Source organism: Runella sp. R0.1_18, assembly GCF_057652155.1.
Genome location: NZ_JBYFCK010000001.1, coordinates 137,854 through 195,524, shown reverse-complemented (window position 1 = coordinate 195,524; position 57,671 = coordinate 137,854). Strand labels below are relative to the sequence as shown.

The following is a 57,671-nucleotide window of genomic DNA, read 5'->3' as shown; positions in this document are numbered from 1 at the left end:
GAAAGAATACCGCGACATTCTTAAACAAGCCCCCCGCGAAAATATCTCTCGCCAAGATATTTTGAAGAAAGACAATTAATTACGCTTTTAAGGGCTCGTCATAATCGACGAGCTGGGTTTCTTGGCCATCAAAAACGGCATAAGAATTATACACAATCCAATCTCCCAAAATGAGGGTTCGACTGTACTGATTGATGGGCAAGTCGAGCTTGATGTGTCGGTGGCCAAAAACGTAAAAATCGTGATGGTTTAGTTTTTCTTGTTCCTTCGCATACAACACAAGCCACTCTTTGTCTTCACCCCAATACGACGGTTGTCCTTCTTTTTGGTGTTTGCGCCAGCTATGCAACGCCCACGATTGCCCCAGCCAGAGTGCAAGATTGGGATGTAAAAGGTTGCCAAAAGCCCAACTCGCTAATTTACTTTCAAAAACAATGCGCAGTAATTTGTAAAAATGGTCGCCTGGGCCAAGCCCGTCGCCGTGCGCAACGTGAAACGATCGGATGGGCGCATTAGGTGTGGTTTCGACCAGTAAATCAAGCGGGCGGCGGTAGGTTTTGATGTTTAATTCTTTTTCAAAATAATCGGTCATCCACATATCGTGATTGCCAGGGAATGCGATAATTTGGATGCCTGCATCCGTCAGTTCCCCGAGTTTTCCCAACAACCGAACGAAACCACGCGGAACGACGCGCTTGTGTTCGTACCAGAAATCAAACAAATCGCCAACCAAGCAGATTAGTTGTGCATCGTGACGGATACTTTCTAGCCACCGCACAATGCGCTTTTCGCGAACGAGGCTATCGGCATGAGTGGGGGCACCAAGGTGAAAATCAGAGGCAAAATAGATTTTCTTTGCGGGTGAAAGGGTGACTTTTAGAGATTGAAAAGACATGTGACTTTGAAACATTCGGGCAAAAATACGGAGATTACTTTACAAGATTTTTTCTAATTTTACGACTTACCCAAGCAAATTTTCATGGAAACACCCATCCCCACTAAATCAGAAGTATTTGAGGCCGTCGCTGCACAGTTGGCCGAGCAAGGTTTTAGCATTGTTAAGCAAGATCAAACCCGCCCATGGGGAGGTTTTTTTGTGATTAACGAAGACCAAACGCCTCAGTTTGCCGCGACCTATTTCCCGACAGTTGAGCTGTCAAGCATTCAAATTACGCAAAAACTAAGCCCTAAAATACTACTTGTTGCGCCAGAGAAACGCTTGTCGTGGCAATACCACCACCGCCGTGCGGAGATTTGGCGCGTTGTGTCAGGAACAGTAGGGGTTGTAAAAAGCGATACCGACGAAGAAACCGAGGTGCAGTCGTACCAGCCAGGTGATTTGATTACCTTGCGTCAAGGAGAGCGTCACCGTTTGGTAGGGTTATCAGGATGGGGAGTTTTGGCCGAAATTTGGCAACATACCGACCCAGAACACCCATCAGACGAAGATGACATCGTACGTGTACAAGATGATTTTGGAAGATAATGGAAAACCTTAAATACCCCATTGGCCGCTTTGCGTTTGGAAAAACCTATTCGGCGGCCGAAACGCAAGCGCATATTCAGGAAATCAGCGCGTTGCCTTCTAAGTTATTTAATGTGGTGAATGTACTTAATGAGGTACAACTAGAAACACCTTACCGCCCCGAAGGCTGGACAGTGCGCCAAACAGTCCACCACGTTGTTGATAGTCACATGAATGCTTACATTCGCTTTAAGTTGGCTTTGACAGAAGAGAATCCAGCTATTAAGCCTTACGAAGAAGCACTTTGGGCTGAGTTAGCCGATGGCAAAGGTGCCCCCGTAGAGTGGTCGTTGCAGTTGCTAAAATACGTACATTTGCGTTGGGTAATGTTGCTTAATTCCTTGAGTGACGCAGACTGGGAACGCACTTATTTCCACCCAGAAACAAAGCGGGTATTTCCTCTTCGGGAAGTAGCAGCGCTGTACGCTTGGCACAGCGAGCACCATTATGAGCATATCAATCAGCTTTGTATCAAAGAAGGCTGGAAATAAGATAAGCGCCTAGCAAATCTTTTCAGCCATTTTTACGTTTATGAGGGTGTAAGCAAATTAACATCCAATTAATAGTACCGAAATGCCTTCCGCATCCACTTCTGACAATATCTTAGTTCGGGTATTGAAGTCTGTATTTTTTAAAAGCGCCACTGGTAAAGCAGGGCGTTATGCCCGCAATGCGGGTAGCCTTGTTGAACTTTTAGGGAAAGTATTAAACAAAACCAACACCCTAAAAGGCGCGACCTACGATTCCCTTAGGGAAAAAGTAATGTTATTGGTACGTTTGCTCAAAGCCTATGTTAAAGGAGAATACAAAACAGTACCTTGGAAAACACTGACCCGCATTATTGCGGTTTTGCTGTATTTTTTGTCACCAATTGATGTCATTCCTGATATACTACCGATTGTAGGATTAACCGATGACATTGCCTTGGTTGTTTGGTTGTTTAATGCCATTGGCGACGACCTTGATGCTTTTCGTGAGTGGGAGTCAAAACGAAATACTATCACGATTGGCTGATAATCTGCGAAATAGTTGTTAATTTTGCCAAAAGATTCCTTAAAATAGGGTTAAAAATCGAAAATCAACGGTAAATAAACAGTCCTATTTCGTTTTATTACTGTAATCAATACATTGCTTGAATGTACAGCGATGTATAAAAGCAACAATTTAGAGAAATCACTAACCGCATTTTCAAAATGAATACGCTTTCAATTTTTTTAATCATGGGCTTGGGTGGACAGGAACTCATCTTTATCGCCCTTATCGTGTTGTTACTTTTCGGCGCAAAGAAAATTCCTGAGTTGATGAAAGGGTTAGGAAAAGGCATTCGTGAATTCAAAGAAGCTTCTAAGGAAGTGAAAGAAAACATCGAAAAAGGACTTGACGAAAGTCGCTAAGGTCTGCCCGCCAATTTTCGGGGAAATTTTGCCGAAAAACGGCTTTTTAATGACGATTTAGCCAAAAATCAGCAGTAGCCTTCGGACTACTGCCGATTTTTATTTTGTACCAATCCCAATTTAATGCCAATTTCGTTGGCGGTAATCTATTGATTGTGAGCTATCATTATACTTCTCTTAGTGAAATTCAAACCGACCTCCGTTCGGGAACTGTATCGTGCCGTGAGCTAGTGGCGTATTATTTGAAAAACATAGAGGAAAAAAATCCAGTCTTGAATGCGTTTGTGGCGGTGTATGACCAAGAAGCAACGCAAAGAGCAGAAGAAATTGACCAAAAAATTGCGGCAGGAACAGCAGGACGCCTAGCGGGAATGGTACTCGGAATTAAGGATGTCCTTTGCTATCAAAATCACGGATTACAAGCAGGAAGTGCCATTTTAAATGGTTTTGTGTCGCAGTTTACTGCTACCGCCGTGCAGCGGGTATTGGCCGAAGATGCCATCATCATTGGTCGCCAAAACTGCGATGAATTTGCGATGGGCTCTTCCAACGAAAGCTGTGCGTTTGGGGTTGTCCGCAATGCTGCGGATACTTCCCGCGTTCCTGGAGGTTCGTCGGGAGGCTCGGCAGTGGCAGTCCAAGCAGATATGTGCTTGGCGTCATTGGGCTCAGATACGGGTGGTTCGGTGCGTCAGCCTGCGGCTTTTTGTGGGCTTGTTGGCCTAAAACCTACCTATGGACGTGTGTCGCGTTGGGGGCTGATTGCCTACGGCTCGTCGTTTGATTGCATAGGGCCAATCACCAAAAGTGTAGATGATGCCGCTCTTTTGCTAGAAATTATGGCAGGTGCCGATGATTTTGATAGTACGGTATCGCAATTGCCCGTACCTTCTTTTACGAAAGCAGTAGCCGAAACGACGGTTCAAAAACAAAAAGTGGCTTATTTGCGGGAAGGCGTAGAAAGTGAGGCGCTACAACCCGAAATTCGACAAGCTATGCAAGCCAAACTTGACTGGTTACGCGAGCAAGGCCATGAAGTAGAGCCTATAGACTTTGAGTTACTTTCTTATATTCTGCCAACTTATTATATCCTTACTACGGCCGAGGCGAGTTCAAATTTGTCTCGTTTTGACGGAGTAAGATACGGCCATCGTACGGCAACTCCCGTGGATTTGATGGAACTTTACAAAAAATCGCGCAGTGAAGGTTTTGGAAAAGAAGTAAAAAAACGCATCATGCTTGGTACGTTTGTGCTCAGTGCGAGTTATTATGATGCGTATTATACCAAAGCTCAAAAAGTGCGCCGTTTGGTAAAAAATCAGACCGATGAGCTTTTTAAGAAATATGACTTTTTGATAATGCCAACTACGCCAACAACGGCCTTCCCGATTGGAGATAAAACCGAAGATCCGTTACAGATGTATTTGGCCGATATATTTACGGTACAAGCAAACGTGATTGGGTATCCTGCCATTTCGATTCCTGTCGGAACCGACGAACAGGGGCTCCCCATGGGACTTCAAGTGCTAGGAAAACCATTCGGAGAAGCTGATTTGCTGGCTTTCTCAAAATATATAGTAGCCAAAGAACCAGCAAATTCTTTGGCCTAATACTCAACATAAGCGATAAAATAGCCATTGAAAAACGAACAAAAAAGATGTAAAACCTAACGAGAAAACAACGGAACGATGATGGAATTGAAGCGAATTGTGGGCATGGGATTGGTAGCGGGGATGTGTTGGCTTGGAACAAGCGAGGGTGCCCGTGCACAAGAAGTAGAGACTGACACCAACGTAGTGGAAGAACAAATTCAAGTAGAAGCAATGGCCGATTCAACGGTGTCGGAAGCCCTTGTACGCGAACGTCTTGCCAAGTTGGAAAACATCATACCGCTCCGTTATCACAAGGTAACGCATCAATTTGTGGAGTATTTTATCTACCGCAAGCCGAGCTTTGTGAAGCGAATGCTAGAGCAAATGCACTTGTACTTTCCGTTGTACGAGCAGATGCTTGAAAAACACGGAATGCCGCGCGAGTTGAAGTTTTTGTCATTGATTGAGTCGGGGCTAAACCCGCGCATTATTTCGTACGCAGGCGCAGGTGGGTTGTGGCAATTTATGCCTGCAACGGGCCGTGAGTATGGAATGAAGCAAAATGACTACATCGATGAGCGTTTTGACCCCGTAAAATCAACCGAAGCCGCTTGTGTGTATTTGAAACGGCTTCACCGTGCTTTTGGCGACTGGGAAATGGCTTTGGCCGCTTATAACGTTGGGCCAGGTAACGTAAAAAGGGCGATGCGCCGCTCAGGCTCAAGTACTTTCTGGGGAATCTATAATTTCTTGCCCAAACAAACACGTCATTATGTGCCTCAATTTGTGGCCATGACGTACTTGATGCATTACCACGCCGATCACGGTATTTTTGCGGAAACCCCCGATTATCCCATGCTTTTTGACACGATTCAAGTGTCGGGATATGTCAACTTACATACGTTTGCCAAACTAAGTAATATTTCGTTGGATGAGTTTTATAAACTTAATCCACAAGTTATTAACACCGAACTCCCCGCGACGACCAAAGAATACGTTCTCCGTGTTCCGAGCCATAATTTTGACTTTTTTCAAGAAAATCGCTTAGCAATTTGGGATTCAGCGACGAAATCACCATTCCAAAGCCCTATGCTATTGGCTGCCAATGGGGAGGAAACTACCGATAGTGCTGGTGCCATCAAAAAAGTAGGTGGATTGGTTGCGGCAGGCGATGAAAATGAAGACCCAGAAACCATCATTACGCGCCAGACGCGGAAAATGTACCACACGGTGCGCCGAGGAGAGACACTCGGAAAAATAGCAAGCCGCTATGGCGTAGATACCTACGATTTGAAACGCTGGAACCATTTGCGGAGCAATAGCATCATGCGTGGTAAACGGTTGGTTGTATTCAAAGAAACTACTAAAAATGTCAATGCGCCACTGCAAGGGCAGTTGGCGGCAGATACAAAAACGAAAATCAAGATTCGTTATCACCGTGTTCAGCCAGGCGATACGCTTTCGACCATTGCCGAACGTTATGGTATTAATATCAGTCGCTTGAAAAAAATCAACCGCTTAAAAGGCAACACTGTTCGTAAAGGACAGAAACTCATTGTAGGGTAACAGCATCATACATGGCACTTTTTTATTTTAAAGCTTTCCACATTGTGGGGGCGGTCGCTTGGTTTGCGGGCTTGTTTTACTTGGTTCGCATGTTTGTGTATCACGTAGAAGCCGAACAAAAGCCTACTCCTGAGCTTCGAGAAGCGTTTAAAGCGCAGTTTAACCTCATGGAATGGCGAGCATACAAAATCATTTGTAACCCCGCGATGATGTTGACCTGGACGTGTGGCCTCACTATGACCTTGCTCAACCCAGGCTATTGGCAAATGGGTTGGTTCCACGTTAAGTTGACCATTTTGATTTTACTGACGGTTTATCACCTTTGGTGCAAACGTATCATTTTGCAGTTGGAACAAGGCAAAAATCCGTTTGATTCCTTCCAATTTAGGCTTCTTAATGAGCTTCCTACGCTCTTTTTGGTAAGTATTGCGTTGTTGGCGGTTTTGCGCGACACGCTCAATTTCCTGTACGCTTTTGGCGGCGTTCTGGCCTTTGGCGTACTGCTGTTTATGTTTGCCAAAGCGTACAAAAAACGTAGGGAAAAAAACTAGCACCTACTTTGTTACTTCATAGTTATCGTGTAAAGGGTTACTCACAACCCGCCTAAGCGAAGTATTGCCTAAAAAATCCCTAGTTAAATCAATTTGTATGCTGAACATACATTAATTGTTCACCGTAGCTATCATTTTTATCAATGTCATACGCAAGGTAATTCCTATCTGTTCTGAACAAGCGCGGTATTCCTAGTACCTGTCATTTTATTACGTTAAAAGGATATTTCAATACAAAAACTGAACAAAATATGATTTTGTAAGCATCGAACTGACTTTTTTTGCGTATCTATACGAAAAGATTAACAAAAACAGACTAAAAGAAAGATGATTATACGTTGGGGAATAATCGGGCCAGGGCGAATTGCTCATAAATTTGCTCAAGATTTAAAGCATGTCGAAGGAGCGGTTCTGACGGCAGTTGCATCGCGCGACAAAGGACGGGCGGAAACATTTGCCAATGAATATGGGGCTAAATATGCCTATGGTAGCTACGACGAAATCGTGTCTTGCCCTGAGCTAGATGTGGTTTATATTGCGTCGCCGCACGTATTTCACTTCGAACATACGCTACTTTGTCTAAGCGCAAATATTCCTGTACTGTGCGAAAAGCCGTTTGCGATGAATAAGTTGCAGGTGGAGACGATGGTGGACTCGTCACGCGTTAGAAATACTTTCTTGATGGAAGCCTTTTGGACGCGCTTTTTGCCATGGACGCATAAGATGCTCGAAATCATTGAGTCAGGGGCAATTGGAAAAGTGATGGGCTTAAAAGCAGATTTTGGTTTTCGGGCAAACCAAGATTTGACGCAACGTGCCTACAACAAAGACCTTGGCGGAGGAGCTCTGCTTGACATCGGTATTTATCCCGTGTTTTTGGCATATTTGGTTTTTGGGATGCCTTACGAGATTGCGTCGCATTGTACGTTTGCCGAAACAAAAGTAGATGAGTCCACTGGGATGACATTGACCTATCGCGATGGTAGTTTTGCTTTTTTAAGCTGCACTTTTAGGGCCGAAACAACTTCTGACGCGGTTATTTATGGTGAAAAAGGCATGATTTTGATTGAACCTCGTTGGCACGAAAGCAAGGCGTTTACGGTTAAATACCAAGATGGAACGACCGAACGCTTTACTTTTGATCGTCCGACTTGGGGCTACCAATACGAAATAGAAGAAGTTAATATTTGTTTGAGGGAAGGAAGAAAAGAAAGCGATTGGTGGACATTGAGGGATAGCCTGAACCTAATCCAAATTTTGGACGCTGTTCGGAATACCATGGAGTTGGTTTATGAAGACCACGATGATGTACCCACAAGGCCGTTTAAGGGTTAATTTGTGAGCGGAAAGGCAGTGTCAAGACGGTATGACTGGATAGCTAGGGGTATTTTTGTTCCTATCGCCGCTTTCGTAGCCTCTCATGTGGTGTTTACTAAAAGCTTTCCATGGCAAGAAGGCTATTCTTTTCCGTGGCCTTATTTTCTGACGGTTGCTACGGTGATGCTTTCGTGCTGGGAAATAAATTTGCGTTTGTTTTGGTGGTTAGACGCATCGCATCCATTCTATATCAACCCGTTAAAGCGAATTGTTCGCCAATTAGTTTTTAATGGAAGTGCGACGTTGTTGACCTTTTTACTTGTTTTTCCACTGGCACAGCGGGTGTATGTGGGGCATTGGCCTGTATTTACGCTGCTGTTTACGGGAGCAATCGTTTGTTTTACCATTGCAATTGTTGTGAATGGGGCTTATATCGCTATTTATTTACTCCAAACGATTTATTGGCAAAAAACAAATTCTCCCCCCGAAAAATTGCCTGAGGCATCGCAAAAATCGTTGATTCGAGTAGCGATGCTTCACGGGCAATTGATGCTACAACCCGCAGAAATAGCCTATTTTTATTCTTCGGGAGGGGTGATTTTATTAGTTAAAGCAGATGGTAGCAAACACACAACAAGTTATGCCTCTTTAGTAATGTTGTCTGAGCAGTTGGGGGTTTATACGTGTTTTTTTGTCATTAGTCGCCAATTTATCGTTTGTGTCAATGCTATAAAAGCGGTAAAGGAGGAAGCCAATCGAAAGCTAATAGTTTCCTTAGTACCAGCATTGCGACAAGCAGATGCCGTAGAAGAGGTGGTCGTGAGCCGCTACCGAAGTAGTGAATTTAAGAAATGGCTGGAAAAAGCTATTTCCGCCTGACCATTCATCCCCAAAATTGCTACCATTCGTTTTTTTAAGGATAAATCTGCTCTACACTTCCCCAAAAACAACGGTTACTTTGGGTGGGTAATAACGCCCAAACTTTCACCGTTGAATAATGCAGCCTAATCTTCATTTTCTCCCTATTCCCATTTCTGATGGACTTTCTTGGGCCTTTGGGGGCGTAGTTATCTGTTTTGGGTGGTTTCTTTGGCACTTGTTGCGTACCGTTTCACCGCGTATTGCCTCCTACTTTTTAGTGTTTGGCTTGGCGTGGTTAGGTATGCTTTGGGGACTTGCTCAAACATCCTTTTTTGCTCAGTTGGATGCCAAACCTCCGCGCTTTTTGGTGGTTGTAGTCCCGCCAATGGCATTTGTTGCCTCTCTGTTTTTAACCCGCCAAGGGCGACATTTTCTTGACCAACTTCCGCTGAAACCGTTGATTGGGCTGCATACCGTTCGAGTGGCGGTAGAGGTATTGCTTTGGTATTTGTTTTTGGAACATCACATCCCACAAATGATGACGTTTGAAGGTTACAATTGGGATATTTTGGCGGGGGCTACTGCACCACTACTCGTATGGTGCCTTCAGCGTAGCACATTGCCTCGGTGGGTTTTGTTGGGATGGAACCTGTTGGCATTGGGCTTGCTAGTAAACATTGTAGGCATGGCGATTCTTTCGGCTCCGTTGCCATTTCAGCAGCTAAATTTTGCTCAACCCAATGTGGGGGTATTCAAATCAACGTTCATTTGGTTACCAGGATTTGTGGTTCCTGTGGTACTTTGGGCGCATTTGGCGACTATTCGGCGCGTTTATGCCACAGGCAATTGAAACCAAAAGCGGCTGCCTAAACCAATTTCACTTTCGACCCCGATGGTTCCTTTTTGGGCTTCGATAAACTCTTTAGAAATAGCTAACCCGAGTCCCGTACCCGCTTTGCTTTGGCCGTTGGTAGGTACTTGAAAGTAGCGTTCAAAGACCCGTTGTTGGTATTTGGGGTCGATGCCTTTGCCCAAGTCTTTGACTGAGAATTCAAGGTAATTGGCTTTTGAGTTGGGTTTAACTTCTACTTCAATGATTGATTTTTCGGGGCTGTGACGGATGGCGTTGGAAAGAAAGTTTAACAATACCCAAGTGGTTTTGTCCGAATCAGCTTGAACCAAAGGCAGAGTCGATGGTATCTGTACTTGAATGTCGATGTGTTTTTGGGAGGCAAAAAACTGAAGGGCCTCCACGGCGGGAGTCACGATTTCGGTGGGTGTGACATTTCTAAAATTGAGTTGGAGGTTGCCCGTCTCGACTTGTGATAAGTCGAGCAGTTCCCCTGTAATTTTGAGCAACCGTTGGCTATCTTCCCGAATCTGAGTAACAAGCAGTTTTTGTTCGTCATTAAGGTCGCCAATGCGGTCGTTTTCGAGCAATTTTAGGCTCATTTTTATGCTAGCAATGGGCGTTTTAAGTTCGTGCGAAATGGTGGCAATAAAATTGGTTTTGGCCTGGTCGAGGTCATGAAACGGCGTAATGTTTTTAAGAACAATGACTTGCCCTAAGCGTTTTTCGTCGTTGGTGACTTCAAATGTTTCTTTGGAAAAATAGCTTTCTCGTTCGTTGGCAAAGATTTTGAGTGGCTTGGCCGTTGGCTCGTCGTTGAGGAGGCTGCGAAGTAAGTCGTTTTTTAGGGCAATATCGGGGGCGTACCTGCCCACAATCTGAACGGCATCAAGCCCGAGCATGGTGGAGGCGATGGAGTTAATAAACAATAAGTGATTGTGTTCATCAAGCCCAATAATCGCATCGTTCATTTGGTTGATGATGGTTTCGGTACGGCGTTTCTCAAACAATACCCTCGCCAAACTACTGTGCTCATATTCGTCAAGTTTTTGCGCCATTTGGTTAAAAGCTTTAGCCATTTCACCTAGTTCGTCGCTACGCTCAACGCCCAATCTCGGCTCGTAGTTTTTGCGGGTGATTTCGCGCAGCCCTTCGGTCAGTTGCTGAATAGGGTCGGCGATGTATTTGGGGAAATTGACGATAAACGAAAACGCAACCAAAGCGCAGAAGGTGGCAATGAAAACGAGGTACGAATAAATCTCATCGGCTGTTTTTTTGACCTGTTCATTTTTACGAAAAATGGATTGCATATTGAGCTGAACGATGGTATTGAGTTGCTTGTTAATCAGTTCAATACGGCTTCGGTCGCCTGTTTTTTGAAACGCATTAAAATGACTGCGCACTTGCTGAGTGCTTTCTCCTTCACCCAATTCGGTAATGTTACGTTCTTGGAGCGCCAGCGTTTGGTCAAACAACTTAAAGTCTTCTGATTTCCAACTGTTTTCGTCGATGATACCGCGCATGGTACGGGCATATTCCAGCGAAATGTAATTGTCTTTCAATATACCTTGGGCTTCTTGAGAAAGTTTTTGCAAATACCAAGCTCCAAGACCGCCAAGAAGCAGAATCACAGTGAACAAAAAGCCGAGGGCAAGGCGCAGTTTAATTTTGAGTTTCATGAGTGAAAACGAGCCGCTAATTAGCTAATAACAATTAAGTCAATGTCTGTATCGGAAACTTTTCGTAATAGTTTAAAAAACAGTGAATTACCAGTTAGGTTTTTCCAAAAATTGCCGTGCGGTTTGCCGATGCAAACGGTGGTAATGTTGTACTTTTGAGCCGTATCAAAAATGGTTTGTGCCACTTCATTGCTCTTCACTCTGATTACTTCCGCGCCCAGTTCGGTGGCCAATTTAAAATTATTGATCAAATGACGCTGAGTGGCCAATCCGATTTTATCGGTATCTTCTCCCGAAGTTTGAACATAGAGTACATACCATTTTCCTTGATAGTAACTAGCCAAACGGGCGGTTTTTCGTAGGATTTTTTTTGCGATTTCGTGGTTAGAGCTGATGCAGGCAACAAATCGTTCTGCTCTGAAAGTTGTATTTCGCGGTACTTCCAGTTCTACTTTTCGCTCAACCTGCGACGCCACTTCTTTCAGTGCCAATTCGCGAAGCTGCAAGATTTTGTCCGACTTAAAAAAATTGTTAAGCGCCGTTTCAATCTTAGTACGGTCATAGATTTTTCCTTCTTTCAGGCGGGCAATCAGCTCATCGGCGGTAAGGTCAATATTAACCACTTCATCGGCTTGCTGCAATAAGCTATCGGGCACTGTTTCTTTGACTTCGATGCCCGTAATTCGAAAAACGTCCTCGTTGAGGCTTTCGAGGTGCTGAATATTGACGGCCGAAATTACGTTGATTCCCGCATCTAAAATGTCAATCACATCCTGCCAGCGTTTCTCATTTTTAGAACCTTGAATGTTGCTGTGCGCTAGCTCGTCCACAACCACCACTTCTGGGTGAAGGTTCAAAATGGCCTGCAAATCCATTTCTTCCAGTTCTTTTCCCCGATAAAAAACCGTACGGTGCGGAATAAGCGGCAAGCCTTCTATTAACGCGTGAGTATCAGCGCGGCGGTGGGTTTCGACAAAACCAATCTTTATATCTACCCCATTGCGAAGCAGGGTATGTGCTTCCTGCAACATTCGGTACGTTTTACCCACGCCCGCACTCATACCAATATAAACTTTAAACTTTCCCCGCTTTGACTTCTTAATCAAATCGAGGAAATATTGGGCATCTTGTTGGTCAATAGAAGGCATAAGCTTAAAAACTAATGGCTAATGAGGTCGTTAAGACAAAATTGGTATCCACCGCTTTTCCCTTTTTTTCAAAAACGGCATCTTTGCTATTCAGACTTCGGGCCTCAATTCGCCATACGGCGTTGGAAATGGGCGCGTAATCAAGATTGAAGGAGTAGCCCGTGGTTTGAAAACCATTCGGCGTCGTGGTGGCAATGACCAATCCTTTTTTGTCGGTATAGTTTTCAACTCGCCCAGCAACTCCCACTTTAGAACTGAATTGATATCTTACAATAGCCGCCCAACTCGTCCAGGAATCATAGTTGGAAGAATTCGGTTGCCGTTGGTCCATGCCATAATCAAAATCCGCAATTAATCCCAGTTTTTCCGTTAATTGAAACGTGCCGTAGAGGTTATGAAAAAAACGAGTACGGTTGGAATTGTCGGGCCGACTGCCCAGATAAGAACTTGAATTCAGCGTCACATTACTGGTCGGTTTAAACGTGATTTGGGTGCCTAAAGCCAACCGCGTATTGCCGTCGGCACGTCTGATTTGTTGCCAACCGTTGAGCACCAAACCCGATAAAAACCATTTCCCATTGTCGGAGGTGTAACCGATTTTGGCTCCTGTTTCGTAGTAAGGCGTATTGTCGGCCATCAGACTGCGGGTCAGCGTCCAGCAATCTTTTGAAATAGCGCTCTCAAAACCGATGTGCGAGGCAAAAACGCCCGCATCCAGCCATACATTCTTCGTTTTAGAAAGTTTAACGCCAACATTGGCCTCAAATACATTTCGCAACGTAGCAGGTTCAGCGGCCAGATTGGCATTGGCATACGTGCCAGCCATGAGCGCTAAATTGCCCCGAACGCGCTCCCCCGCATACGAAGCTTTAATAAAACCCAAATTGACATTGAATTCGTTATGACGATTGTGACTATAGACAAACGACGGACGGTCATTGGTGACGGGCTGATTGAAATCATAGCTGTAATAGGCTTCTACATAGCCGCTTACGGTAATTTTTGCGGTGGAATCGGCGATTTGAGCAAATAAGGGAGTCGAAAGCACGCAGGCAAGTGCGACAGTTACAAACTTTTTCATGGTAATTTCTGATTTGTGGAATAATAACGGTTGTAATTTAGGTGTTTTACGTTTTAAGTGACTGTCGGTTCAAAACCGACGGCCACGTACATGTTGCCTAAATTACTTCATTTGGTCTAACGCAATATTAAGCGCTAAAATATTGACTTTGGAAGGCCCGAACAAGCCTAAAAAAGGCCCTTCGGTATGGGTTTTAACCAACTCTTTGACTTTATCTTCGGGTAAGTTTCTGACCTTCGCAATTCGGGCTACCTGAACTTCAGCACCTTGTGGCGATAAATGAGGATCCAAACCGCTACCCGAAGCGGTGACGAGTTCAGAAGGAATGGCAGATTTTGGGACGGTTGGGTTGTGTACCAAAAACGTATCAATCCGAGCCTGCACCTGCGCCAAATAATCAGGGTTGGAAGGGCCTTTATTAGAACCGCCCGAACCAGCCGCGTTGTATTCTACCGCCGAGGGGCGCGACCAAAAGTAATTGTCAGCCGTAAATTTCTGGCCAACTTTGGCAAAACCTACAACTTTTCCATTGACAGCGATGGTTTCGCCGCGACCCTTTTCGGGGGCAAATTGAGCAATTCCCCAGACAATCAGGGGATAGACGACCACTAACAATACAAGCGTAGCGAGGGTCATCAGTATAGCTGGAACAATGTGTGCTTTCATTTTTTGTGTAACTTTGAGAAAATAAAATTTGCTATGGAAACAATCATTAAAGTGCGTCCTTCAGAACTAAATGCGAGTTTTTTGGAGAAATTGCAACAGTTTTTAAAGGGAAATGATAATTACGAAATTACCATTCAAGTGGCCGAAAAACCCTCAGCCCCATTTTTACGCTCCGAAACTCAGGGGCAATACAAAGCACGGCTGGATAAAGCGATTGATAACATTGAAAAAGGGGAAAACGTAGTTTCGTTTTCTTTTGATGAGTTCGTCAAAAACTCTAAATTGCTTTAGTTCATGCGCAATGTTTATTTTGAGGCGGATGCTTACAAAGACTATGTTGAGTGGTCGTACGAAAACCGAGAAATATTTAATAAAATTAATGACCTGATTATTGATATAACCCGTGACCCATTTAAAGGTATCGGTAAACCTGAACCATTGAAAGGAAACTGGTCGGGTTATTAGAGCAGACGAATCAATAGCGAACATCGTTTGATTTATAAAGTTGATAATGAGAAAGTGTCTGTCGTAAGTTGTCATGGTCATTACTGATTTTTTAAAACAGGCTCCCCACTACCAAATCAACGAGTTTGATACCGATAAAAGGCACAATCAGACCTCCTAAGCCATAAATCAGCAAATTGCGGCGCAACAGGGCACTTGCCCCAATGGGCTTGTAAGCCACCCCTTTCAGCGCCAACGGAATCAACAGCGGAATGATAATTGCGTTGAAAATCACCGCTGATAAAATCGCACTCTCTGGACTGGCCAAGTGCATGATATTGAGCGACCGTAATGCCGGGATAGAAGTCATAAACAATGCTGGAACAATCGCAAAATACTTAGCGACGTCGTTGGCAATAGAAAAGGTAGTGAGTGTACCGCGTGTCATCAACAACTGCTTTCCAATTTCCACAATTTCAATGAGTTTGGTCGGGTCGTTGTCCAAATCCACCATGTTGCCTGCTTCTTTGGCGGCCTGTGTACCGCTGTTCATCGCGACACCTACATCGGCTTGGGCCAAGGCGGGCGCATCGTTGGTGCCGTCACCCATCATGGCGACGAGTTTACCGCTTGCCTGCTCGGCTTTGATGTAGTTCATTTTGTCTTCGGGTTTGGCCTCGGCAATAAAATCATCTACGCCCGCTACATTGGCAATGTATTTGGCCGTGAGCGGATTGTCACCCGTCACCATCACGGTTTTTACGCCCATTTTACGCAGACGTTCAAAACGCTCCTGAATGCCAGGTTTGATAACGTCCTGTAATTCAATGACGCCCAATACTTTATCGTTTTCAGATACCACCAAGGGCGTACCGCCATTTGTGGAAATGACCCGAACTTGCTCAGCGGTGTCTTTCGGAAATTCATTTCCTGCTCTTTCGACCATGTTCCGAATTGAATCCTGAGCTCCTTTCCGAATTCGGACGTTGTTTGGCAAATTAACACCTGATGAACGTGTTTCGGCCGTGAACTTTATCATTTCTGCACGTTCAGGCATGACAGGAAGTTTTTGGCCTTTTTGTTGTCCCAACTCAAGGATTGATTTTCCTTCGGGCGTATCATCGGCCAAAGATGAAAACAGTGCCGAAGTAATAAATCTATCTTGGCTGATGCCAGCCGTAGGCCAAAAATTCGTGGCTTTACGGTTACCGATGGTGATGGTTCCCGTTTTATCCAAAAGCAGGGTGTCAATATCTCCCGCCGTTTCAACGGCTTTTCCTGATTTGGTAATCACGTTAGCCCGTAAGGCTCTGTCCATGCCCGCAATCCCGATGGCAGAAAGCAAACCGCCAATGGTCGTCGGAATCAAACAGACAAAAAGCGAGATAAAAGCCGAAATGGCAATGGGCGTATTGGCATAATCAGCAAAGGGCTTGAGCGTGACGCAGACGATAACGAAGATGAGGGTAAAGCCTGCCAGTAAGATTGTTAAGGCGATTTCGTTGGGTGTTTTCTGACGCGAAGCACCTTCCACCAAGGCAATCATTTTATCCAGAAAACTCTCCCCCGGTTGGGTCGTCACTTTAACTTTGATGTGGTCGGAAAGCACTTTAGTTCCTCCCGTAACCGACGATTTATCCCCGCCCGCTTCGCGAATCACGGGCGCAGATTCTCCCGTGATGGCTGATTCGTCAATGGTCGCTAAACCTTCGATGATTTCGCCATCGGTTGGAATAATATCTCCCGCGTCGCAGACAAACACATCGCCTTTTACCAATTGAGACGAAGGAATGGTTTGAAGCTCATTCACTTTTAGGGTGCCGAGCGTTCGGATGACTTTGGCGGGTGTTTCTTCGCGGGTTTTACGCAGGCTGTCGGCTTGGGCTTTGCCCCGTGCTTCGGCTAAAGCTTCGGCAAAATTGGCAAAAAGTAAAGTTAGAAACAGCACCGTAAAAATCACGATGTTGTAGGCCAAACTCCCTTGGGTAGTGTCACCGCCAAAAGCAATTTGGAGGCACACAAAAAACATCACTACGGTTCCGATTTCGACCGTAAACATAACGGGGTTACGGTACATCACGGCAGGATTTAATTTGACAAACGACTCTATCAGAGCGGTTTTGGCCATATCTCCCTGAAAGAGAGAAGAGGATTGAGAACGTTTCATATTTTTTGTAATTTTGAAAAAAAAACTGTTAAGCTATGTCTATTCAACAAACCGAAGCATTGGCTGCCGCAATTCATGAATTAGGGTATGATTCAGTAGATGCATTTGCTTTGGAAAAAGCCAAAGAGGCCCTACGCATCGAAATGGGTATTTATCAGCAGGAAGTAACTGAATTTGAAAACAAGTATGAGATGAATTTTCAGTCATTTCTGGAAAAATTTGATTCAATTATTAAGTTTGGTTTATTTGAGAAAGAAGATGATGAAATGGAATGGAGAGCTTGTTTAAAAGCAATTGAATTGGTAGAAAGCAAACTGAAAACGTTGGAAGACTAATGCCCTTACCTGATTTAGCAGCTTTTGATGCGATTATCACAAAATCCATTTTAATCAAAGAACTTATCACTCCACGCATTCATATTTTAAGATATAAGGTTGAATTGGTTGCCGGCAGCATTTTGTATGTCAAAGAGGTAACTGTTTTTGAAGAAAATAAAATAGACTACGCTTATCAGTGGCAAAGGCCTGATGCCTCATTGATTCTCCGCTGGGATAATGCGCATGATTACCCTCATCTTTCAACTTCTCCTTTTCATAAACACGTCGACTCCGAAACCAACATATTACCCTCCGAGCCAATGACCATTGAAAAAGTGTTGGCTTACATTTCTTCCCAACTCAGCGAAGGGTAAAAAATTCGGCAAAAGGTCCCAAGGCCAACGCGGGAAAAAACGACAGCGCAGCGATGATGAAAATCACGGCAAATACCATAAATCCAAACGTAGCAGTGTCGGTTTGAAGCGTTCCAGCTGACTCAGGGATGTGCTTCTTGTTTGCCAAAATACCCGCAATGGCAATGGGGCCGATAATAGGCAGATAACGGCTCAGAATCAGTACAATACCGCAAGTGATGTTCCAAAAAGGAGTGTTGTCACCTAAGCCTTCAAAACCCGAGCCGTTGTTGGCCGAAGAGGAAGTATATTCATACAGCATTTCCGAAAAGCCATGAAAACTTGGATTATTGAGCCAGCCTACACTTGGGTCTTTGGTAAACACATAGCTGGCAATAGACGTAAAAGTCAAAATCAGAAAAGTGTGAAGCAGAGCGACAAGCGTAGCAATTTTCATCTCTTTGGCTTCGATCTTTTTGCCCAAAAATTCGGGGGTTCTTCCCACCATCAACCCTGAAATGAATACGGCAATAATGATAAAAATGTAGAAGTTCAGAAAACCAACACCTACCCCTCCGTAAAGTGCATTGATCATCATATCAAGCATTTGCATGGCGCCCGAAAGCGGCGTCATACTGTCGTGCATGGCATTGACCGAGCCATTAGAAGTGGTCGTGGTCGTGATACCCCAGAAGGCCGACGCCGCTGAGCCGAACCGTATTTCCTTTCCTTCCATACTGCCGAGGGTTTGGCTGACGCCCATTTTATCAAGGGCGGGATTTCCCTGCATTTCGAAATACACAGAGACACTCAAGAGTAATAAAAAGCCAATGGTCATGACCCCAAAAATCATCCAAGCGAGTTTTTTGCGATTCAGATAAAAGCCCAAGGCAAACACAAAAGCAATTGGAATCAGGATGATAAGGAGGTTTTCGACGATGTTGGTCAGGTAGTTAGGGTTTTCAAGCGGGTGTGCTGAATTAACTCCGTAATACCCTCCTCCATTAGTACCAGCTTGTTTGATGGCAATCATTGCCGCCGCTGGCCCGCGAGATACCTGTACTGAATCCCCCTGAACCGTAACGATATCGGCTTTGCCTTCCCAGTTCATGGGTGTGCCGTTGAAGACCAAAATAATGGCCGATACCAACGAAACGGGTAATAAAATACGGGTACATGATTTGAGAAAATAATTGTAAAAATTGCCTAACTGATTGCTTTGGCGCTCTTTCATGGCCTTAAACACAATCGCGGCGGCAGCCATACCCGTTCCTGCGGTCACAAACTGCATAAACATCAAGCCAGCCAATTGAGAAAAATAAGTGACGCCCGTTTCGCCCGAGTAGTGCTGTAAATTACAGTTCACCAAAAATGAAATAGCGGTATTAAATGCTAAATCAGGACTCATGGATGGATTCCCGTCAGGGTTGAGAGGCAACCATCCCTGATTCATTAGAATGAACATCATCCAGAAAAACCATAAAAAATTAATGGTCAAAAGAGCTGCTAAGTTTTCCTGCCACGTCATTTCCTTTTTGGGATTGATGCGGCATACTTTATAGACAAAGTTTTCGAGTGGCGACATAAAGTCCAGCCACGTAGGTTGTCCGAGATAGACCTTGGCGATGTAGCGTCCCAAAGGAAGTGCTAACAAAACCGTAAGGACAAACATTAAACCGATACCGAGAATTTCTTGTAACATGATAGTGGTATTAAAATTTTTCGGGCTTGAGTAAGACGTACACTAAGTAGCAAAACACAGCCAATGAAAGGATGAACAAAACAGCGAACATAGTTTTAGATTTTTTCAAAAAAACGGATGGAACCATAAAAGAGGGCAAAGCACCCAATGCCCGTGAGCAGAAGATAAATGAGCATAAGCATCGTCAATATGTTTTAAGTAATACACTCATAGAGATACCAAAGCTGTGCCAGTACGAAACGTTTTGGCTAAGCTATTTACTGTTAATGACTTATGATTTTTGAGTTTTGAAGAACAATAAAAAACCCTTCCGTTTTGGAAGGGTCGTTTTTCATTTTGGAAAGGATAAAGGGCTACAATCCGTATTCTTCAATTTTTCTATAAAGGGTGGTAAGGCCAATGCCAAGTAAACGGGCCGTTTCGGTTTTGTTGCCTTGTGTATGATGGAGAATCCGTTGGATGTGTTGTTTTTCTATTTCGGCCAACGATACGAGTTCTTGCGTAGAGGATAGGGTGCCCAATTGCATTTCAAAAGGAAGCTCCTGCGGGGTCAATTCGGTATGATTACTCAAAATGACAGCCCGTTCGATGACATTCTTCAATTCACGGATGTTGCCTTTCCACGAATGTTGGGCCAATTTTTGAAGAAATTGAGAGGAAATTGAAGGAACCGAACGGTTCATTTTTTTTGCATACAACTGCACAAAATGAGCCACCAAAAGCGGAATATCGCTCGGACGCTCGCGAAGAGCGGGTAGCGTAATTTCGAATACTGATAACCGAAAGTACAAATCGAGGCGGAAATGCTGCTGCTCGGCTTCTTGGCGTAAATTACGATTGGTAGCGGCAACGAAACGTACATTGACGTGCGTGGGTTTCGTATCGCCGACTTTATAAAACGAGTTAGTTTCGAGTAGGCGTAAAAGTTTGGCTTGTAAGTCGAGGCTCATTTCGCCGATTTCATCCAGAAAAAGCGTCCCTCCGTGGGCTTCTTCTAGCAGTCCTTTTTTGTCTTTGAGAGCACCCGTAAAGGCGCCAGCACGGTGACCAAAAAGCTCACTTTCTAAGATTTCGCGACTAAATGCGCTGCAATTGAGCGCCACAAAAGGTTTGTCTCGCCGAGGGCTTTCGTGGTGAATGGCTTGGGCAAATACTTCTTTGCCCGTTCCTGTTTCTCCCAAAAGCAGAACCGTTGTATCGGTTTGAGCTACTTTTTGAGCGAGTAAAATGGCTTGTTGTAGTACCGCCGACGTCCCGACAATGCGCTCAAAACCTACTTTTTGGCGAACCTTCTCTTCAAGGCGTTTTACCTTTTGCTGAAGTTCGGCTTTTTCGACGGCACGGGCCACTAAGGGGACGATACGGTCATTGTCATCGCCTTTGGTAAGGTAGTCAAACGCCCCATTCTTGACGGCTTGTACCCCGTCCGCAATCGTTCCGTAGGCCGTTAGAAGAATAAACTCTACCAGTGGAAACGCTGCTTTTAATTGTTTGGTGAGCTCTACGCCGTGGGCATCAGGAAGTTTGACGTCGCATACAACTACTTGAATGTCTTGTTTTTCAAGTAGTTGTATGGCTGATTTGGCATCGCCCGCCTCGCTTACGTGGTATCCTTCCAACTCCAAAATGCGCTTGAGTAAGCCACGGAGTTTAATTTCGTCGTCGATAAGGAGAAGGTTGGGCATGGGGAAGACATGTTAAAAGTTAACCGTTATCTGTTAATCGTTTGAATTCCAGATAACAATTAACGGATAACAACTTTTAACGATTTATTTTACATCATATTCCGCCAACGTTTCGCGCAAGAACTTCAAGAAAGGAGCCGAAAACTCCTTACGTTTGAGCGCAAATTTGACGGTGGTTTTTAAGAAATCAAGTTTATTGCCAATATCGTGGCGTTCGCCTTCGATGCGGTGCGCGTAGATATTTTCCCGACGGAGTAAGATTTGGAAGGAGTCAGTCAACTGAATTTCCCCCCCTTTTCCTTTACCTGTTTGCTCAATCGCCGTAAAAATTTCGGGCGAAAGAATATAACGCCCCGCAATCGCAAGGTTAGACGGTGCAGACTCAATCGAAGGCTTTTCGATGAGGCTATCGAGTTTCATAATGGTTTCGCTCAAAGCTTCGCCACCCACAATGCCATAACGGTTTACTTTCTCACGCGGAACCGTTTCGACGGCGATTACTGTGCTTTGGTATTGCTCGTAAGTGTCGATGAGTTGTTGCGTAACAGGAATCACCGAATCCATGATGGTATCCCCCAGAAGCACGGCAAAAGGCTCGTTCCCAACGTGTTGTTTGGCGTAATAGATGGCATCACCCAGTCCATTGGTTTCCCTTTGGCGAACGTAGTGGATATTGGCCATGTCCGAAAGGCGGCGCATTTCGTTCCAGAGCAATTCGTCTTGTTTTTCTTCGAGTTTTGCTTCCAATTCCACATTACGGTCGAAATGGTCTTCGATGGCGCGTTTTCCACGGCCAGTAATAATAAGAATATCCTCAATTCCCGAATCCACCGCTTCTTGTACTACGTATTGAATCGTAGGGGTATCGATGATAGGAAGCATTTCCTTGGGTTGAGACTTAGTTGCAGGTAAAAATCGAGTACCTAAACCTGCGGCGGGTATAACGGCTTTACGAATCATTGTGGGGATTAAAAAATAGAACGTATGATTTTGCTTCTGACAAAATCACAATATTCGGGTTTCAAAAAAGTGTTTTGTTTCTTTAAAACGCTATCCATGTTGAACATCCCAACAATATGGGTAGCGAAATAACCTTGGCGAGAAGATGCCTTTGTAAGCATTTCAGCCTTGATTTCAATCGTATATTTTGGAAAAAAAATTCTTGGTTGTCATTAATACTGCGTAGAAGAATTCTTCATCTTGAAAAAGCTCCTCATTGGATATAACCAAGGCTGGGTGAGGTAAAAAGCGACCATCAGGCATTTGGAAATTAACCTCAATAACTTCCCATTGGGAAACCTTACCCTTCATAGTTTCGGAGTGATTTAGCGAGTATTCGATTGCCGTTTATAACTGCCGATTTGCGGTAATCATTGGCAGTGTATTCGCGTTCAAGTTCCCTCTTGAGTAGGGCGACGACAATTTCTAAAATAGTCTCATCTTCGACACTGTCGATTAGTTCATGTGCTTTTTGTCGGGTCTTAGTTTCAACCATTGTTTTTTCAGTTTTTAACAAAATTACTAAAAACAACTACTTAAGTATTTGTGCAAAAATAGACTTTCCAAGTTTTAGGCTTATACTGTTGATAATCAGAAGAGTTATAAACTTGGAAAGTCTCGTCTAAAATTACTAAAAACAACTACTTATTTCCCATACAACGCTTTTGCGGCAGGTTCGTATTTGTCGCCTGAAATCCAGTACGGTTTTTCTGATTTGTTGCCAATGAGACGAGCTGTATAGGCAAACGATTGGCAGAATTTGAGCAAATAATCAAAATCGACCGAGTCCGGGTTGTCGGCGGCTTGGTGGTAATACTTGGCAATTTCGCCGTCGAAGCTCTTAAAACCAGGGGCAAAATCAGGAGCAGGAATACCTTTAGCCGCTAAACTAACATTGTCTGAGCGGTCAAATAACCCTTGCTCGGGCGACGGGTCTCCAAAAACACCTAATCCAAATGCTTTGCAACCCGCTTCGATTTCGGCTTTGCAGTTGGTGCGGTTAAGCCCAATGACGGATACAAGCGTTTTGTCGGCGTAGCCCGCACCGTCGCTGTTGAGGTTAAAAACGCATTGGTTGAGCGGCACGAGCGGATGCTCTGCGTAATATTTACTTCCCAACAAACCCACTTCTTCGCCCGTGTAGGCAATCAACAAAATCGAACGTTTGGTAGGCTTGAGCGATAGAGTTTTGGCCGCTGTAAGCATAGCCACCGTTCCGAAGGCATTGTCGCGCGCACCGTTGAAAATACTATCAGCAGCGGTATAAGTATTCCCTCCTTTTTTGCCCATTCCGACGTGGTCGAAGTGCGCGGTTACCACCACATATTCGTTTTTAAGGACAGGGTCAGTACCTTCAATCACCCCTACTACATTGTGCGATTTGACGGAGGTTTGCTCGCGGCCAGTGGTTTTGAAGGTAGCTTGGGTAGCACCACTTTTAAACAAATCGGCATATTTTTTCTGTTGTCCATTGACCCACACGTGCGCCACAGCGTCACCTAAGCCGTTGTCAAGGCTTGTTTTTTCTCCTCCAAAATAGCGAGAAGCAAACGACCAAGGGATTTGTGCCGTAAACAACTCTATCAACAATGCAGCTCCTTTTTGCGTCGCTAATTTTCGTTTTTCGTTGGATGCTGTAAATAGTTCTTGGGGTGTTTTGGAGTCGGGCGTTCCAATCTGAGCCACCACAATTTTGCCTTTTACATCGGTTTTATAGTCGTCGGCTAGGCCATAGCCTACAAAAACAATGTCGGCGGTGAGGTTGGCAGGGGCACTGCCCAAAATCACAAATTCTTTGTTGACCCGTAAGGTGTCGTTGTTGGCAATGAGTACGCCCTCTTTCGCTGATTTCTGAATGGCAAAAGGAACCGACTGTAAATAATCAGTTTGGCCAGGAGCGGGTTTGATGCCCAAAACGCGAAATTGCTCGGCGATGTAGCGCGATGCTACCAAATTGCCCTGTTCGCCCGTGCGGCGGCCTTGTAGTTCGTCCGAAGCTAAAAAGCGCATGTGCATTTCAACTTCCGCCCGAGGATATTGGGTTTCGGGTAACTTTTTGGGTGCTTGTGCTACCGCGAATTGCGACGCCAAGGCAAACAAAATGGCAGTGCTTTTACTACTAAAACGCATAGAAATGTATGTTGATGATTGGTTTATTTACGCACATTCCAAAATCTTTGGCCCGTCTTGGTTGATTTGAGAAACGTAGCTTTTGGTAGTGATACCGACACTTCCGAACGCTTCACTCATGGCTTTGGCAACACGGTCGGCGGTTTCGCGGCCACGGCTCAAAGCAAACATCGAAGGCCCCGCCCCCGAAATGCTGCAACCCAGCGCTCCGTTGTCGAGGGCGGCTTGTTTTACGTGGTCAAACTCAGGAATGAGAATCGAGCGTACGGGTTCGATAATCACATCCACCATAGAGCGACTCACCAAATCGTAATCTTCTTGCATCAAGCCCGCAATTAGCCCCGCCACGTTGCCCATTTGAGAAATGGTATTTTTGAGCGAAACCTCGTTGCGTAAAATGTAACGGGCGTCTTTGGTATTGACTTCCACGTCGGGGTGAACGAGGGTGCAGTAGAGTTCGTTGGGGACTTTTACCTTAAATACATCGAGAGGGTTATAACTGCGGATGACGACAAAGCCGCCTAACAGCGAAGGCCCAACGTTGTCGGCGTGGGCAGCTCCGCAGGCAATTCGCTCACCTTCCATTGCAAACGGTAGTAACTCTTGGCGGGAAAGTGGACTTCCCAATAGTTCATTGATGGCAAATACCCCAACGACCGAACTCGCTGAACTTGAGCCCATTCCGCTTCCTAATGGCATGTTTTTGTGTAAAACTACTTCTACGCCTTGGTTAGACCCAATGTGTTGTAAAAACTTGAGCATGACCACCGTCACGGCGTTACGTTCGGGATTGCGGGGAAGACGGCCGTTGTCGCCGATAATATCTTTGATAACCACCCCAGGTTCGTCGCGTTTGCGAAGTTCGACGATGTCGCCAGGTTGGTCGAGGGCAAATCCAAAAATATCAAACCCGCAGGCTACGTTGGCAACAGTAGCTGGGGCAAATGCTTTAATGTAATCCATGTGTCAATCAGATGATAAGGCGGAGTGATAATTTGACAAAAGTACATAAAAACCTAAAAAAACAGCACGACTTCAAAAGCCGTGCCGTGAGATGCAGAATGAAGGCGAAGATTAAAAGGCGAAGCCAAGTCGAAGGTCAAGATTGAGCGTGCTGAAATATGGATGACGAGAACGATTTTCAATGAATGACTTTGAAATCCCTACATCAAAAAAGCCGTTGGTAAAAACATTTTGCTGATAGCCTAGGGCCAGAGAACTACATACAAATCGTGGACGGAAACGGTAATAGCTTATTTCTTGACTATTCTTGTATTTACCATAGTTACCTTCGATAATGTTGCTAAACCCAGCATAGACACCCGACAAATTATTACCCGCTTTTCCACGTTGCACTTGGCGCTTCATCAAAAAATACCATCTCGGCTGAATAATGAGTAAGCTGTTGATGGACAGGCCAGAGTAATCATAGATATATTGGGGTGTAGAAGCCATACTGTTATAAATCCGTACATCTTGCTTGGCAATATTAGTTACTGAAAAGTTGAGAGCAGAGTTGAGCGAAAAGGAGGAGTTTGTAATTTTTGTCTCATATCCGATTGAACTAGAAAACGACTGCGAAGATGGACTGAGTCGAATACGGGGCCACTCGATTTTCCATTGGTTTTTGGTGGCTTCATAGCAACGAAATACGTCGCACATCGGGGCTTTGGTTCTTTCTTTAAAATCAGCTAAGGCGAAGCCCAGTTTTAAATTAGTATTCAAAGACCATTGGCCTTTGGAGGTATAGTCAGTGCTGCTTTTAGTGTTGTCAGGATTGAAATTGGCGTTATTCCCGTCCAGAAAGGTGGTGGTTTGGTGTATTTGTTGATGGAAATCGTAGTTGAGTGAGGTGGTGAAATCAATGAGTCCGTGCCTAAAAAAGCGACGTTGTACGCCGTATTGGAGGCTGATTTGAGAGTCGTAGTAGCGAGAAAAATAGTCAGTATAGCCTGGTTGACTGCTCCATTTTGTAAAGCCATTGATTTCAAAGGCTTCGTTGTGCCATGCTTTTTCGTAGTGTAAAGCGATATAGTTTCCAGAAAAATTATTGCTACTTTTTCCTTCTTTGATGCGGCGTGCCATATCGTAGTACCACCGAAGTTGAGTAGAGCCCACCCATGTATTTTGGATAGGGCTACGGTCAGGAAAAAAAATCGAATAATTAAGTTGGTTGCCCCCAAAAGGAGCTTCTTTATTGTGGGCTAAGTTTATTCCAATCGAAAAGGAAGGGGTGATTTTGTATTCAGCTCCAATTCGCCAGTCCAAGAATATTTTAAAAATTTGATTAAATAGAAAGTAATTAGAAATGAACAGGTTAGAGGTGTTGGTGTACCCTTTCAGCATCCACTTGGTCGGTTCCTTCGTCATAAACACATAGTCGTAGCGGTCAATAAAGCGCTGCTTTTCGAGCGTACCCGCTTCCTGCGTGTGGGTAATGCGGATGGAATCAGCGCTCCCTTGGGCGAATGCGGAAGAGATTCCTCCTAAGGTCGGAATGACAAAAAGGAGTGTCGAGTGCAGAAGGCAGAGGGTCGAATAGAGGACAGTTAGTGTTTTTTTCATGGCTTGTGGGTGGTTAGAGGGCGAAGCCGAGTTTGAAGTCAAAAACGGGTCTTTTATTATAAAACGCTGTTAGACTTTTCGCGGATTCGTGAAAAGGTTTTGATAAGCTAATATCAATAAAGCCACGATTGAATATTTTTTGTTGAAAGCCCACTAATATCCCCGTATAGCAGTATCTAAATGGGAGTTGGAGTGATTTGGATTTAGAATAAGTTCCAGCAGTAAGTATGTTTAAGCCAGCATAAGGGCCTGATAAATTATTCCCAACTTTTCCTGCTTTGTTGAGTGTACGCATTAGAAAGTACCATCGTGGTTGGAGATTGATGAAGTTGACAATGCTATAAGTGAAAGGTAGCGTAGGAGTTGTTTCGAAAAAACTATCTTGCCTACGGTGGTTTAGCGAATAGTTCCAGTATGTATTGAGCGAAAAAGAAGAGCGCAATATTTTTTGTTCGAACCCGATACTCCCATTAATGGTTTGAGATACAGGACTTAAACGTAATTGTGGCCAGCTAAATTTCCATAAAGACTGCTCGTTGACCAAACATTGAAAAGCTTCACAGTAAGGGGTTTGTACGCCTTTGACAATATCAGCAAATGCAATGCCGACTTTAAAATTGGTGGAGATAGACCAATTATGGTCGGGTTTGTAGAAGATTTCTTCTTTGATAGTACTCCACTGAATCGGAAATTTGATAGGAGTATTGTTGTCTAGAGAGCTTAATTTGCGGTGTACAATCTGATCGGTGCTTCTATTGAGAGAAATGGAAAAGTCGGCAAGTCCAAATTGAAAAAAACGACGTTGTATCCCGTAGGATAAACTAAACTGATGAGAATAATATTGGGCATAATAATCAGTATCGTTGTTTCTTGTTACAAAGCTTCTAAAATTTTCCTCATTCCATGCCTTTTCAAATTTAAGTGAGAAATAATTGCCAGAAAAATTATTCACACTTTTACCTTGTCGAATGCGCAATGCCATGTCATAGTACCATTTTAAATCGACTGACGTAACCCAACGAGCCACAGGTGGGTTATGGCCGAATACATAGATGTATGCCTTAGATGGGTTTTTATCATAAAAAGAAGCTTTTCGAAACGGAGAAAATTGGTTTCGAGCAATGTCTAAACCGACTGAAAAAGAAGGGGTTACTTTGTGTTCTACCCCTACACGCAAGTCGGTATTATTTCTAAAATAGTCTTTGTCAATGGATTTTGGCACTTCAAATGCACTTAAATTTGTAAATATTTTTCCCATCCACTTGGTCGGCTTCTTCGTCATAAACACATAGTCATAACGGTCAATAAACCGCTGTTTTTCCCGCGTACCCGCTTCCTGCGTGTGGGTGATACGGACGGAATCAGCACTCCCTTGGGCGAATGCGGAAGAGATTCCTCCTACGGTCGGAATGACAAAGAGGAGTGTCGAGTGCAGAAGGCAGAGGGTCGAATAGAGAGCGGTTAGTGCTTTTTTCATGGCTTGGGGTGGTTAGAGGGCGAAGCCGAGTTTGAAACTGCTGTAAGGTTCAAAAATTGGCTGATTCTTAGTTGTAGAGCGTTCCTTGTAGAGCAATCCGAGCTGAAAATCAAAAAAGCCTTTCTCAAATATCCTTCTTTGCATTCCCCAGGTCGCGTAGGCCGCTCTGGTGTTACTCCAATGTGTTTCTCGTTTCAATTGAAAAACAGGATTATAGTCCATGTCGCTAAAAGATAACAGTTGACTGCCCATAATAGCAAAGTAGTTGCCCGAAAGGTTATTGGCCGATTTCCCTTCACGTATTCGCTTCTTTAAGTTGTAATAGTACCTAGGCTGTACTAAAAAGGCACTGCCAGCCACCAAAAATTGTGAGCCAAATGATTGGAGTGCTTTTCGGCTCAAGTATGAAAAAGACAGATTTAACTCCGTATTGATTGACCAAGCAGATTTGGCAATTTTTCTTTCATACGAAATGGGGAGCGAGAAGTTAAATTGGCGATTGGTAAGGGTGAAAGGTGAGGCGATATTGATTTTAAAAAGTTGATTTTCTTCTTTAAAGCACTTCCAAACGTTGCAATCGCTGGCATTAAGAGCGGCTGTTTTTGGGGCAGATGTAAACCCTAAACCAAATTTTACATCCGAAAATAAAAACCATTCATCTTTGGGGGCGGGAATATTGATACTGGATTGATTAGGTAGGGTCAAATCGTAGGTAGTGCGCCCGATATTGATAGAGAAGTCGGCAAACCCTCGCTCGAAAAATCTTTTTTGAGTACCTAATTTTAAAACAAAAATTTGAGAATTCTTATACCACTCATTGGATTGGTTTCCGATAAATGGTACTTGTAGTAACGTGCTTACAAACTTAATAGAAGGGATTTTAAACGCTTGTCCGTATTTAAAACCTATATACGAACCTGTTAGATTGTTGGCTTGTAAACCTTTCTGTAAGCGTTTTTTCATATCATAAAACCAGCGGATTTCGGCGCTGGCAAAATGAGATGACCATTGAAAGTCATTAATGTAGCCCCCGCTTAAACCTACATCAATGGAGAAGGAGGAGCCAATTTTATGTTCATAGCCAAAAGCATAGGATAACGAACTAGGTAGGCTCCCTGAGATTTCATTGCTTGGCCCTCGTAATTGCAAACGAGGAACAGGACTGGCTGATAAATAGCCTTTCAGCATCCACTTGGTCGTCTCCTTCGTCATAAACACATAGTCATAACGGTCAATAAAGCGCTGTTTCTCCAGCGTACCTGTTTCCTCGGAGTGGGAAATACGGACGGAGTCGGTACTACCTTGGGCGAATGCGGAAGAGATTCCTCCTAAGGTCGGAATGACAAAGAGGAGTGTCGAGTGCAGAAGGCAGAGTGTCGAATAGAGGAGGGTGAATGCTTTTTTCATGGTGCTGAGAGGTTAAAAAGTAAAACCAATTTTGAAACTAGGACGAAAACCATGAAGACCTTCAGAAGTGCTGTTTTTATCAAATCGATAAATTGTTTTTCCGACCGTGAGTCCAAGGTCGAGGTAATTGTTTTTAAAAACTTTCATTTGGAATCCAATAGTGGGGCCAACTTCTATGCCGTGGTATCTGGTGAGTTTAACTCTTTCCTTTCCATGTGTATAGTTTATTCTTTCATATACGTGCATGAGAGATGCACCGACATAAAATCCTGAAAGTGACGATTTAGGCTGTAGAGTTCGTTTGAGTTTACTTAAATAAAATCGAGCTTGAAGGTAAGTAGTTGAAAGAAAACGCATATCATTTACTTTTCCTGATAAACTAGCAGAGTCTCTTGGAACAGCATTCCAAGTCCATCTTTGCCAAAGCAAGTTGTTTTGAAAATTGATAGAAAAAGGTGAGGTTCCAATCTGCCTTTCAAAAGCCAAAGATGTTAAGAGCGTTTGGTTTCGTGTTCCAATTGACAAATTAGGCCAAGCTATTTTCCATAGACTTTGGGAGGTTTCATAACATTTGAGGACATCGCAGGGAGGAGGAAGTGTTTTTGTTTTGAAGTCACCAAAGGCAAGTGATGTATTCCAAAATGTTTGAATAAATACCTCTGATTGAGCCAAGTTTGTAGCACCTATTCGATTAGCGTTTTTTATTCCAGCTCCAACGCCAAAATCCACTAACCCATGATTAAAAAATCGACGTTGCATTCCCCAACGAAGTTCGGTGGCACTTGTCATTCCAACGACGGGAATATATTCTCCAAAGCCTGTGCCAGTAAATCCCCCCGTACTTCCTTGAGAAAAAGCTTTTGTGTAGGTCAAAGCAAAATAATTACCTGTAAAATTATTAGCGTTTTTGCCTTCAATTATGCGTTTTCGCATATCGTAATAATAACGTACTTCGCCAAAAATACCAGCGTCAGTACCCAAGCCTGACGATATTGATCTAAAGTAAGCTCCTGCTCCTAAGGATACGGAAGGGGATAGTTTATATTCGTAACTTCCAACTAAACCGCCATGGGTTTGGCTTGAAGTTCCTGCCAGCTTCAGCATCCACTTGGTCGGCTCCTTCGTCATAAACACATAGTCATAGCGGTCAATAAACCGCTGCTTTTCCAGCGTACCCGCTTCCTGCGTGTGGGTGATACGGACGGAGTCAGCGCTCCCTTGGGCGAAGGCGGAAAAGATTCCTCCTAAGGTCGGAATGACAACGAGGAGTGTCGAATAGAGGAGGGTGAATGCTTTTTTCATGGCTTTGATTTATTGTTTGGCAACGGTGCCGTTGCGGAGTTCGGTGTTTTTGGTTTCTACGTCGAGTTTTACTTGTGCTTTATCCGTTTGAATATCAAGGCTTCCGTATTGTGCACGTACGCGACACTCGCCTTTGATTTGTTGCAAAACGAGGTCGGTTCGTTCGGAGAAAATGCTCAATAACCCATTGAAATTCTCCGTTCGTAAGGTACCAAACTGCGTTCTGGCTGTCAATGTTCCACGTAAGTCATTGAGTTCGATGGTGCAAAATTCCGTTTGCAACTGAATGGTTTGAGTTTGTAGCCCTTTGATAGAAATCTTCCCAAAACTGTTTTGTATTTCTACGGCGCAATTGGCAGGTACAAACAACGTAAAACGTGCTTTGAGGTTGGATTGGGGCTTACTTCCGTTTTTGGCCAGTACCACAAAATTATGCAGACTCACCGTTTTCCCTTTTTGGTCGGCGGTATAATGTAGGGCTTCCAAATCTTTCTCAGCTGTGCTGCGGGTGGGGTGTTTTGCGGTAAGTTCGATGGTCGCTTTTATCTCATTTTTATTCCAAGTCATTATCTCTACGTCGCTCCGCTCTCCCCATACCTGTACCTTTGCGTATTGTGGCACTTCAAAGGTTTTTTCTATTGTTTTGGTAATCACCTGCAACGTCTGAGCAGAAGAGTAAAAGGGCAAAAGGCAAAGGGTGAACCGCAAAATGTTAAATGGAAAACTGAAAAACCGCAAAAGTGGCCAATAGCAAGGAGCAAAGGGCAAAACCCGAAACCCAAAACGGATAAAGAGAGGTGGGGAAAAGTTGTGGATAAAGTGCAAAATATTCTTCATGGCTATTAATGTTCGAAAATTACATGATTCGTTCAGCTAGTTTTTGTAACAATTGAGCACGCTCCTGCTCAATTTCTGAAAGCTGCGATGCTAGAGCTGCATCGGTGTTGTATTCACCAATTGCCTCTTTAAGTTGTTTACTCGCCAGGGTAAGGTCGTCGAGTTGTTGTTTTAAGTGCTTAAATTCAGGCTTTTCGCACACGGTTGTTTTGGTTTTGCAAAAATCCTGTAGCTTTTCGTACTGGCGGTCGAGGGTAATGTTTTCCGACGGGAGCGCCTTTGTGGGAATGTGCTCTTCGGAGTACGTAACCCTACTTTCTCCCTGCTGAAAACGTAGCAAAAAGTAACCTACAAAAAATAACAAGCCCGTGACTACCGCCGCTGCCGCGTACTGCCACCCGCCTGACCGACGAATCACGGGGCGAGGGAGTTCTTGCTCGATGGCTGCCCATAGTTCGGAGGGAGGCGTATGGGTAGGCAGCCGATGCAGCGCCTCTTGAAGTGGGGCTTCCTCCAACCCACGTTCCACCGCCTCCCAAACCGATTCGGGTGGGGTGTAGGTAGGTAGTTTATGTTTGAGTAGGTCTGACATAATGCGCTTGTTATTATTTTAACAATTCCCTCAGCCGCTTTTTGGCATAGTTTAATTGCGACTTCGACGTTCCTTCCGAAACGCCCAACAACTCAGCTACTTCTCGGTGGGCGTAGCCTTCCACCTCAATGAGCACAAATACCGCCCGTGCGCCTTCGGGTAGGCTCAAAATGGCTTTTTCGAGGTGGGCAGCATCAATAGCATTGTTACCCCAATCGACCGACGACGTATCGGTGGGGAGCGTTTCCAGTAATAAATAAGCGGGTGTTTGCTGAGAACTTCGGTGCGCTTTACGAACCAAAATCGCTTTTATCCAAGCTCCCAACGTCGCTTCACTACGGTACTGACTCAAGTTTTGAAAAACGGCCAAAAACGTGTCTTGCAATACACTATTGGCCTGGTCAAAGTCGCCCGTCATCCGATACGCCAAGGTGTACATGGCCGTTTTGTAGCGGTCATAGAGCAGCCGTTGCGCAGAGCGGTCGTGTTGGAGGCAGCGTTGAATCAGTTCGTTTTCAGTCATGAGTGGTACGTTCAACTACAAAGAGGAACCGAACAACCCAGAAGGTTGGAATAAGAGTAAAAAATAAAAGAGAAACGTTGAGAGATAAGGGATGAGATGGTTAAAAACCTGAAGTAGCGAGCCAGTGTAAGCAGCGGCCAAACCACTCGTCGAACGATGGCGTTTTGAGGTAGCCGTGTTCGCCTTTGGCATAAATGTGGAGGTCGCTCAAGATGCGGTTTTTCTGCAAGGCTTCGTAAAAAAGTAGGCTATTTTTGACGGGGACTACCGTGTCGTCGCTGGCGTGCGTGATAAAAGCGGGAGGCGTATTTTGGGTTACTTGGAGGTCGTTGGAGTAACGGGTTAGCTGTTCGGCGGAGGCATTTTTGCCCAAAAGATTATTCCCAGAACCCTTGTGTCCGACGCCATCGGCAAAACTAATGACGGGATAAACCAGTACTAAAAAATCAGGGCGGAGGCTAGTACCCTGAGGGTTAGGTAAAACAGTTCGCTCAAAGTGAGTCCCTGCCGTTGAGGCCAAGTGTCCTCCTGCCGAAAAACCCATGATTCCGATTTTTTTGGGATTAATGTTCCATTCGCTTGCCCGTTCGCGTACGGTTTTAATCGCCTGTTGGGCGTCTTGGAGGGGGCCAATGGACGGGTCAATCATGGTGCGTTCGTTGGGGAGTCGGTATTTCAACACAAAAGCCGCAATACCGCGTTTGGTAAACTCCTCGGCCACATCGTAGCCTTCGCGTTTTATCACCAATACTCCGTAACCTCCGCCTGGACAAATCACCACTGCCGTGCCCGTTGCTTTGTCTTTTGGGGGAAGAAACACGCTTAACGTTGGTACCGAAACATTAGAAACAACTTGCGACGCGGTGCGTTTTTCTTCGTTGGTGGCCTCTTTGGCATTGGGAATGGCACCAGCATACAACGGTATTTCTTGTTGGGCAATGCTTACAAAGGTCGAAATACAAAAAAACAGAGACAGAAAAACGGAGCGTAGCATGGTTATTAGGTTTAAAATGGAGGATGAAAGTCGTTTTCTTATAAAGACAAAAGCAGGTCTTTTCTGCTGAGTCTGACATTTTACATTTTTCGGCGTATTATTATTCCGTTCCTTACCTACCTTTGTGGCATGAATCAGTACCCTGTTTTTTTGTTGTTGGGTGCCAATTTGGGCGACCGCGAAGCAACACTTTCAAAGGCGATTACGCTGATTTCGGAGCGAATCGCTCCTGTCATTTCAGCATCGTCGTTGTACGAAACCGCGCCTTGGGGCGTTGAAGAGCAACCCGCTTACCTCAATCAGGTCATTTCGCTGACCACCGAAAAAGAAGCAAAGCGCGTATTGCAAGCAGCCCTTGCGATTGAAAAAGAGCTGGGACGAGAGCGAAGACTGCGCTGGGGAGCACGGGTTATCGACATTGATGTGTTGTTTTATGGAAATAAAATACTGACATCGGAGGAGCTAGAAGTACCTCATCCACGGCTACATCAGCGTAAGTTTACGCTGGTTCCGCTTGCAGAAATTGCCCCTGAGTTTGTTCATCCTTTATTAAAAAAAACAACCCAACAACTGCTCAATGAATGCACGGACGAGGGGATTGTGAGCTTGTTTAAACGTTTTAAAACCAATTGATTGTCACTATGCAACGTCGCGATTTTATCAAACATACTTTGCTCGCCACGGGAGCCGTAGCGTTGGAAAATTGCCAACCCAAAGACCCCTATGCTCCCCGCAAATACGAAGGCCAAATTGCCATCATTGGAGCAGGAGCGGCGGGATTGTACGCGGGCTATTTGCTAGAACAACAGGGCGCGAATTACACCATCTACGAAGCTGCCGAACAAATCGGGGGGCGGATTCGTCCGTTGAAAGGTTTGGCTGATTTTGACGTGGAGTTGGGTGCTGAAAGAATCCGTGGGAGTAAATCGACATTGTACGATTGGGCCAAAGAGTCAGGCGCTTCGTTGTTGCCCACTTCTGGAACCGATTATTATCAAATAGGCACTCTACTTCGTACCGAAGCCCAGTGGAATACCGACCTCGATTTTCGCTTGGCTATGTTGCTTTCTCAGCAGGCACGGGCGTATTCGGGCAACGAAACAACCCTAGCGCAGCTCATGGAAACCACCAAGCTGGTGGCCAAAGTACGGCACATTCCTGATGCGCTCATTGCCAACAATTATGGCACCTCGGCCAGCCGTTTGGGGCTTTTGGGCGTAGCCGAGGCCGAAGCAACTTGGAGTGCAGGAAGGGACAATTACTTGATGGGCAATCGCTCGTTGTTGTCGTTGCTGGAAGAAAAATGTAAAAACGTTATTCCTAAAGTGGTGCTCAATAAACAAATCAAACGCATTGATTTTACCAATAGTCCAATCGTCTTGGAAGATGCGCAAGCCCAGCGGCGTTTTGCAGATAAGGTGATTGTGACGGTACCACTGTCGATTTTACAAGCCAACGACATTCAATTTACCCCCTCACTGCCCGAAGCTAAGCTCACGGCCATCCGCAACATCGGAATGGGCGCGGGCATCAAAGTGGCTTTGGTCTTTAACCGTCGGTTTTGGGAAACCAATACGGGTTCTATCTACACGTCGGGCTCAGTGCCCGAGTATTGGGTGAGTTCCGCAGGACGAAGCACGTCTTCGTTTGTACTGTCAGGGTTTGTGACTGGTGAACGAGCCGAAGCGCTCAGTGGACAGACCTCTACGGTCGTTATTCAGAATTTGTTAAAAGAATTGGATACCATTTACGGAAAAGGAACTGCTACGGCGGCCTTGATCAACGCCAAAGTGATGGATTGGGGAAAAGAACCCTATATCAAAGGCGCTTACTCTTTCCCAATTCCCAACGGCGGCGGTTTACTTACGCGCCAAACCTTGTCGCAGCCTATTCAGCGTAAAGTCTATTTTGCGGGAGAAGCTACCCACTATGGTGGCCACAGCGGAACCGTACACGGCGCCATGGAGTCAAGCCGCCGCGCTGTGGAGGAGTTGTTGCGGGATGTGGTATAGTTGCAGCGGTCGGGTTGTAAGCAACCCTCCACACCCAGAGCGGGTTGTGAGCAACCCTTGGCACGGGAGTGGGTTGCAAGCAACCCGCCTCACACTCATTCGACATTCTCCCCTCTGCGCTCGACACTCCCTCTATCCTGCCCAGTTCTCCCTATCCAGACTACGGTACTGAATGGCCTCCGCCAAATGCTCGATTTTGATGTCGGTGCTGGCGGCGAGGTCAGCAATGGTGCGAGCTACTTTCAGAATACGATCATACGCCCGTGCCGACAACCCAAGCCGTTCCATGGCAGACTTGAGCAGGGCTTTGCCTGCGGGGTTGATTTCACACACTTCTTTTACCATTGGCGAGGGCATCATGGCATTACAATAAATCCCTTCTTTGTCTTTGAAACGCTCCGTCTGAATTTCGCGGGCGGTAATTACACGCTGACGAATGTCTTCGCTTTTTTCAGCTTTGCGGTTTGACGAAATTTGGTCGAACGATACGGGCGTGACTTCTACGTGCAAGTCGATGCGGTCGAGGAGTGGTCCGCTGATTTTATTCAAATAGCGTTGAACTGTTCCAGGTGGACAAACGCACTCTTTCTCGGGATGATTGTAGTAGCCACATGGGCAGGGGTTCATGCTGGCAATAAGCATGAAGTTGGCAGGAAATTCAATCGCCCATTTGGTACGAGAAATCGTCACGCGGCGTTCTTCGAGCGGTTGGCGCATCACTTCGAGCACTGTTCGCTTAAATTCGGGCAATTCGTCCAAAAACAACACGCCGTTGTGCGCCAACGAGATTTCGCCTGGCTGTGGGAAGGTGCCTCCGCCAACCAGCGCGGCGTCGCTGATGGTATGGTGAGGTGCGCGAAAAGGTCGCCGTGCAATCAGCGATGCTTTGGAGCCTAGCTTTCCCGCTACGGAGTGTATCTTGGTCGTCTCTAGTGACTCGTGCAGCGTCAACGGTGGTAAAATCGAAGGTAGTCGCTTGGCCAACATCGTTTTGCCCGCCCCTGGAGGGCCAATCATAATCACATTGTGCCCGCCCGAAGCGGCGATTTCGAGGGCTCGTTTGATATTTTCTTGGCCTTGAACGTGTTCAAAATCAGCATCATAATCGTTCAGGGTATTGAAAAATAAATCGCGCGTGTCCACCTTCAACGGGGTAATTTCTTTGGTTTCCTCAAAAAAGCCGATGGCATCTTGCAGTGTTTCTACGGGAATAACGTCGAGGCTATTGACGATGGCGGCTTCGTGGGCATTGGCAGCAGGCAAAATAAATCCTTTGTAGCCAAGTTTCCGCGCTTCCACGGCGATGGGAAGGACGCCTTTGATGGGGCGGAGTTTGCCATCCAGCGAGAGTTCGCCCATGATGATGTAGTCTTCGAGGCTTTTCTTGGTTACGATTTGGTCAGAAGCCTGCAACACACATAGGGCAATGGGCAAATCGTAGGCCGAGCCCTCCTTGCGAATGTCGGCGGGGGCAAGGTTCACCACTACTTTTTGACGAGGCATTCGGTAGTCAAAAAACTTGAGAGAGGCTTCTACGCGCTGCTCACTTTCTTTTACGGCGCTGTCGGGCAAGCCTACCATAAAAAAACGCATTCCTTGCCCCACTGTTACTTCAATGGTTATCATTGTGGCATTGACACCATAGACCGCACTACCGAACGTTTTAGAAAGCATGTTATCCTTAAATTTTAAAGCTACGAAGTTGTAAAAATAAAGGTTCTGCCCCAAATCAGCACGTTAGGCCGAGTAATTGCCTTAGGTACTGTATTCTCTTGGAAGACTGTTCCAAAATCATCACCAAATGATTACCTTTGCCGTCCATTTTTGGCAGAACTTATTTTTCTATACACCCAAAAGACGAGAAAAATAAGGTTTGGTAACTTATTTAGACTCGTCAATTTACAATTTTTCGTACCATTATGTTACAACGTATTCAAACACTCTTTTTAGCCGTAGTGGCCGTTGGTATTGTTGGGCTGTTGGCTTTGCCCGTTTGGGACAAGACCGCCGTTGATGGCACCCAATCGGTTCACCTTACTGCCCTTCGATTGGTTCACGAACAAGGAACAAGTTCGTTTATTACCCCTGTTTGGTACATCGCGCTTGTCGGTGGGATAGTGGCGGGAGTGGCTATTTTTGCCATTTCTCAGTACAAAAACCGCGTACTTCAGTCGGGGCTTTGTGCCGCAAACTCTATCCTGATGACCATCATTATGGGGTTAATCATGTATTTTATTTTTGGGAAAGCCAAAGATTTGTTTGAGCCCAATGTCACAGGTAGCTTTGGTTTTGGCTTCTACGCGCTCGTGACGTCAATGCTAGCGAATGTTTTGGCCAACCGTTTTATCCGTCGTGACGAAAAACTGGTTCGTTCGCAAGACCGTATGCGTTAAAATCAAGCTTGTATTATGCTAATTTTAGGGTAAAAAAGCACCTTTTTTGAAATGCTCTTTAATAGGTTAAGTGCTTGATTGTAAGTTGATTTGTGAGAGCGTGTAAGCCTGTTTTTAAAAAAAGTTAACCTTTTACTCTCAAAAATTTGTTGCGTCAAATTTGATTATTTTTACTAATTTCAAACGTAGTTAGTGACTTTGCCCATTTTGCCACTTCTCAGCAGGAGCAATCTTCAGTAACTTCCCATTGATTTCCAATTAACTCACTAAAAAAGCTGTTTAAGTACCTGTTAACCAAGGGTATAAAGGCAAAAAAATACAACGAAAGAGGATGATTCAGGTAGATACGAGCGTACAGCATACGCTAAAGGAGCGACTCAAAGAAATTTTTGGTTACAGTCAGTTTAGAGGCGAACAAGAGTCGATTATTCATAGCATCATGGGAGGTAATAACACCTTCGTTATTATGCCTACAGGTGCGGGGAAATCGCTTTGCTATCAGTTGCCTGCTATTACCACTGAAGGCGTTGCCATCGTTATTTCTCCGTTGATTGCCTTGATGAAAAATCAAGTAGATCAACTGAACGCTTTCGGCATTAATGCGCAGTTTTTGAATTCTACTCTCAACAAGGCTGAAATCACAAAGGTTAAAAAAGATGCCCTCGATGGCACCTTAAAACTATTGTACATTGCGCCAGAATCGCTAACGAAAGAAGAAAACCTTGACTTTTTACAGCGAGCTAACATTTCTTTTGTAGCAGTTGACGAGGCACACTGTATCTCAGAGTGGGGGCATGATTTCCGCCCAGAATACCGCCGTATTCGAGGAATTATTGACAACATCAACCCCAACCTGCCACTGATTGCGCTGACAGCTACAGCCACCCCGAAAGTGCAGCAAGACATTGCGAAAAACTTGCGGATGGAAGAGGCTGCCTTGTATAAGTCGTCGTTTAACCGCAAAAACTTGTACTACGAAGTGCGCCCGAAATTGGGTGACGTCAATAAGCAGCTGATTAAATACATCAAAAACAACAAAGGAAAGTCGGGTATCATCTATTGCTTGAGCCGTAAGACGGTAGAAGAGGTAGCTAATTTGTTGACAGTGAATGATATAAAGGCGCTTCCTTACCATGCGGGCTTGGACGGACAAACGCGGATGAATAACCAAGATGCGTTTTTGAACGAAGAAGCGGATGTCATTGTCGCGACTATTGCATTTGGAATGGGTATCGACAAACCCGACGTTCGTTTTGTTATTCACTACGATGCGCCTAAGTCGTTGGAAGGTTATTACCAAGAAACAGGCCGCGCTGGCCGTGATGGCTTGGAAGGAAATTGCGTGATGTTTTATAGCTTAGATGACATCCAAAAGCTAGAAAAGTTCAACAAAGATAAGTCGGTAACGGAGCGCGATAATGCCCGCCATTTATTGAACGAAATGGTGGCCTATGCCAACCTTGGTGCGTGCCGCCGTCGTCAGTTGTTGAGTTATTTTGGCGAATACATGGAGAAAGACTGCGGTTTCTGCGACAACTGTATCAAGCCAACGCCAAAATTCAAAGTGCAAGAAGAGGCAGTTATCGTTTTGAAAGCGATTCAACAGACCGATCAGCGTTTTGATGGTGATCACATTGCAGATTTGATTACCGCCACTGACAACATGTACGTGACGAGCTATGAACATAACAAGCTCGAAATGTATGGGGCAGGTAAATTTAAAGATGAAGAAGAAGGTGAAGAATATGGCGTAGAGTATTGGCGCTCGATGATTCGTCAGCTGGTGATTTTGGGGTATTTGGGGAAAGATGCTGAAAACTTTGGCGTGCTGAAAATCACCGAAAAAGGCATCAACTACATCAATGACCCGTATCCGATTACGATTTCAAAAGACCATACGTTCGACGAAAACGACACGCAGAAGTCAAACGAGGACGAAGATGTGACGGATTTGGCACCGTCGGGTGGTGGAAATGCCTACGATGAAGCGCTTTTGGGGCTTTTGAAGGCACTCCGTAAAAAAATAGCGAAAGAGAAAAACCTTCCTCCGTATGTTATTTTCCAAGACCCGTCGTTAGAAGAAATGGCGACGACTTACCCCACTACTTCCCAAGAAATGGCCCAAATCAACGGGGTTGGAATGGGGAAAGTACAAAAATTTGGTCGCCCGTTTATCGACCTCATCACGCGTTATGTGGAGGAAAACGAAATCGAAACGGCCAAAGATGTAGTGGTAAAATCGGCGGCTAATAAGTCGAAAGTGAAGATTTTTATCATCCAACAAATCGACCGTAAGGTGGACTTGGACGAAATAGCCGAAGCCAAAGGGTTAGCAATGGACGAACTGATTGAGGAGATTGAACACATTTGCTACTCGGGTACGAAGCTTAACTTGGATTACTATATCAACCAAATCATGGACAAAGACCGCCAGTACGATATTTACGATTACTTTATGGCGGCTGAAACCGATAGTATCAAAGTTGCGTTAGATGAATTGGCCAAGGATGACGTCACCGAAGATGAACTTCGTTTGATGCGTATCAAGTTTATGTCCGAAGTGGCTAACTAAGTAAGTGAAAAACTCCTAGTAAGGCGCGAAACGAATGAAAGGGATTTCGCGCCCTACTCTATACACTTTAACCTCAAAAAATGAATATTTTAATTCTGGGTTCGGGCGGACGCGAACACGCGTTTGCTTGGAAAATAGCCCAAAGCCCACATTGCGACGAGTTGTATGTAGCGCCTGGAAATGCGGGAACCGCACAAGTGGCTACCAACTTGCCCGTTGGGTTCAATGACTTTGAAGGCATTGCAAAAGCTATTGTTGATTTTAAAATTAAATTAGTAATTGTCGGCCCCGAAGAACCACTGGTCAACGGAGTTGTTGATTACTTAAAAGCCCAACCAGCGTTGGCAAGGGTCAAAATTGTGGGCCCTGATCGCCTGGGGGCGCAGTTGGAAGGAAGCAAAGATTTTTCCAAAAACTTCATGGCAAAGTATGGAATCCCTACGGCAGCGTCGCAGACATTTACGTCTGAAACACTAGACCAAGGGCTGAACTACTTGAGCACACACGCACTCCCAATCGTGTTGAAAGCCGACGGATTGGCGGCTGGCAAAGGTGTAATTATTGCCGAAACACTCGATACGGCCAAAGCTGCCATGACAGATATGCTCGTGGGCGCTAAGTTTGGCGAAGCGGGAAACAAAGTGGTGGTAGAGCAGTTTTTGCGCGGTATTGAGTTGTCGGTATTTGTGCTTTCGGATGGTGTTAATTACAAAATCCTTCCCGAGGCCAAGGACTACAAACGTATTGGCGAAAAAGACACAGGCCCCAATACGGGAGGAATGGGAGCGGTGTCGCCCGTGATTTTTGCGGACGAAAACTTCCTGAGAAAAGTAGAACAAAAGATTGTAAAACCGACGCTCGCGGGCTTGCAGGCTGAAGGAATTACGTACGTTGGCTTTATTTTTATTGGATTGATGAACGTCAAAGGCGAGCCGTACGTGATTGAGTACAACGCACGCATGGGCGACCCCGAAACGGAGGTTGTTTTGCCACGTATTCAGTCGGATTTAGTGACGCTTTTGCTGGCCGCAGCCGATCAAAAATTGGCCGACAGCGATTTCGTTATTTCGCCCCAAACGGCCGTCACAACGGTGATTGTGTCGGGGGGGTATCCAGATGCCTACGAAAAAGGCAAGGTAATTGCTGAATTAGAAAAAATGGAAGACATTACGGTGTTTCATGCAGGAACTACCACTAATGACAAAGGAGAAGTCGTAACCAATGGCGGACGAGTACTGGCACTGACAGCACTTGCAAACTCCCTCGAAGGTGCTGTAAATAAGTCGCAAAAAGCAGCGACTGCAGTGCAGTTTGAAGGAAAATATTACCGCAAAGACATTGGTTTAGATTTGATTCGTTATACGGATTAGTTTGACGCAAAGCGGGTCGTGGCGTAGTTGAAACCGTAACGACCTCGTATAAACGTCAGGCTGTAAACTAAACAGAAATGAGTTGTAAATCATGTTCAACGGGCGGATGCGGAACGAAAGGAAGCAACGGGAAAACCGCTGGTTGTCAAAATAATGGCGCGTGCAACACAGGTGGTTGCAATAAAATGAACGTTTTCGATTGGCTCAGTGATATGGATGTGCCCATCGCAAAACGTTTTGACGTAGTAGAAGTGAAGTTTAAAGGAGGGCGGAAAGAATATTTTCGCAATATCAACCAGCTTGAACTCCTCACGGGCGACTACGTTGTGTGCGAGATGGCTTCGGGCTATCATATCGGAGCGGTATCGTTGCAAGGTGACTTGGTACGTTTGCAAATGACCAAGAAAAAAGTAGCCGATGACGAAAATATCAAGAGCATTTATCGGGTGGGGAATCCACGCGATATGGAAAAACACGAGCAGAGTGTGGCGCGTGACTTGCCAACGATGTACCGCGCTCGCGAACTGGTCAAAGAGCTAAAACTGAACATGAAATTGTCGGATGTGGAGTTTCAGTCCGACAATACCAAAGCGACGTTTTACTACTCGGCCGACGAACGGGTTGATTTCCGTGAACTGATCAAGGTATTAGCAGGTGAGTTTAAGGTACGCATCGAAATGCGCCAAATCAGCTTACGCCAAGAAGCAGGCCGTTTGGGTGGTTTGGGCGCGTGTGGCCGTGAATTGTGTTGTTCAACTTGGTTGAGTGACTTTAAAAACATCACGACCTCAGCTGCTCGTTACCAAAACCTATCGCTGAACCCAACGAAGCTTTCGGGCCAATGCGGACGTTTGAAGTGCTGCCTCAACTATGAGCTAGAGACGTACATCGACGCCCTCAAGGATATTCCGCACGTGGATGCCCCCCTCCAAACCCAAAAAGGGAAGGCGCACTTGCAGAAAACCGATATTTTCAAGAAAATCATGTGGTTTGGCTACGAAAACGATAGCACGACCTGGCATCCCATCACGATGGAGCAGGTAAGCAAAATCTTGCAAATGAACGCAAGAGGTGAAAAACCTGTGTCGTTGGATGTGTTGGATATCGAAGAGGCAGTGTTGGCATTGCCTGCGGCAGGTATCAACAGCGACTTGGCCAAAATGGATAAGAAGTTTAGCCACCGCGACCAGCAAAATGGAGGTGCAAACCGCCGTCCTAAGAAGAAAAAAGGAAGTGGTACTAACAATACCAACGCGGCCAAAGAAACGGCACAGCCAGCGGCAACCGCTGCGCCTTCAGCTCCTGCGCCGAAGCCACAGGCCTCAGCTCCCAAGGCACCAACTGCCCAGGCTCCTGCGAAAGTGCCCAGTGCTCCAGCGGTAAATCCTGCACAGAAAGGAAATAATGCCAATAATAACACCAACGATGCAACAAAGCCTGCCAAACAACACTCCAACAGAGGAAATCATCACCGTAGAAATCATAATCAGCCAAAAGGTGGTGGCAATAATGGCAACAGCGGCGGAGGCAACGAGAAGAAGTAATAGGAAGCACTAAAGGTGCATACAAGGGAATCATCGAGAGGTGATTCCCTTTTTTTGTGGCCAGTTGTTACTTAGGGGTGGAGAGCTGAAAGCTTGCGCTGAAGCGCTTGTATGGTAGCTTGGTATTGCTCCTCTCGCTGACGAAGCAGTGCTATTTCGGCTTTTAGTTGAATAATTTCACTGTCTTGGTGTAACTCTTCTTTGGAAATATAGTTGGTAAATTCGTTGAAACTTACCCTGAGCTCCCTAGATAATAAGATAAGGTATTTGGTTTTGGGGAGACGAACGTCACTTTCCCACTCAGAGTACGTGCTTTGTGAAACAGGAATGGCAATAGCTACCTCTTGCTGAGAGAGATTGCGTGCTTGGCGTAAAAAAGTCCCTAATGTCATAAAAGTAGAGATAGGTGTTTTGTAACGAATAGGCTTTGGAGGCATACCCGTGGTGGTTGTTAAATTTCATAAACGTATCAAAGTAGGGACGGTATAATGTGCAAACGCTCAAACATACAAAACGAATACAAAAAATACAAGAAATTTTATCGAACGGTAAAATTGGGTAGTATGGCCTAAAATTATCGGTTTTTCGATTAAAATTATCGAAAAATCGATAATAAATCTTGAAAATACTATATTTATTTGTGCTTCCTAAATCTTTAAACGTTCAGATGAAGCCACGCGTACTCATTATCCCCGCCGCTATCCGAAGCCATGTATTGCCTTCGCTGTACGTGGCTGATAAGCTGTCGGAGGAGGGCTATGAGGTACATTACGCTGTTACAAATGATATATTGGCGGAGTTGGTCACGAAGAATGGCTACCAAGCTGTGAAAAATACGGGCTGGCGTGCAGGCTACGGCATGGAGGCCTCTTATATAGGGGCTAAAAAGGAAATTGTATCGTACCGACGGCTTCTGAGAGCTTACCGAACAAACGAGCTATATTGGGAGCGAAAGCGAGAATTGGACGCGCTGATTGAAGAACTCCGTCCCACAACTATTTTGATAGATTTATTTGTTTGTACTGATTTTTGGGTATTGTATCCACGCCGTTCAGAATTTACTATTGCTTTTTTTAATCCCATGCCTTCTATGTATCGGGTAGGAGAGTGGCCGATAGTGTCAAGCCCCCTCAATCCCCCGATGAGGGACTTAATACCCAGCGGAAGCAGCCATACGAGTCGGTCCGACGTCCAACAAGGGGGATTAAAATCTGAATTGAAAAAACGAAGTGATTTGTTTCTTCAGTTCTTACGCAATCCCAGACAGGCTTGGTTGCGTCAAGCGATAACCCGTCATCGCCAATTTCTAGCACAAATCGCTCCCCTTGCGCAAGACGCGACCGTGACGCAGGTGATTGCCAACGTGCCTGAATTGGTGTTAGCGCCGTTGGAATTTGAATTTGCGCCCGAAATTCGCAAACCCAATCAACATTATTTGGGGCTGTGTATGCGAGAGCATCGGCAAGACACCGAGCTGGATCCCCTATTTGAACAAGCGTGGGAGCATATAATTGGTTCTAAAAAAGTCCCTCACCCCTCAGGGGAGGGATTTCATCGCCTTGTTTATTGCAGTTTTGGTACTTTTCACGAAGGAGCGGATGCTACCCTTTTACGTTTTGTGACCAACCTACTAGAGGTGATTGCCGAATTGCCACACGTACATTTGATATGCTCGGTTAACAAGTACGTCATAGAAACGCTCGGCTAGTTGTACTTGTGGAAATAGTGGTTTTAGTGGATATGTACCAGATTTAGGGGCATACAAGTATCTCGTGAATGTTTACTGTAATAATGGCTCACAGGTTAAATGCACCTTTTCTTAGCAAAATTAAGGCTGATATGTTAAATATCAGCCTTAATACGACACAACACTAATTTGCCCCTTAAATGCAAGTGAAAACTAGATTGCCAAGTAATGAATGCAATTTTATGGCTACTGCGCACAGAATGCTAATGGAGAAACCACCTGTATTGGAAAGCTGTTTACTATTATTTTAACCGCTGGAAAACGAATGGAACGCTCTAGTGTATCAATCGAGAATTGAATCAGCTGGATTATAAAGCAGGAAGTCTATTTGCCTGAATTTGTCGTTTATAGTCAGAGTGTTAAATTAGTTTCAATGATTTTTGAATATCGAGATATTGAAGCCTATAAAAAGATAAATGAGTGCAAATGACAGTTGTTGGTTGATACGGGAGGGCATTTATGGGCTGTTCATGTACATGCTGCTAATGAGGTTGATGGACATACTCCATTAGCAGCATTAGGTGATATTATGTAGTATGGCGACCGAGTTGAAAAGTATTTAGTGATGGGGCTTAAGGGACGTTTTGACCAAAGAGGTAACTCTGTGGGGCATTGATTTTGAGCGAGCCTCCCGACCTGAATCAGTTCTGGGTTTTGTACCAGTTGCCAAGCGTTGGGTTTTTAAATGAACTATATCTTGAACTAATTTTTAACGAACCATCAGATTATGAGTATATACTACCTTCTTCGGTTAGCTGACTAATTTTGACCAATATCCAAATCATGTTGCAACGAATCAGAACCACTGGAAAAATATAATTCCTAAATACACTTTTAAACAAAAAAATAATGACTAAGCTACATTATATCTTCTGCTATATTTTTTTATTAATAATGCTATCATCGTATTTTGTTTTTGGACAAAATGTCAAGTTCTCAATCATAGGAAGTGTATCAGGGAAAGATACTTTAAAAAGTATAAAGTTGATAAAATATATCAGCCATTTTGAAGATAAATATATTGCAGATATTCCAATTGTTGATAATAAATTTTACTACGAAAATGATAAAATAAACGAAATAGATGCCTACATAATAAGACACCCAAATAGCTCAAATTTAAACTACTGGTTTATTTGGGATGGTGAGGTAGAAATGACGATTAGTAATAGCAACTTCTACCCTACAAGTATTAAGTCCCCTCTCACAATGCTTCGAGATAGTTGTAGTGAGTTTTTGAATAAAACTTATTTCGATAAAATAAGAGAACTGGATAAACTCATATCTGAGGAAAGAGTACATAAAAAACATGGAACGAGAATAGTTGAATTGGAGAAGCAAAAAGGTGTAGCTTCCGAAGCTGCAAAGGAAGGTCTTCATAAATTTAGAGAAAATTTTATTAGATCAAATCCAAATTCATTTTTAAGTCTATATTATTTAACCGAATCAGGATTTGAATCAGGTGATACTTGGTGTATAGAAATGTTTGAATTATTGAGTGATAGTTTAAAAAATCATAGTCGTGCAAAAATATATAAATAGTATTGTTTGATGAATTGCTAAAAAAATAGTGTTTTATGTTCAATGGTCTCAAATACAATCTACTTACTTGGTACAGTCAATTCCAAAACCATCGGAAGGTGAGTCGAGAAAAAACACATTATCAAGCCTCAAAAAAGAAAAGTATATCTACCATTAAAGTTCTTGGTAATCAATTTATTCCAAAGGATATATCCGAAATCAGGCTCTTTGCCATCATGCGTAATGAATCACTGCGCCTGCCGCATTTTATCAACTATTATAAAAACTTGGGTGTAGCGCGTTTTTTTTTGATAGATAACAATTCAACAGATGATTCAGTAGCGTTGGCTTTGACTGAAGAGAAAGTACATGTTTTTGAGACAAAGGAAAATTATCAAAATCACTGGTATTGGATGGAACATCTGTTGGATACCTACGGCAAAGGGCATTGGTGCGTAGTGGTAGATATTGATGAGTTGTTTTCTTATCCTTCTGCGGAACATCTTTCTTTACGCGAACTACGTTCTTTTTTAGAAAGTAAAAATGAGTCTGCAATTCGTACATTTCTATTGGATATGTACTCAGACCAAAGCGTGGTGGCAACGAAGTACAGAGCAGGAAACAATCCTTTGAGTGTTGTAAATTGTTTTGATAAAGACTATGTGAACCTTAAATTCCTCTTCTATGATAGAATTCGGTGGCAAACGTACACTTTTGATACGTTCACGGGAGGGATGCGGGATCGGGTTTTTGGTAGGAGTAATCCACCTTCTATTTTGTCTAAAGTCCCCTTTTTCAAAAATACCGAGGGTACATATCTTTCCCAAGGGATGCACGCCATCAATGGAGCTACCTTGAGTGAAGTACAGGGAGTAGTGTTTCATACCAAGTTTTTATCAGATTTTATTACGGAGGTAGAGGAAGAGTGTCAGCGTGAGCAGCACTATGGCAATGCGTTTTACTACAAAATCTTTCACCAAAAACTCAAAGAAACACCTGATATACAGTTTTATCACGAGGGCTCGGCCAAGTTAGAGGGTTTGCAGCAGTTAGTAGAATTAGGTCTAATGAAAACAACTCCCGAATTTGAAGCCTTTGCGCAGTCGGTTTTAGCAGAAAAAACAATATGAAATTCCCCCACTACCGTCAACTCGATGCCATGGACTGCGGCCCTACTTGCCTACGCATGGTGGCTAAGTACTATGGGCAAAGCTACGCGGTGCAACCGTTGCGGGCAGCAGCGGAGATTGGGAAAGAGGGCGTTAATCTATTGGGTATTGCGCAAGCCGCCGAAAGCATTGGTTTCAAAACGCTGGGCGTGAAAGTTACCTTAAAAAAACTACTAGAAGAAGCTCCATTGCCGTGTATCGTACACTGGGGGCAAAATCATTTTGTGGTGGTACAGCCTCAGTCCCCAGCCCCCCGATGGGGGTGTTTTTTTTCCTCCTCGTCAGAAAGAGGAGGGCAGGAGGTGGCTGTCGCTGACCCTGCCTCTGGCATGATTACCTATACTTACGAAGAGTTTGAAAGTAAGTGGGCTACGACGGTTGTAGATAGCGAAAAAGTGGGCATAGCCCTACTATTAGAGCCCACACCCCAGTTTTACGATATGAATACTCCCCTCTCTAACAGGAGAGGGGCTGGGGGTGAGGTTAAAAAAGCAATAGGCCTTCAATACCTATTGGGGTATTTGTGGAAATACAAACAGTTGGTGGCGCAATTGGGGTTGGGGCTAATAGTAGGCAGTATGTTGCAATTAGTACTCCCTTTTTTGACGCAGTCGGTCGTAGATGTGGGCATTCAAACGCGTAACCTCCATTTTATTACACTGGTTTTGGGTGCGCAAATCATGTTGTTTGTGGGCCGTGTTTCCGTCGATTTTATTCGTTCGTGGGTGCTATTACACATTAGCACGCGCATCAATCTCAGTATTTTATCTGACTTTTTGACCAAATTGCTCAACCTTCCCCTTTCTTTCTTCGATACTAAACTTACGGGCGATATTCTTCAACGCATCGGAGATCACCATCGTATTGAGCAGTTTCTGACGGGTACTTCCTTGCACACCCTTTTTTCGTTGTTTAATCTACTGGTTTTTAGTATTGTTTTGGCCTATTACAATCTGACAATTTTTGGCGTTTTTTTGGCGGGTAGTATCTTATACGCGCTCTGGGTGGTGCTTTTTCTTCGCTACCGAAGGCAGCTCGACCAAAAGCGATTTGCCTTGGCGTCTCAGAACCAAAGCAGCTTGATTCAGTTGATAACTGGAGTACAAGAAATCAAACTCAATAATGCCGAACACCTCAAACGTTGGGAGTGGGAAAACCTACAAGTTCGTCAATTTAGATTGAGTATGAAAGGGTTGGCGGTAGGTCAGTACCAGCAGGCAGGGGCTCTTTTTTTGAACGAAGGCAAAAACATGACCATTACTTTTCTGGCGGCTATGGCGGTGGTAAACGGCCAGTTGACCCTTGGTGGGATGATGGCCTTGCAGTATATCATTGGCCAACTCAATAGCCCAGTAGAACAGCTGGTGCAATTTATGCAGCAGTGGCAAGATGCCCAAATGAGTTTGGAACGGCTCAACGAAATTCATGAATTGGAAGACGAAAGTCCTGCTATTTTTAACAAAGGAATCCTGATTCCTGCATCGTTAACACAAAAAAGTATTGTCATCAAAGACCTTACATTTACCTATCCTGGGGCAGGAAATGAGCCAGTGTTGAAAAATATAAATTTACACATTCCAGAGGGAAAAGTGACGGCTATTGTGGGTAGTAGTGGAAGTGGAAAAACGACGCTTTTAAAATTATTACTACGCTTTTATCCACTCCAAAAAGGAGAAATTAGCCCAGTATTGGGCGAAGGAGGGGTTCGTCAATGGCGTAGTCAGTGCGGAACGGTGCTGCAAGATGGTTTTATCTTCTCCGATACAATTGCTAATAATATAGCAGTGAGTGAAGAAGTACCCAATATCCAGAAACTTCTTCATGCCGTAAAAGTGGCTAATATTCAGTCGTTTATTGAAGAGTTGCCACTGGGATATAATACCAAAATAGGGGCAGAAGGTAATGGCATCAGTCAAGGCCAAAAACAACGATTGCTCATTGCAAGAGCAGTTTACAAAAACCCCGATTATTTGTTTTTTGATGAAGCAACCAATGCGTTAGATGCTAACAATGAGCGGGCGATTATGCAAAATTTAGAGTCGTTTTTCCAAAACAGAACCGTAGTAGTAGTAGCACATCGGTTGAGCACGGTTAAGAATGCGGCTCAAATTGTTGTATTGGAAAAAGGGGAGATTGTCGAAATAGGCACACACATAGAATTGGTTCAACGTCGAGGAAAGTACTATGAACTGGTTAGTAATCAGCTGGAATTGGCCGTATAAACTTATTATTCGTTTACCTAATGAATTCAGACGAAGAGATAACTCCCAATGAATGGAAGCTCAACACAGGGGGACGAGCAAATGGCTCATTTTCTTCCTTCCCGTTTGAAAATTCCGAACCAGTCAAAGAAGTAAATCTTCGTAGCTCAGAAGTAAACGAGTTGCTGAGTACGCCCCCCGTGTGGTTGGTACGATGGGGAATTACTGTTTTTTTCTTTGTATTGCTATTACTTGGGGCAGTAGGCTGGTTTGTAGCATACCCAGACTTGGTAAAAGGGCAGTTGCGTGTCATTTCACTCCACTTTCCTAAATCAGTCCACGCAAAAACAGAAGGGGTTCTAACGCAGCTTTTAGTACGAGAAGGGCAAAGAGTCCAACGTGGTCAGCAACTGGCCTATTTAGAAAGCACTGCCAATCCAGGGGAGGTTTTTCGATTAGACTCAGTTGTAGGAAAGCTTATTAACCAAACGGATGTAAATCAGCTACATGCGGTGTCTATACCGCTGTATTTTCAATTAGGGGAGCTTCAAAAATCGTATCAAACGTTTCAAGATGCGTATGTCCGTTCTAGGGCGTTATTGAAAGGAGGGGCTTTTGAACAAAAGAAATCCGCATTGGAAAATGATTTAGCCCAACTTGAACTATTGCGCGAAAACCTTCAAACACAACTTAGTAATTATCGGAAAGACTTAGAACTTACCGAGGATGATTTGCGGATGAATCGTAAACTGCACGAAGAGCGCGTAATTGCTGATGTCGAACTACGACGTACTCAGAGCCAGCATTTATCTAAAAAACAAGTAGTTGACCAAGCCCAAACCGCTTTCAACAACAACGGAATGTCGAAAAACCAGAAGCAGCAAGAACTGCTGGAGCTAGAAAAGACGCGTACCGAGCAACTTAATGGCTTATTGCAATCTATAAATACTTTGAAAAGTGATATTGAAGCTTGGAAGCTTCGCTACATTACAATGGCTCCAACGAGTGGTAAAGTGGCTTTCGCTGCACCCTTACAAGAAGGACAAACGGTAAAATCGGGGCAAGAACTATTTTATGTGCTACCAAGTGGTAGTGGTTATGAAGGGGAGATGTACGTAGGGCAGTATAACTTCGGAAAAGTAAAGAAAGGCCAAGAGGTTATAGTTAAACTTACAGGTTATCCTTACCAAGAGTTTGGTACAGTTAGAGGCAGAATCACTTCAATAGCCACGATGCCTAAAGATACGGCGTATCTTATTAAAGTAGGCTTTACTGAAGGTTTGGTTACTTCAACGCACCAAAAACTACCATTTCGCAATGGCATGACCGCAACAGGCGAAATCATAACAGAAGATTTACGGCTGATTGAAAGGTTTTTCTATGATTTTCGTAAAATGCTTAGGTGAAAGATTAAATCAAAATAGAGGTGTAATAATTTCAGAAGCCTTGCTCTTCTCCAAACGTGTGGGGAAGGGCAAGGCTAGGATATTTACAAAGCCAATTTCAGCGTTTCGCGGTCGTAGAGCGCCTCGTCGAGCTTTTTAGAATAGCTGTTGAGGAGGATCGCAATACTGATTTTTTGTTCGGGGAAATAATAAGTGATTCCGTTGAAACAATACACATTCCCACCGTGGCCAATCCCTTTTCTCCCATCAAGGTCAAGTAGAAGGTGATTCCCTTTTTTTGTGTTTTATGAACAAAAAAATATTTTTTCTAAAAAAAAGTACATTATTTGTTTTTACTAGATTTTTAAATATTTTTACCAAATTATTAGTAACCAGTACTTTTATTATAGTCATTAGATACTGGGTTATGTAAAAATTAATACGTTATGATTAATAAAATTACTTCTCCATTGCTAATCTACAATTTTTAATAAGCCATGCCTATCTTAATATCTTTCTGGATTTATTTTTTGGGTGTCTTCAATGATGCCCCACCCCTAACTGCTAACTCCGTTCAGCTGGTCGGTAGTGCTTGCTGGGATGCTGCCACGGGTGTAGATTTAAAGTCCACGGTTTATGCCATAGTTGCTGGCAAGAAAATAAAACTGGGGGATAGCGACAGTAACGGTAAGTTCAATCTTCAAATTCCAACAAACGTACAAGCACTGATTTTTGAGAGTGATGGATATGTTTCAGTTCAAAAAAATGTATATTTTTTTGGAGCGTTCAATGGCGGGTCAAAATTCCAGATTGGGTTACCCATACATAAGAAAGGGGCTGTTGTAGTCGAGAAATCTACCAAAGAAAAATACAACCGAAACCCTGATACTGTCATTTTTTGTTTTCCAGATTCTCATCGGAAGGGGATGCAATATGAGCTTTTTAGAGCGAAAAATCGCTCTCTTTTAGTTGATTTTAGTAGTACGATAAATCGGAGTAGTAGCTTCAATACTGACAGAGTACCAGGGGATTATATAGTAACGGTAAAGTCCCAAAATGGAGAAATACTACTAGAAAAAAGCTTTGTCATCAAAGATGGCATTAGTATTGTTGATCTCCACGCAGTAGAATCCAAACGAGAAAATGTTGCGCAACCTGTTACAGGTACGGAAGTGAGCTTTGATAAACGTACTTTATATTTTGAGCAAAGCAAGTACGACTTACAAGAAGATTCAAAGTTGACTTTAGATTCGGTTGCTTCGTATTTATCAAATCACCGAGCGTATAGAATATTAGTGGTGGGGCATACCGACAACATAGGTAAAAAGGAACCCAATGTGATACTGTCTGAATACCGAGCCCGTGCAGTATCAGGTTATTTACGGAATAAAGGGGTTTTGGCAAATCAAATTACAACTAAATGGGAAGGGGCTACCCAGCAGTCAGAAGCCGCTGATGTTTCAAAAAAGATTGAAAACAACAAGCGTGTAGTTATTGAAATTATCAAATAAACTTGGTTATGAAAACTCAAATCGTATTTGTGTTTATATTTTCCTTTTTTCAAAGTGTAGTTTTTGGATACAAGCTACCCACGAAAACAGATACCACAAGGTTATATATTGAGAATAAATCGAGTAAACAACTGGTTTTTAACATCAATTCTGTGACAGATGATGTTAAAATTGAATATAGATCTAATAAAGAAAAGGATACGGTTGTTATCTTTCATCAATCACCTCTGCACTTAGTAACAACTCGGCGTGACAGTATTAATGATTATGTTCACACCACTTTCGTTGTCAATAGTGGTGAAAATATTTATATCCAACAATCTCCCAATCAATTAAAAGCCTTTATCAAAGGAAATTCACTGCGAAACAACGAATTGGCTTTCTATACGGCTATGCAGCAAAAATTGGGCAATTATGAAGGTTTTATGGTGGAAAATAAAGTTTTCAAAAAGCTTTCTCCCGTGGTGAGGTTGCAGAAAATAAAAGAGTTGTATGGACAGCGAAAAGCTTTTTTGGTAGAATACGCAAAAAAAACACCATTGTCCGCTGCTTTTATAAAGAGATCTGAAAAATCTTTTTACTATCGACAATACACTGATTTTTTGACTTTGTACCTTGATGATAAGACGTTTAAAAGTTCTTATCGTACCAATAAACCTATTGCTGATTTTATTAAGAATATGGAAATAAATGAGAATTTTTGTGATTTAACAGATTATGCTGATGCTCTCCAAAATAAACTACTTGTCGAAACACTAAATACAAAGGATTATAACGAATTATACCAAAAAGCCAAGCGGGATTTTACAGGAAATACGCGTAATGTTTTAATTTACAAAGTTCTCATGTATGCTGAAAGAAGCCCAGAGTTAGGTGACATGATAAATGACTATGTAAAAATAGGAACGCATGAAGTTTTAAAACGTAAAATAATAGATACGTTTGGTTTAGGAAAAACCATTGAGATAAAACCCGATAAAAGCAATGATATTAGTGATGCAACTATTGTTAAATTAGCTACAAAGCAACAGGTAGTATGGGAGAATCTATTGAAAACTAATAAACCTACCTACGTTGATTTTTGGGCAAGCTGGTGTGGTGCCTGTCGTGATGAAATGAGAAATACAAAAAAGTTGAAGGAAGAATACCGAGATAAAGGGATTGAATTTATTTACATATCAGTAGATGAAAATATTGGTTCGTGGGAGAATGCCTCAAAAAAAGAGGGTTTACCTGAAGAGAATAGCTATCTTTTACCTAGCTACAAAAAATCAGCAATTGTTGAACAATATAATATCCGTTCGTTTCCTCGCTACATGATTATAGGAACAGATGGAAGTATCATTAACGCAAATGCACCTCGCCTTAGTGATCCTAAGATTAGAGAATCATTTGATGAATTATTGAAAAAGTAGGGCAACGTTTTTATTCCTAAAATATACTTTTGTTTACTGTTAAAAAAAGAAAAAAATGACAAATAAAATTATATTTTTTTTGATTTTTCAATGCTCATTTTTATTGAAATATAATGCATTTTCAAATGATACTGAAGGTGTCATTCATGTTTCCTTTAAAAATACTCAAAAAATTGATAATTACTTTTACTATACGAAAACAGCTTGGACTCAAAATAAGTACTTGTTACGATTTGTGTACGATGATGAGATGAAATGGATTGAAGTGGAAAGTGAAGTTAAAAATAAAGATATTCGACTCAAAATAAAAAATAACCATTGTGTTCTTCGTCACTGGGTTAATTACTTTGATTATAATGATTACATTTTGCAAAAAGGAGACTCAGTTGTTATTGAATACGATAAAAATATTCCTATTGTAACTATTCTCAACAGAAAGAGCTCTAAAAATGATTATAAAGTGGATGACATAGTAAGGAGCCACTTTGAGTTTGTGAATTATTCTCCAGTTGGGGAATATTTTGGCGCTGTTAGCTTGCATGGAAAAAAAATATTGAATGATAAAAGTGCGCTTGCTCAGTCAAAAAATATGACAGGAGAGCAAATTATGAATAGAAACAAAAAAGAGATTTTGTTGATGAAAAATAAATTGTATCCAAAGTATATGGCCTATCTTGATATCAACAAAAGGGTTATTGATTCACTTAGCAAACGAGGTCTTATATCTGAAAATGTGTATAAATTTCAGGAAAATAAAATAGGTAATTTAAAAAAGTTAATAGAAGTTGAAATAGAGCGAATTTCGATAGATGAAGTCTATCGTTGGTGTAATTCTCAAGAAAATACCCTCGAAAATTATGAAGGAATTTACTTCAAAGATTTTGTTGATGCAGCAGAGTATAAATTTGTTGCGGAGAAAGCCCCTTATTTGGATTTGAAAGATGGAACTAATAGAGATTATAAAGTGATTTATGATGAAATAAATACAAAATTTAATTTTCCAGAAACAGTTAAAAACTATTTGTTGATAAAAAATGTTGGTAGAATTTCGGAGTCACTTTCAAAAGATGACTTTTTGAACTACTTTAACAAATTAGAAAAAGATATAAAAAATACTTCCCTGATTGAGAAACTTAAAGTAAAATATGCCTTAGAGCTCGACACAACGCACTATGTGCCTACATCACTTACGTTGATGGATAACAATAAAGAAAAAACGTCACTTGATGATATTATTAAGAAGTCCAAAGGAAAAGTAGTTTATGTTGACTTTTGGGCAAGTTGGTGTGGCCCTTGCCGAGCTGCTTTTCCACATTCCGTAAAGCTAAGGGAGTCATTAAAAGATAAAAATGTTGTATTTATTTACTTATCCATTGATAAATCCATGGAAGCTTGGGTAAAGGCTTCTGAAAAAGAATTGCTTAATAGTTATGCTAATAGTTTTCTTGTACTAAACTCAGGAAATGCTGATTTCTTGAAACAACAAAAAATAGAATCAATCCCTCGTTACATGATTTTTGATAAACAAGGAAAGTTGATGTACCCGAATGCTCCTAGAGTAGAAAGCAAAGAACTCACAAAACTTTTGGCAGAGTTGTCGAAGTAATAGAATGCTTTATTTCTAGGGGAATAATTAATACTATTAACACGCCAATAAAAAATCACGAATATGACTATCTATTTACTGTCTTTACTATTTTGTGTTTATAGTAGTGGCTTTAATAAGCCATTGGTAATACAAAATAAAAACACCGTTAAAATAACTGGATTTTGTTATGATCCAGCGAGTGGCTTCGATTTGAAAGTGCATATTTTTGCATTAGAAGGCGAGAAAAAAATAAGCTTGGGAGAAAGCAGAGCAACTGGTCGCATCAATAAATTTCAAATTCAATTACCTAACTCAGTAGAGTTTTTATTGTTTGAATCAGAAGGTTATAGAACTATTAAAATGCCAATAAGGCGCATCGGAAGTATCGAAGAAAACTTTGAATTTGAAATGACCATACCGATGGCATCCCAAAATTCGCCGACACTGCCTTCAGAAAATCAACTTCATTGGCATTTTACGTTTACTGACAATAAAAATGTAGAATTTAAAGTAAATAACATACTGGTTATAAATCGTTTAATAAGAAATAAGCATTTATACTTAATTCCTATGCAACCTGGCAAACATTTAATTCAAGCACGCTCTGAAGAGGGGCGTTTATTGCTTAATCAGGAGTTTGTACTTGAATCGGGGTTGACACTTATGGACGTTAGAGTCAACAATGCCGAAGTACCCTTAGCTGATAAATCTAGAAACGTGCGTACAAATAAAAACTCATTTGATACTAGAACATTGTATTTTGACCAAAGTAATTATGATTTAAAAAGTGAAGTGAAAACCGTCTTAGATTCAATTGCAACGTTTTTGATAGAAGAACCACAATTCAAAGCTCAAGTGACAGGATATACAGATAATGTCGGCGACAGAAATAAAAATATGATTTTGTCCGAATACAGGGCACGCGCTATTGGTGGATATATTATTCAAAAAGGTATTTCTTCCGAAAGGATAAAAATGGCTTGGAGAGGCGATGAAGGATTTAATAGTAACGATGAATCTGAAGAAAATAAGAAAAAAAATAGAAAAGTGATTATTCAAATATCAGCTAACTAAGAGGTAACAATACCCGTTATGAAAAAAATATTTTTCTATTTACTGTTGCTACTTCTTATAATAGGTTGTAGTGAGCCAAAAACAAGCAAAATTGTTCGTATTGCTGGTAACTTGAAAAACTTGCCTGATGGTACAATGAATGTAATTACTGACGTTACAAAAGTTGTTGATTCTACTAAAACTAAAAATGGAAAATTTGAATTTTCACTCCCCGTAGCCGAAAACAACATGCCTCTACTTGTTGAATTTCAACACATTGATTCGGTTGGTAATAAAAGATTTTTTATGTATGATTCAAAGCAAAAATATAAAAATGGAAAGGTAATTCTCTCGTATTTTTATTTAGAAGAAGGGGTTGAAATAAATGGAGAAATTGAAGAGATAAAAACTACAAGTATTAAACTTCCTAATAAAGTTAAGTTTGTAACAGCGCCTATAAAATTTG

Annotated in this window: 55 protein-coding genes and 1 pseudogene (2 of these 56 only partly in view); 31 read left to right on the top strand and 25 right to left on the bottom strand. The window is 43.2% G+C overall.

Features of this window, described 5'->3' with window-relative positions; translation table 11 throughout:
- Positions 1-79, top strand: partial view of a carboxypeptidase-like regulatory domain-containing protein gene (locus tag AC23P2_RS00850; protein WP_183972036.1) — the 3' portion only. Its footprint begins 656 nt before the window's first position; only the last 79 of its 735 coding nucleotides appear in the window; its start codon lies beyond the left edge, outside the window; the stop codon is at positions 77-79.
- Here AC23P2_RS00850 and AC23P2_RS00845 read toward each other — a convergent pair whose 3' ends face one another.
- Positions 80-895, bottom strand: a complete 816-nt coding sequence (locus tag AC23P2_RS00845) for a UDP-2,3-diacylglucosamine diphosphatase (RefSeq protein WP_487771443.1) — start codon at positions 893-895, stop codon at positions 80-82.
- Positions 896-979: 84 nt separating this feature from the next.
- On the opposite strand from AC23P2_RS00845, the gene AC23P2_RS00840 reads away from it, so the two are divergent.
- The 10 genes from AC23P2_RS00840 to AC23P2_RS00795 all read left to right on the top strand — a co-directional run bounded on the left by AC23P2_RS00840 (position 980) and on the right by AC23P2_RS00795 (position 9,656).
- On the top strand, positions 980-1,486 hold the full coding sequence (locus AC23P2_RS00840) for a cupin domain-containing protein (protein ID WP_487771442.1): 507 nt from the start codon (positions 980-982) through the stop codon (positions 1,484-1,486).
- Positions 1,486-2,016 (top strand): YfiT family bacillithiol transferase, encoded by a 531-nt coding sequence (locus tag AC23P2_RS00835; protein ID WP_487771441.1) that lies wholly within the window; start codon positions 1,486-1,488, stop codon positions 2,014-2,016. The genes AC23P2_RS00840 and AC23P2_RS00835 overlap by 1 nt, the downstream gene beginning before the upstream one ends.
- An 82-nt stretch (positions 2,017-2,098) precedes the next feature.
- Positions 2,099-2,539 carry a YkvA family protein gene (locus AC23P2_RS00830; RefSeq protein WP_487771440.1) on the top strand — a complete coding sequence of 147 codons (441 nt, stop codon included), beginning with the start codon at positions 2,099-2,101 and terminating at the stop codon, positions 2,537-2,539.
- 179 nt (positions 2,540-2,718) lie between these two features.
- The gene (locus AC23P2_RS00825; RefSeq protein ID WP_028524216.1) at positions 2,719-2,919 is read left to right on the top strand and encodes a Sec-independent protein translocase subunit TatA/TatB; all 201 of its coding nucleotides are present in this window, start codon (positions 2,719-2,721) and stop codon (positions 2,917-2,919) included.
- Between the two features lie 155 nt (positions 2,920-3,074).
- Positions 3,075-4,529, top strand: coding sequence for an Asp-tRNA(Asn)/Glu-tRNA(Gln) amidotransferase subunit GatA (gene gatA, locus AC23P2_RS00820; RefSeq protein WP_487771785.1), 1,455 nt, complete (start codon positions 3,075-3,077; stop codon positions 4,527-4,529).
- A gap of 78 nt (positions 4,530-4,607) precedes the next feature.
- Positions 4,608-6,077: a lytic transglycosylase domain-containing protein gene (locus AC23P2_RS00815; protein ID WP_487771439.1), complete on the top strand. Its 1,470-nt coding sequence runs from the start codon at positions 4,608-4,610 to the stop codon at positions 6,075-6,077.
- An 11-nt stretch (positions 6,078-6,088) separates the two neighbouring features.
- Complete coding sequence (hemJ, locus tag AC23P2_RS00810) at positions 6,089-6,628, top strand: protoporphyrinogen oxidase HemJ (protein WP_487771438.1); 540 nt, start codon at positions 6,089-6,091, stop codon at positions 6,626-6,628.
- A gap of 327 nt (positions 6,629-6,955) precedes the next feature.
- Positions 6,956-7,963, top strand: coding sequence for a Gfo/Idh/MocA family protein (locus AC23P2_RS00805; RefSeq protein WP_487771437.1), 1,008 nt, complete (start codon positions 6,956-6,958; stop codon positions 7,961-7,963).
- A gap of 90 nt (positions 7,964-8,053) precedes the next feature.
- Positions 8,054-8,824, top strand: a complete 771-nt coding sequence (locus AC23P2_RS00800) for a LytTR family DNA-binding domain-containing protein (protein ID WP_487771436.1) — start codon at positions 8,054-8,056, stop codon at positions 8,822-8,824.
- 118 nt (positions 8,825-8,942) lie between these two features.
- The gene (locus AC23P2_RS00795) at positions 8,943-9,656 is read left to right on the top strand and encodes a hypothetical protein (RefSeq protein WP_487771435.1); all 714 of its coding nucleotides are present in this window, start codon (positions 8,943-8,945) and stop codon (positions 9,654-9,656) included.
- Here AC23P2_RS00795 and AC23P2_RS00790 read toward each other — a convergent pair.
- The 4 genes from AC23P2_RS00790 to AC23P2_RS00775 all read right to left on the bottom strand — a co-directional run bounded on the left by AC23P2_RS00790 (position 9,638) and on the right by AC23P2_RS00775 (position 14,230).
- Entirely contained in the window at positions 9,638-11,335 is a 1,698-nt protein-coding gene (locus tag AC23P2_RS00790; RefSeq protein ID WP_487771434.1) for an ATP-binding protein, read from the bottom strand. The genes AC23P2_RS00795 and AC23P2_RS00790 overlap by 19 nt on opposite strands.
- Before the next feature lie 20 nt (positions 11,336-11,355).
- Complete coding sequence (locus tag AC23P2_RS00785) at positions 11,356-12,483, bottom strand: sensor protein KdpD (protein ID WP_487771433.1); 1,128 nt, start codon at positions 12,481-12,483, stop codon at positions 11,356-11,358.
- Positions 12,484-12,487: 4 nt separating this feature from the next.
- Positions 12,488-13,564, bottom strand: coding sequence for a porin (locus AC23P2_RS00780; RefSeq protein ID WP_487771432.1), 1,077 nt, complete (start codon positions 13,562-13,564; stop codon positions 12,488-12,490).
- Positions 13,565-13,666: 102 nt separating this feature from the next.
- On the bottom strand, positions 13,667-14,230 hold the full coding sequence (locus tag AC23P2_RS00775; RefSeq protein ID WP_487771431.1) for a K(+)-transporting ATPase subunit C: 564 nt from the start codon (positions 14,228-14,230) through the stop codon (positions 13,667-13,669).
- Positions 14,231-14,263: 33 nt separating this feature from the next.
- On the opposite strand from AC23P2_RS00775, the gene AC23P2_RS00770 reads away from it, so the two are divergent.
- On the top strand, positions 14,264-14,521 hold the full coding sequence (locus AC23P2_RS00770; RefSeq protein ID WP_487771430.1) for a hypothetical protein: 258 nt from the start codon (positions 14,264-14,266) through the stop codon (positions 14,519-14,521).
- Positions 14,522-14,524: 3 nt separating this feature from the next.
- A pseudogene (locus tag AC23P2_RS00765) lies at positions 14,525-14,782 on the top strand (Txe/YoeB family addiction module toxin).
- A 4-nt stretch (positions 14,783-14,786) separates the two neighbouring features.
- On the opposite strand, the gene kdpB reads toward AC23P2_RS00765, so the two are convergent.
- Positions 14,787-16,841, bottom strand: coding sequence for a potassium-transporting ATPase subunit KdpB (kdpB, locus tag AC23P2_RS00760; protein WP_487771429.1), 2,055 nt, complete (start codon positions 16,839-16,841; stop codon positions 14,787-14,789).
- 35 nt (positions 16,842-16,876) lie between these two features.
- On the opposite strand from kdpB, the gene AC23P2_RS00755 reads away from it, so the two are divergent.
- Entirely contained in the window at positions 16,877-17,176 is a 300-nt protein-coding gene (locus AC23P2_RS00755; RefSeq protein ID WP_487771428.1) for a hypothetical protein, read from the top strand.
- The gene (locus tag AC23P2_RS00750) at positions 17,176-17,532 is read left to right on the top strand and encodes a toxin-antitoxin system TumE family protein (protein WP_114066916.1); all 357 of its coding nucleotides are present in this window, start codon (positions 17,176-17,178) and stop codon (positions 17,530-17,532) included. The genes AC23P2_RS00755 and AC23P2_RS00750 overlap by 1 nt, the downstream gene beginning before the upstream one ends.
- Here the strand turns inward: AC23P2_RS00750 and kdpA are convergent.
- The 16 genes from kdpA to AC23P2_RS00670 all read right to left on the bottom strand — a co-directional run bounded on the left by kdpA (position 17,519) and on the right by AC23P2_RS00670 (position 33,724).
- The gene (gene kdpA, locus AC23P2_RS00745; protein WP_487771427.1) at positions 17,519-19,213 is read right to left on the bottom strand and encodes a potassium-transporting ATPase subunit KdpA; all 1,695 of its coding nucleotides are present in this window, start codon (positions 19,211-19,213) and stop codon (positions 17,519-17,521) included. The genes AC23P2_RS00750 and kdpA overlap by 14 nt on opposite strands.
- 10 nt (positions 19,214-19,223) lie before the next feature.
- Positions 19,224-19,304 (bottom strand): K(+)-transporting ATPase subunit F, encoded by an 81-nt coding sequence (kdpF, locus tag AC23P2_RS00740; RefSeq protein WP_487771784.1) that lies wholly within the window; start codon positions 19,302-19,304, stop codon positions 19,224-19,226.
- A gap of 262 nt (positions 19,305-19,566) precedes the next feature.
- Positions 19,567-20,898 (bottom strand): sigma-54-dependent transcriptional regulator, encoded by a 1,332-nt coding sequence (locus tag AC23P2_RS00735; RefSeq protein WP_487771426.1) that lies wholly within the window; start codon positions 20,896-20,898, stop codon positions 19,567-19,569.
- An 84-nt stretch (positions 20,899-20,982) separates the two neighbouring features.
- The gene (gene galU, locus AC23P2_RS00730) at positions 20,983-21,858 is read right to left on the bottom strand and encodes a UTP--glucose-1-phosphate uridylyltransferase GalU (RefSeq protein WP_472490646.1); all 876 of its coding nucleotides are present in this window, start codon (positions 21,856-21,858) and stop codon (positions 20,983-20,985) included.
- A 174-nt stretch (positions 21,859-22,032) separates the two neighbouring features.
- Positions 22,033-22,209: a hypothetical protein gene (locus tag AC23P2_RS00725; RefSeq protein ID WP_487771425.1), complete on the bottom strand. Its 177-nt coding sequence runs from the start codon at positions 22,207-22,209 to the stop codon at positions 22,033-22,035.
- A complete protein-coding gene (locus AC23P2_RS00720) occupies positions 22,199-22,393 on the bottom strand; it encodes a hypothetical protein (protein ID WP_487771424.1) in 195 nt (64 codons plus the stop codon). The genes AC23P2_RS00725 and AC23P2_RS00720 overlap by 11 nt, the downstream gene beginning before the upstream one ends.
- A 149-nt stretch (positions 22,394-22,542) precedes the next feature.
- Positions 22,543-24,027 carry a M28 family peptidase gene (locus AC23P2_RS00715; protein ID WP_487771423.1) on the bottom strand — a complete coding sequence of 495 codons (1,485 nt, stop codon included), beginning with the start codon at positions 24,025-24,027 and terminating at the stop codon, positions 22,543-22,545.
- Between the two features lie 27 nt (positions 24,028-24,054).
- Complete coding sequence (locus tag AC23P2_RS00710; protein WP_487771422.1) at positions 24,055-24,990, bottom strand: homoserine kinase; 936 nt, start codon at positions 24,988-24,990, stop codon at positions 24,055-24,057.
- 111 nt (positions 24,991-25,101) lie between these two features.
- Positions 25,102-26,592 (bottom strand): hypothetical protein, encoded by a 1,491-nt coding sequence (locus AC23P2_RS00705; protein WP_487771421.1) that lies wholly within the window; start codon positions 26,590-26,592, stop codon positions 25,102-25,104.
- Positions 26,593-26,605: 13 nt separating this feature from the next.
- Positions 26,606-28,069 (bottom strand): hypothetical protein, encoded by a 1,464-nt coding sequence (locus tag AC23P2_RS00700; RefSeq protein ID WP_487771420.1) that lies wholly within the window; start codon positions 28,067-28,069, stop codon positions 26,606-26,608.
- A gap of 12 nt (positions 28,070-28,081) precedes the next feature.
- Positions 28,082-29,476 carry a hypothetical protein gene (locus AC23P2_RS00695; protein ID WP_487771419.1) on the bottom strand — a complete coding sequence of 465 codons (1,395 nt, stop codon included), beginning with the start codon at positions 29,474-29,476 and terminating at the stop codon, positions 28,082-28,084.
- A gap of 12 nt (positions 29,477-29,488) precedes the next feature.
- Entirely contained in the window at positions 29,489-30,778 is a 1,290-nt protein-coding gene (locus tag AC23P2_RS00690) for a hypothetical protein (RefSeq protein WP_487771418.1), read from the bottom strand.
- A gap of 9 nt (positions 30,779-30,787) precedes the next feature.
- Complete coding sequence (locus AC23P2_RS00685) at positions 30,788-31,615, bottom strand: DUF4097 family beta strand repeat-containing protein (protein WP_487771417.1); 828 nt, start codon at positions 31,613-31,615, stop codon at positions 30,788-30,790.
- 19 nt (positions 31,616-31,634) lie between these two features.
- Entirely contained in the window at positions 31,635-32,207 is a 573-nt protein-coding gene (locus AC23P2_RS00680; protein ID WP_487771416.1) for a hypothetical protein, read from the bottom strand.
- Between the two features lie 13 nt (positions 32,208-32,220).
- Complete coding sequence (locus AC23P2_RS00675; RefSeq protein WP_487771415.1) at positions 32,221-32,730, bottom strand: RNA polymerase sigma factor; 510 nt, start codon at positions 32,728-32,730, stop codon at positions 32,221-32,223.
- 100 nt (positions 32,731-32,830) lie between these two features.
- A complete protein-coding gene (locus AC23P2_RS00670; protein ID WP_487771414.1) occupies positions 32,831-33,724 on the bottom strand; it encodes an alpha/beta hydrolase in 894 nt (297 codons plus the stop codon).
- Between the two features lie 129 nt (positions 33,725-33,853).
- On the opposite strand from AC23P2_RS00670, the gene folK reads away from it, so the two are divergent.
- Positions 33,854-34,357, top strand: coding sequence for a 2-amino-4-hydroxy-6-hydroxymethyldihydropteridine diphosphokinase (folK, locus tag AC23P2_RS00665; RefSeq protein WP_487771413.1), 504 nt, complete (start codon positions 33,854-33,856; stop codon positions 34,355-34,357).
- Between the two features lie 8 nt (positions 34,358-34,365).
- Positions 34,366-35,736 carry a flavin monoamine oxidase family protein gene (locus tag AC23P2_RS00660; RefSeq protein ID WP_487771412.1) on the top strand — a complete coding sequence of 457 codons (1,371 nt, stop codon included), beginning with the start codon at positions 34,366-34,368 and terminating at the stop codon, positions 35,734-35,736.
- A gap of 132 nt (positions 35,737-35,868) precedes the next feature.
- On the opposite strand, the gene AC23P2_RS00655 is transcribed toward AC23P2_RS00660, so the two are convergent.
- The gene (locus tag AC23P2_RS00655) at positions 35,869-37,410 is read right to left on the bottom strand and encodes a YifB family Mg chelatase-like AAA ATPase (RefSeq protein ID WP_487771411.1); all 1,542 of its coding nucleotides are present in this window, start codon (positions 37,408-37,410) and stop codon (positions 35,869-35,871) included.
- 245 nt (positions 37,411-37,655) lie between these two features.
- Here AC23P2_RS00655 and AC23P2_RS00650 point away from each other — a divergent pair, with 245 nt between their 5' ends.
- From AC23P2_RS00650 to AC23P2_RS00635, 4 genes are all read left to right on the top strand, one after another.
- Positions 37,656-38,129 carry a DUF4293 domain-containing protein gene (locus tag AC23P2_RS00650; RefSeq protein ID WP_487771410.1) on the top strand — a complete coding sequence of 158 codons (474 nt, stop codon included), beginning with the start codon at positions 37,656-37,658 and terminating at the stop codon, positions 38,127-38,129.
- A gap of 331 nt (positions 38,130-38,460) precedes the next feature.
- The gene (gene recQ / locus AC23P2_RS00645; RefSeq protein WP_487771409.1) at positions 38,461-40,701 is read left to right on the top strand and encodes a DNA helicase RecQ; all 2,241 of its coding nucleotides are present in this window, start codon (positions 38,461-38,463) and stop codon (positions 40,699-40,701) included.
- Positions 40,702-40,781: 80 nt separating this feature from the next.
- Positions 40,782-42,071, top strand: coding sequence for a phosphoribosylamine--glycine ligase (purD, locus tag AC23P2_RS00640; RefSeq protein ID WP_487771408.1), 1,290 nt, complete (start codon positions 40,782-40,784; stop codon positions 42,069-42,071).
- A gap of 77 nt (positions 42,072-42,148) precedes the next feature.
- Positions 42,149-43,615, top strand: a complete 1,467-nt coding sequence (locus AC23P2_RS00635) for a PSP1 domain-containing protein (protein WP_487771407.1) — start codon at positions 42,149-42,151, stop codon at positions 43,613-43,615.
- A gap of 71 nt (positions 43,616-43,686) precedes the next feature.
- Here AC23P2_RS00635 and AC23P2_RS00630 read toward each other — a convergent pair whose 3' ends face one another.
- Positions 43,687-44,052: a helix-turn-helix domain-containing protein gene (locus AC23P2_RS00630; protein WP_487771406.1), complete on the bottom strand. Its 366-nt coding sequence runs from the start codon at positions 44,050-44,052 to the stop codon at positions 43,687-43,689.
- A gap of 230 nt (positions 44,053-44,282) precedes the next feature.
- Here AC23P2_RS00630 and AC23P2_RS00625 point away from each other — a divergent pair, with 230 nt between their 5' ends.
- The 5 genes from AC23P2_RS00625 to AC23P2_RS00605 all read left to right on the top strand — a co-directional run bounded on the left by AC23P2_RS00625 (position 44,283) and on the right by AC23P2_RS00605 (position 51,659).
- The gene (locus AC23P2_RS00625) at positions 44,283-45,323 is read left to right on the top strand and encodes a hypothetical protein (RefSeq protein WP_487771405.1); all 1,041 of its coding nucleotides are present in this window, start codon (positions 44,283-44,285) and stop codon (positions 45,321-45,323) included.
- 888 nt (positions 45,324-46,211) lie between these two features.
- Positions 46,212-46,904 (top strand): hypothetical protein, encoded by a 693-nt coding sequence (locus tag AC23P2_RS00620; RefSeq protein WP_487771404.1) that lies wholly within the window; start codon positions 46,212-46,214, stop codon positions 46,902-46,904.
- A gap of 35 nt (positions 46,905-46,939) precedes the next feature.
- On the top strand, positions 46,940-48,013 hold the full coding sequence (locus tag AC23P2_RS00615; protein WP_487771403.1) for a glycosyltransferase family 2 protein: 1,074 nt from the start codon (positions 46,940-46,942) through the stop codon (positions 48,011-48,013).
- A complete protein-coding gene (locus tag AC23P2_RS00610) occupies positions 48,010-50,274 on the top strand; it encodes a peptidase domain-containing ABC transporter (RefSeq protein WP_487771402.1) in 2,265 nt (754 codons plus the stop codon). Before AC23P2_RS00615 ends, AC23P2_RS00610 begins: the two co-directional genes overlap by 4 nt.
- Before the next feature lie 20 nt (positions 50,275-50,294).
- A complete protein-coding gene (locus AC23P2_RS00605; protein WP_487771401.1) occupies positions 50,295-51,659 on the top strand; it encodes an HlyD family secretion protein in 1,365 nt (454 codons plus the stop codon).
- Positions 51,660-51,742: 83 nt separating this feature from the next.
- On the opposite strand, the gene AC23P2_RS00600 is transcribed toward AC23P2_RS00605, so the two are convergent.
- On the bottom strand, positions 51,743-51,874 hold the full coding sequence (locus AC23P2_RS00600; protein ID WP_472490602.1) for a hypothetical protein: 132 nt from the start codon (positions 51,872-51,874) through the stop codon (positions 51,743-51,745).
- A gap of 261 nt (positions 51,875-52,135) precedes the next feature.
- Between AC23P2_RS00600 and AC23P2_RS00595 the strand changes: the two genes are divergently transcribed.
- The 5 genes from AC23P2_RS00595 to AC23P2_RS00575 all read left to right on the top strand — a co-directional run.
- Positions 52,136-53,149, top strand: coding sequence for an OmpA family protein (locus AC23P2_RS00595; RefSeq protein WP_487771400.1), 1,014 nt, complete (start codon positions 52,136-52,138; stop codon positions 53,147-53,149).
- An 8-nt stretch (positions 53,150-53,157) separates the two neighbouring features.
- Entirely contained in the window at positions 53,158-54,564 is a 1,407-nt protein-coding gene (locus tag AC23P2_RS00590; RefSeq protein ID WP_487771399.1) for a TlpA family protein disulfide reductase, read from the top strand.
- 55 nt (positions 54,565-54,619) lie between these two features.
- Entirely contained in the window at positions 54,620-56,170 is a 1,551-nt protein-coding gene (locus AC23P2_RS00585; RefSeq protein ID WP_487771398.1) for a TlpA family protein disulfide reductase, read from the top strand.
- Positions 56,171-56,233: 63 nt separating this feature from the next.
- Positions 56,234-57,226: an OmpA family protein gene (locus tag AC23P2_RS00580; RefSeq protein WP_487771397.1), complete on the top strand. Its 993-nt coding sequence runs from the start codon at positions 56,234-56,236 to the stop codon at positions 57,224-57,226.
- A gap of 18 nt (positions 57,227-57,244) precedes the next feature.
- Positions 57,245-57,671, top strand: the 5' portion of a protein-coding gene (locus AC23P2_RS00575; RefSeq protein WP_487771396.1) for a thioredoxin-like domain-containing protein. Its footprint extends 692 nt past the window's final position; the window shows 427 of its 1,119 coding nt (coding positions 1-427); its start codon is at positions 57,245-57,247; its stop codon lies beyond the right edge, outside the window.

Coding starts and splice junctions, on each gene's coding strand:
- AC23P2_RS00675 (WP_487771415.1), bottom strand. CDS start 32,730: ATGACTGAAAACGAACTGATTCAACGCTGCCTCCAACACGACCGCTCT.
- AC23P2_RS00825 (WP_028524216.1), top strand. CDS start 2,719: ATGAATACGCTTTCAATTTTTTTAATCATGGGCTTGGGTGGACAGGAA.
- galU (WP_472490646.1), bottom strand. CDS start 21,858: ATGATTCGTAAAGCCGTTATACCCGCCGCAGGTTTAGGTACTCGATTT.
- AC23P2_RS00725 (WP_487771425.1), bottom strand. CDS start 22,209: ATGAAGGGTAAGGTTTCCCAATGGGAAGTTATTGAGGTTAATTTCCAA.
- AC23P2_RS00785 (WP_487771433.1), bottom strand. CDS start 12,483: ATGCCTTCTATTGACCAACAAGATGCCCAATATTTCCTCGATTTGATT.
- AC23P2_RS00635 (WP_487771407.1), top strand. CDS start 42,149: ATGAGTTGTAAATCATGTTCAACGGGCGGATGCGGAACGAAAGGAAGC.
- AC23P2_RS00815 (WP_487771439.1), top strand. CDS start 4,608: ATGATGGAATTGAAGCGAATTGTGGGCATGGGATTGGTAGCGGGGATG.
- AC23P2_RS00840 (WP_487771442.1), top strand. CDS start 980: ATGGAAACACCCATCCCCACTAAATCAGAAGTATTTGAGGCCGTCGCT.
- AC23P2_RS00845 (WP_487771443.1), bottom strand. CDS start 895: ATGTCTTTTCAATCTCTAAAAGTCACCCTTTCACCCGCAAAGAAAATC.
- recQ (WP_487771409.1), top strand. CDS start 38,461: ATGATTCAGGTAGATACGAGCGTACAGCATACGCTAAAGGAGCGACTC.
- AC23P2_RS00830 (WP_487771440.1), top strand. CDS start 2,099: ATGCCTTCCGCATCCACTTCTGACAATATCTTAGTTCGGGTATTGAAG.
- AC23P2_RS00670 (WP_487771414.1), bottom strand. CDS start 33,724: ATGCTACGCTCCGTTTTTCTGTCTCTGTTTTTTTGTATTTCGACCTTT.
- AC23P2_RS00685 (WP_487771417.1), bottom strand. CDS start 31,615: ATGAAGAATATTTTGCACTTTATCCACAACTTTTCCCCACCTCTCTTT.
- AC23P2_RS00710 (WP_487771422.1), bottom strand. CDS start 24,990: ATGGATTACATTAAAGCATTTGCCCCAGCTACTGTTGCCAACGTAGCC.
- AC23P2_RS00610 (WP_487771402.1), top strand. CDS start 48,010: ATGAAATTCCCCCACTACCGTCAACTCGATGCCATGGACTGCGGCCCT.
- AC23P2_RS00585 (WP_487771398.1), top strand. CDS start 54,620: ATGACAAATAAAATTATATTTTTTTTGATTTTTCAATGCTCATTTTTA.
- AC23P2_RS00590 (WP_487771399.1), top strand. CDS start 53,158: ATGAAAACTCAAATCGTATTTGTGTTTATATTTTCCTTTTTTCAAAGT.
- kdpF (WP_487771784.1), bottom strand. CDS start 19,304: ATGTTCGCTGTTTTGTTCATCCTTTCATTGGCTGTGTTTTGCTACTTA.
- AC23P2_RS00690 (WP_487771418.1), bottom strand. CDS start 30,778: ATGAAAAAAGCATTCACCCTCCTCTATTCGACACTCCTCGTTGTCATT.
- AC23P2_RS00775 (WP_487771431.1), bottom strand. CDS start 14,230: ATGAAAGCACACATTGTTCCAGCTATACTGATGACCCTCGCTACGCTT.
- AC23P2_RS00780 (WP_487771432.1), bottom strand. CDS start 13,564: ATGAAAAAGTTTGTAACTGTCGCACTTGCCTGCGTGCTTTCGACTCCC.
- AC23P2_RS00615 (WP_487771403.1), top strand. CDS start 46,940: ATGTTCAATGGTCTCAAATACAATCTACTTACTTGGTACAGTCAATTC.
- kdpB (WP_487771429.1), bottom strand. CDS start 16,841: ATGAAACGTTCTCAATCCTCTTCTCTCTTTCAGGGAGATATGGCCAAA.
- AC23P2_RS00795 (WP_487771435.1), top strand. CDS start 8,943: ATGCAGCCTAATCTTCATTTTCTCCCTATTCCCATTTCTGATGGACTT.
- AC23P2_RS00750 (WP_114066916.1), top strand. CDS start 17,176: ATGCCCTTACCTGATTTAGCAGCTTTTGATGCGATTATCACAAAATCC.
- AC23P2_RS00620 (WP_487771404.1), top strand. CDS start 46,212: ATGACTAAGCTACATTATATCTTCTGCTATATTTTTTTATTAATAATG.
- AC23P2_RS00650 (WP_487771410.1), top strand. CDS start 37,656: ATGTTACAACGTATTCAAACACTCTTTTTAGCCGTAGTGGCCGTTGGT.
- AC23P2_RS00660 (WP_487771412.1), top strand. CDS start 34,366: ATGCAACGTCGCGATTTTATCAAACATACTTTGCTCGCCACGGGAGCC.
- AC23P2_RS00805 (WP_487771437.1), top strand. CDS start 6,956: ATGATTATACGTTGGGGAATAATCGGGCCAGGGCGAATTGCTCATAAA.
- AC23P2_RS00835 (WP_487771441.1), top strand. CDS start 1,486: ATGGAAAACCTTAAATACCCCATTGGCCGCTTTGCGTTTGGAAAAACC.
- AC23P2_RS00735 (WP_487771426.1), bottom strand. CDS start 20,898: ATGCCCAACCTTCTCCTTATCGACGACGAAATTAAACTCCGTGGCTTA.
- AC23P2_RS00790 (WP_487771434.1), bottom strand. CDS start 11,335: ATGAAACTCAAAATTAAACTGCGCCTTGCCCTCGGCTTTTTGTTCACT.
- AC23P2_RS00695 (WP_487771419.1), bottom strand. CDS start 29,476: ATGAAAAAAGCATTCACCCTCCTCTATTCGACACTCTGCCTTCTGCAC.
- AC23P2_RS00595 (WP_487771400.1), top strand. CDS start 52,136: ATGCCTATCTTAATATCTTTCTGGATTTATTTTTTGGGTGTCTTCAAT.
- AC23P2_RS00715 (WP_487771423.1), bottom strand. CDS start 24,027: ATGCGTTTTAGTAGTAAAAGCACTGCCATTTTGTTTGCCTTGGCGTCG.
- AC23P2_RS00720 (WP_487771424.1), bottom strand. CDS start 22,393: ATGGTTGAAACTAAGACCCGACAAAAAGCACATGAACTAATCGACAGT.
- AC23P2_RS00625 (WP_487771405.1), top strand. CDS start 44,283: ATGAAGCCACGCGTACTCATTATCCCCGCCGCTATCCGAAGCCATGTA.
- AC23P2_RS00770 (WP_487771430.1), top strand. CDS start 14,264: ATGGAAACAATCATTAAAGTGCGTCCTTCAGAACTAAATGCGAGTTTT.
- hemJ (WP_487771438.1), top strand. CDS start 6,089: ATGGCACTTTTTTATTTTAAAGCTTTCCACATTGTGGGGGCGGTCGCT.
- AC23P2_RS00605 (WP_487771401.1), top strand. CDS start 50,295: ATGAATTCAGACGAAGAGATAACTCCCAATGAATGGAAGCTCAACACA.
- kdpA (WP_487771427.1), bottom strand. CDS start 19,213: ATGTTACAAGAAATTCTCGGTATCGGTTTAATGTTTGTCCTTACGGTT.
- AC23P2_RS00705 (WP_487771421.1), bottom strand. CDS start 26,592: ATGAAAAAAACACTAACTGTCCTCTATTCGACCCTCTGCCTTCTGCAC.
- AC23P2_RS00680 (WP_487771416.1), bottom strand. CDS start 32,207: ATGTCAGACCTACTCAAACATAAACTACCTACCTACACCCCACCCGAA.
- AC23P2_RS00700 (WP_487771420.1), bottom strand. CDS start 28,069: ATGAAAAAAGCACTAACCGCTCTCTATTCGACCCTCTGCCTTCTGCAC.
- AC23P2_RS00630 (WP_487771406.1), bottom strand. CDS start 44,052: ATGCCTCCAAAGCCTATTCGTTACAAAACACCTATCTCTACTTTTATG.
- AC23P2_RS00655 (WP_487771411.1), bottom strand. CDS start 37,410: ATGCTTTCTAAAACGTTCGGTAGTGCGGTCTATGGTGTCAATGCCACA.
- AC23P2_RS00580 (WP_487771397.1), top strand. CDS start 56,234: ATGACTATCTATTTACTGTCTTTACTATTTTGTGTTTATAGTAGTGGC.
- purD (WP_487771408.1), top strand. CDS start 40,782: ATGAATATTTTAATTCTGGGTTCGGGCGGACGCGAACACGCGTTTGCT.
- folK (WP_487771413.1), top strand. CDS start 33,854: ATGAATCAGTACCCTGTTTTTTTGTTGTTGGGTGCCAATTTGGGCGAC.
- AC23P2_RS00755 (WP_487771428.1), top strand. CDS start 16,877: ATGTCTATTCAACAAACCGAAGCATTGGCTGCCGCAATTCATGAATTA.